Here is a 57671-nt window from a genome sequence, read left to right on the forward strand (position 1 = left end):
CTCCCCAGATAAGAACGTCATCTGTCTGCCCGCGACCACCCAAGTCTACAGGACTAGCCCTTGGCGGCTTTGGATTTCGTTGTGTTTTGGCAACTCATCCGACTAACCCTGCCTCCAATTGGGTTCGTGTACCTTGGCCCGTGCATTTGCCTCCGGCTTCCTTCAGATTCCGCCTCACGACGGACACCCTTGCCCTTGGCTACGGTAGGCGCTCGCCAGCCCCCGCTCGGGACTTTCACCCTAAAGATGACGTCCATGCTGGGCGTACAAACAAACCCGCCCCGGGAAATCCCATTTCCCCGAAGGCGGGTTATGAACGGACGATTCGGTTAGCGGCGTTCCTGCGGGCCGCCGACGAAGGCGGTTTCGGTCGTGTCCAGACCGTATGCGGTATGGAGCGCGCGCACCACGTCGTTAAGCGCATCCGCGGCAATCACGCACGAGCATTTGATTTCCGACGTGCTTACCATCTTGATGCTGACGCCAAGGCCGGCGATGACCTCGAACATTTTGGCGGCTACGCCGGGGTTGGATACCATGCCTGCGCCCACGATGGACACTTTGACAAGCCCGTCCTCGTAAGCCGCTTCGCGGTAGGGCACCTTGCTGCGGACGTTCTCGATGACGGCCATTGCCCGCGCGCGGTCGGCGGTCGAAACCGAAAAGGCAAAGTCGGCCTTGCCGTCCTGCACGCCGCTTTGAACAATGATGTCCACGTCGATGCCCTCGGACGCAAGCGCCCCGAATACGTTGGCCAGCACGCCGGGGACGTCTTCCACTCCCATAATGCTGACCCGCGTAATGTTTTTGTCAAATGCGATGCCGCTCACGACGACTCCTTGCTCCATTGCCGCTTCCTCCTTCACCAACGTGCCTTCATTCTGCGTAAAGCTGGACCTGACGACCAGGTTCACCTTGTAGTGCTTCGCGTATTCCACGGCGCGGGGGTGAAGCACCGCAGCCCCCAGATGCGCCAATTCCAGCATCTCGTCGTACGAAATCGCGTCGAGCTTACGGGCGCACTTGACGACGCGCGGATCGGTCGAGTATACGCCGTCCACGTCGGTATAAATTTCGCACACGTCCGCCTTCAATGCGGCCGCAAGCGCAACGGCGGTCGTATCGGACCCGCCGCGGCCAAGCGTCGTAATTTCCCCGTCCTCGGTCAAGCCCTGGAACCCGGCGACGATGGCGATTTCGCCTTGGTCCAGCGCTTCGTGAATACGGTCCGGCTTGATGTCCAGAATCCGGGCCTTGCCGTGGACGGCTTCCGTCACGAAGCCGGCTTGCCAGCCCGTAAAGGATTTGGCCGAATGTCCGAGTTTATGAATAGCCATCGCCAGCAGCGCAACGGAAATTTGCTCGCCGGTTGTCAGCAGCATATCCATCTCGCGCGCGGGAGGCGAATCGTTCAATTCCTTCGATTTGTCAATCAAATCGTCCGTCGTGTCCCCCATGGCGGAAACGACGGCGACAACGCGATGGCCCTGCAGCTTTTTGTCCACGATCCGCTGCGCCACGCGCTGCATTCTCTCCGTCGTTCCGACGGAGCTGCCGCCGAATTTCATTACGATTAACGACAACGCGCCTCCACTCCTCACCAAATCATCAGTTGCATACAGCATTATATTATAGCATAAGATCAAATGCCCATAAATGAAAACATCCTTGCTCCGCCGCACCGTGTGCAAAGGAGCAAGGATGAAATCCGGGAATGTTACGCCCGGGAGATGTATTTGCCTTCGCGGGTATCGATCAGCAGCACATCGCCTTCGTTGATGAAGAGAGGCACCTGAACGTTCAGCCCGGTTTCGAGCTTGGCGTTCTTCGTCGCGCCGGTAGCGGTGTTGCCTTTGATGCCGGGTTCGGTTTCGACAACCTTAAGCTCCACGCTGTTCGGCAGCGTAATGCCGATCATTTCGCCTTGGTAGCTGGCGATATTGACGGTCATGTTCTCCTTCAGGAAATTGAGCTCCCATTCCAGCTGCTTCTTGTCGAGGGTGAATTGGTCGAACGTTTCGTTGTCCATGAACGTATATTCGCTGCCCGAGTTGTACAGGTATTGGACGGCGCGGTTTTCGACATGCGCGCGGGCGACGGTTTCGCCTGCGCGGAACGTTTTTTCAATGATGTTGCCGTTGCGCAGATTTTTGAGTTTGGAGCGGACAAAAGCCGCGCCTTTGCCAGGCTTGACGTGCTGGAAGTCGAGAACGGTGCACAGCTCGCCATCCACTTCGATCGTCAGGCCGGTTTTGAAATCGTTAACCGAAATCACTGTAAAAATTCCCTCCTGTGGAAACGTAGTCCCCTTAGTCCAGAACGATAAGTTCCTTCGGGGAATGAGTAAGTATTTTAATCCCGGCGTCGGTCAACACGATATCGTCTTCGATTCGCACGCCCCCGAAGCCCGGCAAATAAATGCCGGGTTCGACGGTAACGACCATACCAGGGGTTAAAACCGTATCGTCCGTCCGGGACAGGCGCGGAGCCTCATGGATCTCCATGCCGAGCCCGTGGCCCGTTCCGTGGCCGAAATGATCACCATAACCATACCGCGTGATGATATCTCTCGTCAAGGCGTCCCCTTCCTTTCCGGTCAGGCCCGGACGGAGATGCTCAAGCGCGTAAAGCTGGGCTTCGAGCACGATGTCGTAAATTTCCTTGTGCTTGGGGGAAGGACGTCCAACCACAACGGTGCGCGTAATGTCGGAGCAGTACCCTTTGTAGTAAGCCCCGAAATCCAAGGTGACGAATTCGCCGCTGCCGATTTTGCGCTCGCCGGCCACTCCGTGCGGCAAAGCCGAGCGTTCTCCGGAAGCGACAATCGTATCGAAAGATGAGGAGGTCGCTCCCTCTTTGCGCATAAAATATTCGAGCTCCAGCGCGATGGACGCCTCCGTCACGCCCGGCTTGATAAACGGCAGAATGTGCGCGAACGCCCGGTCGGCAAGGTCGGCCGCCTCCTGCATGACGGCGATCTCCTGCTCGTCCTTGACGATCCGAAGCCGCTCCACGATCGCGCCGGCCGCGACCAATTCGACGGGCCGCAGCTTTTCTTTCATCGCCTCATATGCCGCAAAGGTGACATCCCGGTCTTCAAACAGCAGCCTGGATACGCCCCATTGGCGAAGCAGTTCCGCAACCGACTCGTTCACGTCCGGCCCGTGCTCCACGATCTCGAATCCGGCCGCCTGCTGTCCGGCTTGAATCCGGTAACGGAAATCGGTCAGCAGCACCGCCTTGTCTTCCGTAACGAGCACGGCGCCGGAAGTGCCCGTAAACCCGCTTAGATACCGGCGGTTTACGGCGTTCGTCACCAGCAGCGCCTGTTCGTTTCGCTCCTTGAGCAAGGAGCGAAGTTTGGCAACCCGCGAATTCGGCATTCCAATTCCCCCTGTCATCCGTTTAATGGGCGATCCCCAAATGCCGGCAGAGCGCGAGCAGTCCGAGCTCGTAGCCGTATGCCCCGAATCCGGCAATCTGCCCGATCGCCACCGGGGCCGTCACCGACACGTGCCGGAACGCTTCCCGCTTATGAATGTTCGACAAATGCACCTCCACAACCGGGAGACCGACCGCGGCCAATCCGTCTCGCAGCGCGTAGCTCGTATGCGTTAGAGCGCCCGGATTGATCAGGATGCCGTCGTGCTTGCCGTAAGCGGCATGGATTTCATCCAACAGCGCGCCCTCGTGGTTCGATTGGAAAAATTGCAGATGGACGCCAAGCCGCCCGGCCAGCGAACGAAGCGACGCTTCGATCTCCTGAAGCGTTTCCGAACCGTATACGCCGGGCTCGCGAATTCCGAGCATGTTGAGATTGGGGCCGTTCAAAACCAAAATGCTGGGCATATCCGTTCTCCTCCGACTCCTAAAAACTCCGGTCGGCCGATCAATCCCGGTCGGCGCCGGCCCAAATTCACTCGCTTATTTTACCATAAGCGGAGGAGAAACGGCCAGCCGTTTATGAAACGGCCGGCTTGGCGCCGGAACCGTTTTGTCCGGAACGGTCCGGCTCCCGGGCATAATCGTCGTGGTATTCGAACGCAATGCTGTAGCCGATGAACAGCCCCCACATCACATAGAGGCAAAGCTCGGTAATCAGGCTTTTCCAGCCGATGGACCACGCCGGTAGAACCGCTCCGCTCGGCGGGCCGACGACCAAAAAAATCAGGGCCCACCATGCCGCCCCGAAAAACAGGCCCGGCAACGGTCCCTTCAGCTTGCCCAGAAGCGCCCAGTAGACGAAACCTGCCGCAACCGACATCAAAATGAACAGCAGCAGACCGATAAAATGCCAGAACCCGCTGCCCAGTTCGGCCCTGCGAATCCAAGGATCGGCCAGAAACGCCTGCGGCACGTCGGTGAACTTGAGCCCGACCGCAAACCAGCGGACAAGCCCCCAGATGATGCCGGCGAAAAGTCCGATCCAGAGCGAATAAGCCGCCGGATGCATCGAGCGGTACGGCTGAGCGGATTGGCCTTCCGCCTGCCGGTCCGGATTGCCGTTTCCGTTGCGCTTTTGCGCCTGTTGCGAATCGTTGGCCATTTTTCTTGCCTCCTGAACGTTTTCCCATAGTATGGTCACGGGAAGGGCATTGTAACCGGCGCGACGGCGGCATACGTTGCCTGTGGCATTGATGCGGGTTATCCTGTAAAATAAAATAGCGGTTATTTGTACTTATCGATCATTCAAAGAAGGTGAATGGCTTGGCAAAGCAGCCCTTTACGGCATACGGGGGACAGGCTGTTATCGAAGGCGTCATGTTTGCAGGCAGAAACGTGAACGTAACGGCCGTCCGGCGCAAAAATCAGGAAATCGCTTTTTACGAAGTACCGAGAGGATCTACGCCGAATATCGTAAAGTGGCTCAAAAAAATTCCGTTTGTCCGCGGGGTTGTCGGCCTTATCGAATCCGCCGCCAAAGGCTCCCAGCATTTGAACTTTTCCGCCGAGGCTTATGCGGAAGACGAAGCGTCGCCCGAGGAAGCCGCCAAGGGAAAGGAAAAATGGAGCCTTTCGATGATTTTGGGCGTCGCCGTCGTCGGCGTGCTTTCGTTTGTCTTCGGCAAGCTTATTTTCACCTCGGTGCCGGCGTTTCTGGAAAGCCTGCTGTTCGAATGGGCTTTCGACAATAAGGTGCTGCACAACCTTCTCGAGGGCGTCATCAAGATCGCGCTTCTGCTCTTTTATTTGTGGATGATCGCCAAGACGCCGCTCATCAAGCGCCTGTTCCAATATCACGGCGCCGAGCACAAGGTGATCAGCGCCTATGAAGCCGGACTCGAGCTGACCATAGAAAACGTGCAAAAACAAAGCCGTCTCCATTACCGGTGCGGCAGCAGCTTTATTATTTTTACCGTCATCGTCGGCGTCGTCATTTATTCCTTCCCGATTTTCAATTGGGATACGATCTGGGAACGCATCTGGATCCGCATCGTCCTGCTTCCGGTCGTGCTCGGCGTTTCTTACGAGGTGCTGAAAGTGACCAACGCGCTGCGGAACGTGCCGGTTCTGCGTTACCTCGGCTACCCCGGCCTGTGGCTTCAACTGCTCACGACCAAAGAGCCGACCGACGATCAGGTCGCGGTTTCCATCGCTTCTTTCAACCGTATGAGAGAGTTGGAACGCCAATATAATCCTGTATAAAAGGTGCGCGCATGCACGGTGCGGCGACACCCGGCCAAGATACCAAAATACGAGGAGTGATCGCATGCGCAGACTTTACCGTCCATGGCATTACCTGATTCTGGTCCTGCTTGTCATCGGGCTTATGGATTCCATCTTGAACGGAATCAGCACCGGCAGGCTGCTCATTCCGCTCGTTCTGGTCGCCGTCGTGTTTCTGCTCTACAAGTTCCCGCCGAATCGCTGGAGATCCAAATCTTCCGAAGCGGCGCGCTTCCGTGAAGCCGCTATCAAAAGCCAGCGGCGCCATCCGCCCCGCCAGACGGGCAAGTCCAAGCGCAAGTCGTTTCCGTTCAAGGTCATCGAAGGCAGCAAAAACCGCGATGACGAACCGAGACCTCCTTATCACTGAAACAGACGAAAGCCCCGGCTTCACTGAGCTGAGCCGGGGCTTTCGTCTGCTTAATTATTGCCCGAGAAGTTCACCTGCGGTCCGTTCGGCTTGCGGTTCACCGTGCCGGTCTTATGGTCCCAGTGCCTGAAGAACTGCTGTCCCGCCGTCAGTCCGGACAAATAGAGCTTTTCGCTGTCTTCGGCCGAAAGGTGGAAATCGGTCGTTCTTACGCCCATCGCCGGAATCTTGATCGTCCTTATCCGGTTGTGCTTTTCGATATAGCGCTCGTCATGCGCGCCCAGCATCGTTTCGAACATGGCTTGAAGCATCGAGAGGGGGCCTCCGATCTTTCTCGGCCTGGCTTCGGTCCGCCCGACAAGTTGAAAGCCGATGACCGGCACGCTGGACGTCCCTTCCGGCTCCCGGTCAAACAGCCACAGGGGAAAATTGCTGAGCAGCCCGCCGTCGACGACGTAAACGTTGCGGACAAACACCCGTCTTTTTTTGCGCTTGCCGCCGGATGCGTCGGACAGACGCTGCGGAATCGCAACCGGATCGAAAAAAAAGGGGATGCTCGTGCTCATGCGAACCGCGCGGGCCACCCCGAAACGGTCGGGGGCGATTCCGTAGGAGGCAATATCGTCAGGCAGCACCATCAGTTTGCCGTTCGTAATATCGGAAGCGATAATTCTGAGCTTGCCTTTCTCCAGATCGCCGAACGTCGCGACGCCCTTCAACCGGAGCAGGCGGTCGATCCATTCTTCCAGCGCGTCCCCCGAATACAGCCCTTTCTTGAGCATCAGACGCGCCGCCGGACCGAACGGCTTCAGGTTGAAAATCGGCGACCGCTTCATAAAGGAGGAAAACGGTGCCGATTCGATCAGCAGCTTGATCTCCGGCGCCGTATATCCGGTAGCCAACAGCGAAGCGATAATGCTGCCCGAGGATGTTCCCGCGACATGGTGAAAGCGGATGCCGTTCAGTTCCGCCGCACGCACGGCTCCCACGAGCGAGATCCCTTTCACGCCTCCCCCTTCGAAAACGCCGTTGACCTTCATCCGTTTCCCCCCATCGCATGCTTTCGATGAACAGCTTATGCGGGGATGGGCGCAAAAGAACTGCCCGTTTTCTGCGGTCGCGGCGTTTTGCGTCAAAAGGAGGCCGACCGCCGGGCAATCGCGGCGCAAAGCAAAAGCGCGCCAATATGGCGCGCTTTTGCCTACTCGTTATCCAGTTCCTCGCGAATGCGCCTTAATTCGGCAATGCGCATTTCGTCACGGCGAAAATATTCGACCAGCGTCTCTATGCAAGTAATCGAATCCCAGCTTAAATGGTGTTCGATCCCTTCGACATCCCGGTAAATATTCTCCTCCTGCACTCCGATCGTCTGTAGGAACGACTCCAGAAGATGATGGCGATCTACCAGCCGCTTGCCTATCTTTTTGCCCTTGCTCGTCAGGACGAGGCCGCGATACTTTTCGTAAATCAGGTAGTTGTCCTTGTCCAGCTTCTGGATCATCTTCGTCACCGATGAAGGATGCACGTCCAATCCTTCGGCAATGTCCGAAACCCGCGCGTATCCTTTCTCGTCGATCAACCGGTAGATGCGCTCCAGATAATCCTCCATGCTTGGGGTCGGCACCGCGTTATCCCCTTTCCCGACGTTTTGCTCTTAAGTATCATACAACGGAGCGGGGGCCAGGGGCAAGCTTTAACGGAAAGAATACCGCATGCGGCGTATCGAAGTCCGCCGGCCGATGCACACTTTGAATACGCAGACAGGAGGCGATCGTTCATGGACACGGACATCAAGGCTTCTTCCCCCCGAGCCGTTCGGGAAACAGCGCTTTTCGTGCCGGAGCTTGTCTATTTCGAGCCTGCGGCGCTCGATTATCCGAAAGGACTGCGGATTCTGAACTGGGTTCGGGAGCGGGGCCTGCCGTACCGGATGACCTCCTCCCACAATCGGATCACCGGCCTGCCCGGCGAAACGGAGCTGGAGCAGTACAAAATCGCAAAGCGCACGCTTGTCGTCGGCGTAAGAAAAACGCTGAAATTCGATACGTCCAAGCCATCGGCGGAATACGCGCTCCCGCTGTCCACCGGCTGCATGGGCCACTGCCATTATTGTTACCTGCAAACGACGCTGGGCGCCAAGCCCTATGTCCGGGTATACGTCAACATCGAGGAGATTTTGGAGGCGGCCCGGCGTTATATCGAAGAACGCAAACCCGACATCACGCGGTTTGAAGCGGCTTGCACATCCGATCCGGTCGGTCTGGAGCACCTGACCGGATCGCTGGGCGACGCCATCGCCTTTATGGCGGACCAGCCGCTTGGCCGGTTGCGCTTCGTCACCAAGTACCATCACGTAGATCCGCTGCTCGGCCTCAGGCACAACGGGCACACGCGAATCCGCTTCAGCGTCAATGCGGAATATGTCATCCGGCATTTCGAACCGGCGACCTCCCGGTTCGAGGAGCGGATCAAGGCCGCCGGCCGCATCGCCCGTGCCGGTTATCCGCTCGGGTTCATCATCGCCCCGATTATTTGGCATGACGGCTGGCAGCAAGGCTATGCGGAGCTGCTGGAACGGCTCGCGGCCGAGCTTCCGCCCGAGGCGGAAGAGCATCTGACATTCGAACTCATTCAGCACCGTTTTACCAAAACGGCCAAAGCCACGATCGAGAAACGGTATCCGAAGACGAAGCTGGAAATGGACGAAGCGGTCCGGAAAAAGAAATGGGGCCGTTGGGGGCAGCACAAATATGTGTATCCCGACGAAAAGGCGGAAGCGCTGCGCGAATTCATCACCGAGCGGATCTTCGCCGCGTTTCCGTCAGCCAGGATCGAATATTTTACGTAACGCGATCAAAACTTCAGCCATTCCGGCGTAATGCTGTTCAGCCAGATCGTAATATACGTCATCCGGTCGGTAAAGAGCAGCACGCCCATCACGATCATCAGCGCGCCGCCGATTTTCATCAGCCGTGCGGAATAGCGCAAAATCCACTTGGTCGAACCGATGAAAAAGGCCAGCACAAAAAACGGCACCCCGAAGCCGAGCGAGTAGGCCGCCGTCATCTGCAGCCACGTTCCCGGCTGGCTGCCGGCCAGAAGCAAAATCGACGACAGGATCGGACCGACGCATGGCGACCATCCGGCCGAAAAGCCGATGCCGAAAATAAACGAGCCCACATAACCCGCCGGCCGCCAGCTTACATCCAGCTTCCGTTCCTTGAGCAGCAGCTGCGGCTGAAAAATGCCCATCAGGAACAAACCCATCAGAATGATCAGGATGGCGGAAATTTGCCGGATCAGATCCTGATATTCGCGAAAGGCGGCGGCAAACGCATTGGCCGTATAGCTTAACGTGAAGAAAACGAGCGAGAAGCCCAGAATAAAAAAGAACGTATGCGCCATCGTTTTCATCCGGACTTCCCGGCTCGAGTCCGTTTTCAACTGCGTCACGGAAATGCCGGTAATGTACGACAGGTACGAAGGATAGAGCGGCAGACAGCACGGAGATATAAACGAAGCGAGTCCCCCCATGAACGCAATCCCGATATTCAGTTCATTCAAGCCGATCTCTCCTTTCCCCTGGGGCTTGCGCTACACCCTGATTTTACGCGCGGCCAGCGACAGGAGCAGCGCCGCGATCATCACAAGCACGATGGTCCCGCCGGGCGCCTGGCTCCATATTCCCGCGATCCACAAACCGGCGATGACGGAAACCTCCCCGACGATGACAACGAGCGCAATCGCTTGGCGGAAGCTCTTGGCCAAAGCCAGGCTGCAGGCGGCCGGAATCGTCAGCAAGGCCGAAACGAGCAGCGCCCCGACGATCTTGATGGAGACGCTGATGACAAGAGCGGCAAGGACGCTGATCAGAACGTTGAAATAGCGAACGGGAAGCCCGCTGACCGCAGCCGCTTCTTCCTCGAAAGTCAGCAGGAACAGTTCCTTCTTGAGCAGCAGGGCCGCGGCCAGAACAACCGCCGTCACGGCGGCGATGACGATGAGATCGGTTCCGTCGAGCGTATAGATGCTCCCGAACAGGTACGAGCTGACGTTCATGTTGTAGCCTCTGCCGACGGTGAACAGAATCGAGGCGAGCGCGATGCCCCCCGACATGATGATGGCGATGGACAGCTCCGCGAACGTCCGGTAGGTCCTGCGTAGCGCTTCGATCGCAAACGAGGCGGCAATTGCGAACGCAAGCCCGACCGCGACCGGATAGACGTTGATGAGAAAGCCGAGCGCCACCCCGGCAATGCTGACGTGCGAGAGCGTATCCCCGATCATCGCCAGCCTTCTTAATACGAGAAACAACCCCATAAGCGGGGCCGTCACCGCGATGAGCGCGCCGCCGATCAGCGCGCGCTGGAAAAATTCCGCCGTCAAAAGTTCCAAGCCTCATGTACCTTCCTTCCGCAAGGTGTGCAGCAGATCCGTCTCCACGCAGTCCTCGAGATCGTGCGAATGCCGGACGTAAAAGGACAGCTTCCCGGAAACTTGCTTCGGCTCCTGTCCCAAATACGAACGGACCATCTCCATATCGTGGGATACCATCAGAAACGTCATGTTATGGCGTTGGTGCATGTGCCGGAGCAAATGAAAAAAGTTTTGCTGGGTCTCGGCGTCGATGCCCACCATCGGTTCGTCCAGGATCAGCAGCTTCGGATTGTTGATGAGCGCCCGCGCCAGAAAGACGCGCTGCTGCTGTCCCCCCGACAGAGCGCCGATGCGCTTGTCCGCCAGCTCGCCGATGTGCAGCGTGTCCATGGCGTCCTCGGCCCGCAGCGCGTCCGCCTTGGACAGGCGCTTCAGCAGCTTGCCCCGGCCGTACAGCCCGGACAGCACCACCTCCCGCACCGTCGCGGGAAACAGCGGGTTGAATTGTTTGCGCTGCGGCACATAGCCGATCAGATGCCAATCCTTGAACGACTTGGCGGGCGTTCCGAACAGGCGGATTTGGCCGCGGTCGGGCTTCAGCAGGCCGACGATCATTCGCAGCAGCGTCGTCTTGCCCGCGCCGTTCGCCCCGATCAGGCCGACAAAATCGCGTTCGCGCGCCGTAAAGGAGAGATTCTCGATCACCTGCTGCGATCCGAACGCGTACGAAACCTGTTCGAGCGCCACGATCTCCCGGTGGCAGGAATCCGCCCGGGCCGGTATGCCGGACATAAGAACCCCCTCCTATTGCAGTGCCTTCCGCAAATTTTGCAAATTGCGTTCCATCAGCGACAAATAATCTTCGCCGGCCTTCTCCTGCTCGGGAGTCAAGCCCTCAAGCGGATTGAGCACCATCGTTTCGGCCCCGGTTTCCTTGGCAAGCGTCTCCGCGAGCCGGTCGCTCACCAGCTCCTCAAAGAAGATGACCTTGACATCATGCTCTTTGACGAATTTGGAAATGTCGAGCAGGTCCTGCGCGCTCGGCTCGGCTTCCGGGGACAGGCCCATAATGGCAATCTGATTCAAACGATAATCGCGGGCCAGGTAGCCGAACGCCTCATGCGATACGACGATATCCCGTTTGGTCAAATTCGCCAGCCCCGTTTCGTACTTCCGGTCCAGCTCTTCCAGCCTGTCCGCCAGGGAAGCGTAATGCTCGTCATAGGCCGCCCGGTTCGCCGGATCGGCCTCGACAAACGCCGCATGAATATTGCGCGCCATCACGATCGCGGACTTCGGACTTACCCATGTATGGGGATCGACGTCCAAACCGTCGTGGGCGTGGCCGTGATCGCCGCCGCCATGGTCGTCCGAGTGCCCTGCAATCAGCTCGATGCCCTTGCTGGCTTCCACCGTCTTCAGCGTTTTTCCGGAGCCCGCGCCTTTGAGAAAATCGTCCGCCCAGCCTTCCAATCCGGCGCCGTTATAGAGAAACAACTGCGCCTTCGAAGCGGTGACCAGGTCTTTGCTTTTCGGCGTCCATTCGTGCGGCTCCACCCCCGCGGGGATCAGATTTACGACGTGGGCCTTTGTGCCGCCGATTTCCTTGGCCAAATAATAAAGAGGGTAAAACGTCGTCACGACGTTCAATTTGCCCTCCGCCAGCGATTGCTTGCCGCTGCCGCAGCCGGCCAAGGCAAGCGCCAGAGCCGTCAGCAGCAGCGGGTATATCCGTTTTCTCATGCCCGAACTTCTCCAGTCTGTCGATTCTTGTTCCGTCAAGGCGTCCGTTACTTGACGACGGCCCCGTTCGGCATGCCGTCCGGAACGGTAACCAGCTCGAGACGGTCGCCTTCCGAGGCGGCGAGAATCATGCCGTGCGACCATTCTCCCCGCAGCTTGACCGCCTTCAGGTTGGTCACGCAGACCACCTTCCGCCCGACAAGCTCCTCCGGCTTGTAGTGCTTGGCAATGCCGGAGACGACCTGACGCGTCTCAAAGCCCAGATCGAGCTGCAGCTTGAGCAGCTTGTCGGCCTTCGGCACCGGTTCGCAGGCCAAAACCTGCGCCACCCGCAGCTCGATTTTGGCAAAATCGTCGATCGAAATTTCATCCTTGCGGATTACCGCCGCCCCGGAAGCTTGCGGCGCATCCGCGGCCTTCGACTCTCCCGCTTCGGAACGGGCCCCGGCGGCGGCGGAACCTTGCAGTCCGCCTTTATTCGCTTCCGCGATCCAGGCGATTTCCTCTTCCATATCAAGCCTCGGGAACAGCGGCTCGCCTTTGGCGATGCGCGTACCGGCCGGGATGCGCCTGAACGTGCGCAGACTGTCCCACGAAGTGGCGTCGCCCTCGGCCAGGCCGAGCTGCGCCCACATTTTGCGCGGCGTATGGGTAAGGAACGGCTGCAAGAGAATGGAGACGATTCTCAGGCTTTCCGCCAGATGCCCCATCACCGATGCGAGCTGGGGCCGCTGCGCCTCGTCCTTCGCGAGCGCCCACGGCTGCGTTTCGTCGATATATTTGTTCGTCCGTCCGATGAGCCCCCAGATGGCCGTAAGCGCAACGGAAAACTCCATGTTGTCCATCGCCTCTTCGACCTTGCTCACCGTCTCGGCCGCCGTCCGCTCCAGCTCGCCGTCAAACGCCGTCGCCCCGCTCTCGTAGTCCGGCACGACTCCGCCGAAATATTTCTCGATCATGGCTACCGTGCGGTTGAGCAGGTTGCCCAGGTCGTTCGCCAGATCGTAATTGATCCGCTCGATGAAGTTGTCCGGCGTAAACGTGCCGTCCGCGCCGAACGGGACTTCGCGCAGCAAGTAATAGCGAAGCGCGTCGAGGCCGTAGCGGTCGATCAGCGTCACCGGATCGACGACGTTGCCCTTGGATTTGGACATTTTGCCGTCCTTCATCAGCAGCCAGCCGTGCGCGAACACTTTTTTCGGCAGCGGCAGGCCGAGCGCCATCAGCATGATCGGCCAGTAAATCGTATGGAACCGCACGATCTCCTTCCCGACCAGATGGACGTCCGCCGGCCAGAATTTCCGGTACAGCTCGTCTTGGTCCGTGCCGTAGCCCAAAGCCGTGATATAGTTGGACAAGGCGTCGATCCAGACGTAAATGACATGCTTCGGATCGCCGGGAACCGGGATGCCCCAGTCGAACGTCGTCCGCGAAACCGCCAAGTCTTCCAGCCCCGGCTTGATGAAGTTGTTGATCATTTCGTTGCGGCGCGACTCCGGCTGGATAAAGTCCGGATTTTCTTCATAGAAGGCCAGCAGGCGGTCGACATACTTGCTCATCCGGAAGAAATAGCACTCTTCCTTGACCAGCTCAACCGGGTGTCCGCTGTCCGGGCTTTTGGCCGCGACGATTTCGCCCCGCTCGTTCCGTTCGATGTCCACCAGCTGCGATTCCGTATAATACGTCTCGTCCGGAATGCTGTACCAGCCCTCGTATTCGCCCTTGTAGATGTCCCCCTGTCGAAGCAGCCGGTCGAAGATGTCCTGAACGACCTTCTTGTGCCGGGGCTCCGTCGTGCGGATAAAGTCGTCGTTGGAGATTTCCAGCTTGCGCCACAACTCTTTAATGCCCGCGACGATTTCGTCGACGAACTGCTGGGGCGTCTTGCCGGCTTCGGCCGCCTTCCGCTGGATCTTCTGGCCGTGCTCGTCGGTCCCGGTCAAATACCGCACCTCGTAGCCGCGCAGCCGCTTGTACCGGGCCATCGCATCGCCGGCGACGGTCGTGTAGGCGTGGCCGATATGCAGCTTGTCGCTCGGATAATAAATCGGAGTCGTAATGTAAAACGTCTTTTTCACTTCGGACATTCGGAATCAGCTCCTTTAACGGTTTTGTCCATACGGGCGTTCCGCCCTTTTCCCCAAAACGCAAAAAACCCCCGTCCTCATGGGACGGGAGCAGGCGCTCACGTGGTACCACCCAATTTCCCCCGGAATCCAACGCATCCAGGGCTCATTCCTGCCGAACGGCCGGCAATCCGATAACGCCGGAATGCGTCGCTCCCTTGCAACGGGCGGCTTGCTCCCGCTGCTCGAAAGCGATTCCTCCAGGACCATCTTCCGAAGGCGGCGCGCACCGGTTTCCAGCTCCCCCGGCTCTCTGTGGCAGCCCGCTTTTTCGTACTTATCCCTTCGACGGAAATATGCAATATTTGCTGTTGGCCTCAATATACCGGACCGGGCGGTTGAATGTCAAGCCGCGTGCCGGACAGGGCGCACGAATGCAGGAGACGCTCTATCGCAAGGGCGTGCGGGCTTTCTTCTTCGCCGGGCACTTCTTGGGAGGAACGGGATCGATGCCGCCCGGATGAAAGGGATGGCATTTGCATATCCGCCTGACGGCCAGCCACGTCCCTTTGACGGCCCCGTGCGTTTCCAGCGCTTCGAGCGCATAGGCGGAGCAGGTCGGATAAAACCGGCAGGTGGGCGGTTTCAGCGGCGAAATGAATTTGCGGTAAAACACGATCGGAGCCTGCATAGCCCGGCGTATCATTCGATCCCGACCTCTCTTGTCCGTAAATGAATTCCCGTCTGCTCTTATCTTGAAGGATTCGCATGCGCAAAGTCAATCCGCTCCGTTCGGCAGGAAAAAGAGGTATAAGCCCGGACGAATTGACAAACACTCCCGTACGTAACGGACAGTCTGACAAGGGAGTGATGAAACATGCCCAGACAGCACCGTAAACGGACCAAGCTCGCCCACGTCCTCAAGTTCGTCTTTTTGACGGCGGGAGCCGCCGCGATGGGCGTCGCGCTCGAATTGTTTCTGGTCCCGAATCAGATGATCGACGGCGGCATCACCGGCATTTCCATCATCCTTGCCAAGCTTACGGGACTGCCGCTCGGCATCTTCCTGTTTTTCATCAACCTGCCGTTTCTGCTGCTCGGCTTCAAGCAGATCGGCCGGACCTTCGCCTTTTCGACCTTGTACGGAATCGCCGTTCTGTCCGTCACGACTTCGCTGCTGCACCCGGTCCCCGCCTTCACCAGCGAGAAGCTGCTCGCCCTCTCCTTCGGCGGCGTTCTGCTCGGAGCGGGCGTCGGCCTCGTCCTGCGCTTCGGCGGCTCGCTCGACGGCACGGAAATCGTCGCGATTATCGTCTCGAAAAAAAGACGCCTGTCCGTCGGCCAAATCATCATGTTCATCAACCTGTTTATTTTCTTGGCGGCGGGATTCGTCTTCGGCTGGGATTCCGCCATGTATTCCGTGTTTACCTATTATCTGGCCACCAAAGTGATGGACATCGTGATCGAAGGGTTGAACGAATCCAAATCCGTCACCATTTTGTCGAGCGAGCACGAGGACATTTCCGACGCGATCAACGAACGGCTGGGCCGCGGAACGACGCTGATTTACGCCAAAGGCGGATACTCGAAAGAAGACACCTTGATGGTGTTCTGCGTCGTTACCCGTCTTGAGCTTGCCAAGCTGCGTTCGATCGTCCAGGAAATCGATCCCGGAGCGTTCATCGCCATCGAGCCGGTTTACGAGGTGCTGGGCGGCAACTTTCAAAAGAAAAGCATTCATTGACCCGAACCCGGCTCCAAACGGCAAGGAACCTGCCCGGTCGATCCGGGCAGGTTCCCCTTTCTGGCTATTATTCCATCGGGATAAAGAGCAAATTCATCGGCAAATAGGAACCGAGAGCGGTTATGAACGAGATTTCGACGATTTCGTCATACGGTCCCGTCCGGTACAGGACGGCCACTTCGTTCGGATTTTTCAGCATGCTGTTGTTGGCTACGATGACGTCGGTGCCGTTGATCTGGAAGGCGCCCGAATATTCGCCGCCGCGCCCGTTGGCCAAGATCAGCGTATTGGCCTTCACCTTGACGACCGTGTGGTACACGACCCCGTAGTTGCCCCAGTTGTTTTCATAAACGCCGTTCAGCATGTCGCGTCCGTCGAGCGACGGATCGTGGTTGTTGTCGCCAAACAGAATGCGCTGCGGCTCGGTTCCGAGCACCGTCGAGATTTGGAAATCGCGGTCGGCCCCCTGGAACGTGCCGCGGATATGCTTGGCGTCGCGCGTGATGATGCCGAGCGTCGGGAGCGCCTCCAGCGGATTGCGGTCCTGCTTGACGGCGAACAGCGTGAATTTGACCGTGGACGAGGCGCTCAGATCGGCGTAAGCCGAATAGGTCTGACCGGGCTTGAGCGGCATGCTGCCGAGCTCGGCCAGCACCAGCTTCGTCTCGCCGGGAGCGAGCGTCAGCGAAGAAGATTCGCCGAGCTTCGCGGAATCCAGATACCGGATGGCCGCCTGCTTGCCCGTCCAGGAACCGTAAACGTCCGGTCCCGCTTTGCCGAACGCTCCGGTATTGACCGTTACGGGATAGTCGTTTTCGTTGGTCGCGGCCAAATAGATGCTAAGCCGGTCCGGGCTTTTGTTCATATGGTAGAGGAACAGGCGGAAATCGCCGTTCATTTCGTCGCGGTACAAAATCCCTTCCCGGGTCAGCTCTTCCGGGCTGTTGGAGGCGATCAGCGAGCGGTCGGATACCGTGAACGTGTACGGCACCGTCGCCATTTTCAGCACGCTCGAACCGTCGATCGAATACTTGTCGCCCAGCGGCGTAAACCGCTGGTTGAATTGCTCCTCGGTATACATCACTTCGTCGGTAACGGTAATCGTCTTGACGTCCTGGGAGGTCAGCCCGTGCTGGTCCGTCACCCAGAGGGAGATCGTCTTTTCTCCCGGCGTGAAAAAGGCCGGCTTGTTGTTGTCCCAGACGGTTTCCGTAATCGCGTTCTCGTCGTCCGAGGACAGATCGATATATTTGATCGGCTCGCCGATTTTGTAAACCTGCTTATCCGTCTGGAAGGACGCGATCGGCGGCTGGTTCTCCGGACGGACGGTAATGGTGACCGAATACGGTGCGCTCCAATTGCCTTCGGCGTCCCGGACGGATCGGGTGATCGTGTAGACCCCCGGCTCCGTAAAGATCGTTTGGTTGCCTTCCCAATACTCTTCGACGATGTTTTGGGGATTGGCCGACTCGCTGATGTAGGTCACCGTCGTTTGATTGGCGTAAATGACATCGGGGGTTACCCGGAAGTTGGCCGTCGGCGCCGTGCTCCAGGACAGCGTAATCTGGCCTTTGGCCGCCGTCAGCGTCGAGCCGGTGGCGTTCGCCCACGCCCGAACGGGAATCATCGTCGAGCCGTTGCTCACATACGGCTTGCCGGCGGCGCTTTTGGACTCTCCGTTCATTTTGTACACGGTCGAACCCGCCTTGAAGCGGATTTCGGTATTCCCCAGCTTGGCAACCGATTCCTTCGCCGCCGCGTCGTAGCTGACCTTGTAGCCGTAACGCGCCGCCAACGCGCTGAAGGCCGCATACGTCACGCCCGCCTTGATCACCGTGGGCTGCGCGGCCGTATATGTAACTCCGTTATAGGATATGTTCGCTTTGCCCGTATAAAGAATGAGCGTATTGCCTCCGGCCTGTGGGCCCTCCGCTCCGGCAATTGATATGGAAGCCAGGAATAAGGACAAGGACATGAGCAAAACAAGCCATTTTTTCTTCATATTCCGCAAAATCTCCTTTTGTTCGATTCGATAAAGTAGGACGAAAGGTGCAGCGACGAAATGCGCGATTGCTGGCAACTGATCATGTAGACGAGCGAATCGGCCAAAAGTTGCGCTTTTGACGGAATAAAGGTTTCGGACCCCCGAAGATGCAGATCGCGCCATGGCTTGGGGAGACCGTCCGAAGCGGCTTTTTTGCCCATGCCAAAGAAGCCTTCCGGCCGTAAGCCGGAAAGCTCCGGAAGGTTCCCTGCTTGCCGCGCGCCGATAACGGGAAGCCGAAGCTACGAGAACCAGCGCTCCACCACGAACACCATGACGGCAAAGGCCAGAACGGACCCCAACAGGTACAGGCCGCCCTGCCGTTTGCGCTGCTGAAACAACCTCAGGATTCCGAGACTGAGCAGGGAACCGATCAGCAAAATAAACAAAACCCCCGTGATGAACAATCCGCTCGATACGTAGGATACGTCCGTAACGCCCACTTGAGCTATCCTCCCTTGTACGACGATCGCCGCCCGCGCCGGTTGCGGAAATCAAGCGACATTAACCTGATTATAACGGTTCATTCGCGGAGGAACAATTCCACTTCGTCGCGCTGCGCAGGACGCCTGCGGAAACGGACGAGCATGCGCTCCCCTTTCAGCTCCGCCTTCCCCGACCGCGGCAGGACGAGAACCGGCAGCTTGACCGTCTGGCTGCGGTCGTTCGGCAGCCCGGTCAGTTTGATCCGGTCCGGCGTGGCGAACACCCGCAGCTCCTTGATCGGCACGCCGGGAGGCAGCCACAACGATACGTTCACATATTTGTCGCTTTTGGAGATGTCGATGCGCAGCGGCTTGTGGCTTGCGGTTTCTGCGCTCGGCTGCTTCGCGTCCGGCTTCACGCTGTTCATTAACTTTTGGATAAAATCGTTCAGCCACGTGTCGTTCTTCGCCTTGTCCCATTGTTCGACCAGCTCCCACGGCAGTTCTTTGCCCAGCCATTTTTTGATTTCTTTGAAATCCGGAAGCGGACCGCTGTCAAAAAACGAACTCATGATTTGTCCTCCCCAAAACAGAGCTTCTAGTCAGCATATGCCGTTCCCGTTTTGCTTGTTCCTTCGCGCCGGCGGGATGAACCTCTGGGCTATCGCCTTCATACAATGGAGCAGGATGCCTGCGAAGGAGTCGTTGCGCCAATGCCGTCCATCGTCGGAGCTGTCAAAATATTGAGCGTCGGCTCGGGAGCGATCGTACAGTTCGGGGACACGTTGCAAAACAACCCGAGGAGCACTTCCAAAACGTACGCTGGCGCCGGATCGTTCGTAACCGGCGATTTGTCCCGGACGAACAACGCCGTCAGCGCCACCAACACGAATGACCCGGATGTCAAAGATTCTTCCAATAGCACAGTCGGAAACAGTGGTGTCGTATGATCCAGTGGAATATTCACCAGCAAATCACCATTCAGCAGCTCCGCGTAGACGCCGTGACGAACTCGTCCGTTCTCCAAATCGGCAGCGCGGGAAGCATCCAATCGCTTTCCCAGCTCTACAACACCGGAGGGTTTGCCGGGCCTGCGCCCCCCTTGACCGAAGCGGCCGGGGAAATGCCGGAGGTTACGTTCGTTCCGCTGCCCAATCCGACCTAGGCCGCCGGTCCGCGCGCTGCAAGCCGTAAACGCTAGACAGAAAGGGCAAAGGAGAGTATCTGCATGACGAACTTCTGGTACGGTCCCTCCCCCGCCCAATGGCAGGCGTGCCTGCAGCATATCCGAAGCCTGGAGCAGCAATTGGAGCGGCTTCGCCAGCAGCTGGATTCGCTGCACGGCGAAATCGACGAATTGAAAAAGCGGACGCCGATTCACGTGGAATATCATTTCGATCAGCTTAAAGTGTCCCGGCTCGAAGGCACCCTGAATATCGGCCTCAGCCCCCAGGGCATGCAGCCCCCCGAATCGTTCGAGGTTCCCGCCCCGGGCATGTGGAAGGCGGGGGACGGCGGCCAACAGGACGATGACGCCGATCGGGTTCGGGCCCTGCAGCGGGAAGCCGCAGCCTTTATGGAGAACGAAGCGCCGGCCCTGCTCGTCCGGATGACGGAGGCAAGCGGAACGCCGCTCGACGAAGCGCATCGAAACCTGATCCTGAAGGATATCAAGTCCCAATTAAACGCAAGGGTGCACTATTACGCGAAGACCGTTTCCTATCCCGCGGACGGCGCCGAAGAGGAACGGCAGATATGGGGGAATACGGTAATGGAAAAAACGAAACGCGACGTCGAAAAGGCGATCGCCGCGTATTTGAACGGATTGAAGAAAACGCCCGAAACCAAGGAGGGAGACCGGACATGACGCCGGCGGTGGAATTGAACGTCCGCAACGGGCCGGTCGAGATAGGCTCGATCCGGGTCATCGGCATCACCAGCTCGTCCTCGCTGCTGCTTGGGGATACCGAATCGCTGACGTTGTACTCCTACTTCGACACGCCTCCCGAATCCGTCGTTTTCGGTCCCCTCGTCCCGCTGCCCTTGCTTCCGGAAGAGGAAAGCGAATGATCGAATGCCGCAAGACCGTGGCCGGGACAGCGTTCATCAATACGGTTTCGCATTCGGGCATCGTGCAGTTCGGAGACACGAAGGACGTCTCGTCCCAGGTGAACCGCGTCATCGCCGTGCAGCGGGCCGTTCCGGTTTTCAAAGGCGACGAAACGAGATTCGCCGCGTATGCCCTCTTCTATAAGCCGCTGCTTAGGCCGGTCGGGAAGCCGTCCGCTTCCCTCTCCTCGTCTTCGGACGACGGCACGATCCGCATCGGCGACGTGCGGGTCATCGGCGTTACCGCTTCCTCGATCCTGCGGTTCGGCTGCGGAGGTCCTCATACCGCAGAAGCGAGAATCCTCCACATCCGGCATTTCAACAACCGGATTCCGTTAACCGAAGCATCCGGCGACCGGGACATCCGCTGATTTTCGGGCTTATGTCCGTGAGACCGGTGCAAACGCACAGGATACTGGTTACCTGCCGCATATCCTGTCATTGTGATTCGCCATCACACATCAAATGATGCGGGAGGTTATCGTGATGAGTTATCCGGTTGCAGGCGTAGGTTACGGTGGTCACTGTGGTCACGGTTACGGCGGTTTCGGATCGGCTGCGTTCGTTCTCGTCCTCTTCATATTGCTGGTCATCATCCTTCGCGCAGTTTGGATCTAAGGAAGCGATTTTCTTTTCTTTTCAGCACCGAAAGAAGCCTTGCCGGGCAACTCCGGCAAGGCTGGTTTTGCTTTTTTACCCCATCCCGGAAGGACTCGGCGTGATATGGCACAGCTTGAGCGACAGCTGCAATTGCAGCCGGTCCTCGGGGTCGTCCAGGGAAATGCCCAGGATGTTCTGGATTTTCTCCAGCCGGTAGACGACGGTGTTGTAGTGCGCGTACAGCTTTTCCGAGGTCAGCTTGATGTTGCCGTTGCAGCGGAAGAACATCTCGAGCGTCTCCACCAGCCTGCCTCCGCCGCGCTTGTCGGCTTGCTGGAGCGGAACCGAGAAGCGTTGGAGAAACTGGTCTCTTTCCTCGCCCGAGGGAATCAGGTAAAGCAAAGAATAGACGCCCAGCCTGTCGTACGTCACGATCTCCCCGTCCAGCCCGCATGCTTCCGCCGCTTGCCGGGCCCGCCGCGCCTGCGACAGGCTGGAAGGCAGCAGCTCCGGCCGCTCCGCCGGGCGCCCCGCGAACAGGCGCAAGCCTTCGTCCTGAAGCAGCGGCCGCAATTCGTCCAGCAGCCGATGAAGCGCTCCCGGCTCCGGTACCGGGACGACCAGCACCAGGTCGCCGCCGATCGGCGCCGACAGAACGGCATCCGCCGTCTGCAGGCGTTCGGACCTGATGATGCGCGCCATCTCCCGCAGCTTATCCGGAGCCGGCTCCCGTTCGCTTAAGCCGGCCACAACGGCGCAAAGCGGCGTCTGCTCGGGCAGCGCGCAGCCGCAAACCTCGGCCCGAAGTTTCCAGTCGTGATCGGAAAAGAGCTTGCCGGACAACCAGTCCTGCAAAAACTGATCGACGTATTTCCCTTCAACCGCGCGGACCGCTTCGATATTCGCCAGCTCGAGCCCCGCAAGCTGCGCGAGGCGGTCGACGGTGAGCGCGTCGAGCGGCGAGATGTCGCGGCTGCGTTCGAGCAGCACGAGGCATGCCGGTTTGGTCCCGCGGGCCGGAAGCGGGCTCGCGTAAACCCGGCAGGCGCTTTGCAGCAGCGTGATCCCTCCGCCCGCCGCCTTGCCGGGCTGGCATCTGGCGAGCATCTGCACCATCGGCCAAGACTCGATCGAATCGGCGCTCCGCAGGCTTTCGGACAGCAGCGGCTTATCCTGCTCCCTTACGATCGCCACGGGATTGCCGAGCATCCGCTCCATCGCGTCCAAAAAAGCGAAAAGCCCGCTGCCGTCCAGCAGCAATCGCGTCATCGCCTGCATGCGGCCGTGCAGTTCGTTCAGCTGCACCGATTCCCGGGCCAGCAGCCGCTCCATCACCGAGCGGATCATGTCGGAGAAAGACAGATCCGGGGGCAGCTCGAACAGCGGGAATCCGTGTTTTTCCGCCTCCTCGGCCGCCTCTTTCGGCATCTCCTCCGCCGCCCGATCCTTCCTGACGCCAATCCCGGAAGCCCCTTTCGCCGCCAGTTCGGTTATCAGCAGCCTGAACCGTTCCGGATGCTCGCGCAGCGTCCGGCCGGCCGCAAGAAGAAATTCGCCCGCACGGACCCGCGAGGAGACATCCGCCGTCGCCATCACGCTGATCCGGGTAACCGCGGCATGCAACCCCTTCTCTCCCGCCGCCAATCGCGCCTGCTCAAGCTGCGGCAATTTCAATAGCTCCCTAACGGTAAACGACGCATCATCCGGCCTGCCGCCGGGAGACGGTCCCTTGCGAGATATAGCGGCCATCATGGTCCCTCCTGTGTGCAACGAGTTGAAACGAAAGAAGCCGTCGCACGTGCTCCCCATCGCATCGGGTGTTCATGTTACTAATAATAACATATTTTAGGACAAAAAATTTCATTTTACGTTCCAAGCGTGATATTTTATAACATATTAGCAGGCATATGGGCAAGCCGCTGGAAAATCATGCTGTCTTGCCATGCCTCTCTGCCGGATCGCACAAAAAAATCCCGGCCATCGCCAGGGATGACCGGGAAAACGCAATCGCGGCATATTCAGTTCGGGAATTGGACGGGATGGCCGCAGCCGGGGCAGAACCGGGCGTCCGCAAGCAGATCGGCGCCGCAATTGCCGCAACGCGGCAGTACCTGCGGCTCGGCGGCTTCCGCATGCCCGGCCGGCGATTCCGCGGCCTGCTCCTCTTCGGGCAGCTCCGCAGCCTGCGCCCGCTCGGGGACCGTCTCCACCACCTCGACGGCCGCATGAACCGGCTCTTCGAACTTGCGCCCGCAATTCGGACAAAAACGCGTGTCGAACGGAACCTTGGTCCCGCAGACGCATTCCTTCTCGTTGCGCAGTTCGCGAATCCGATCCTCCATCCCGGCGATTTCCTTGCGCAGGCCGACGATCGTTTCGCAGATCGGGATGATCGTCTGCTCCGCCTTGGACAAATCCTTCTCCAGATAAGCGTCGAACACGGCCTCGCCAATGGCCGCAAGCTTCTTTTCGATCTCTTTCTTCCTCGCGGATATTTGCGCGTTCAGCCGGGTGATTTCGACCGTTTGCTGCGCTTTCTCAGTCGCCGTCGAAACGCCTTTGCTGACGGTTTCGGTAATTTTTTTCAAAAAACTCATCGTGACCGCCTCCCAGTACTTCTTATTATCTCATACGAATGCCGCCCCGTCATCGTCCCGCAAGTCGCGTTTTCGCTTGCTCCTGCCGTCTGAATTCGGTGGGCGTAACCCCGAACATCCGCTTGAACGACTTGGAAAAATAGAGCGAATCGGCATAGCCCACAGCGGCAGCCACTTCTTCCACCGTGAGCGGCTCGGCTAGAAGCGCCCGCGACCGCTCCAGCCGCAGCTTCTGCAAATACCGGACCGGCGGCATCCCGAACTGCTGTCGGAACAGCTTCGACAAATGCGTGCGGTGATACCCCAGTTCCTGCGCCATCCGTTCGATCGTGATCGGCGACGCCAATTGCGCCTGCAGCCAGCGCGCCGCCCGTTCGGCTTCCCGCGCCTTATGTCCCGACTTGCCGCCGCTGCCTGCGCCTTCGGCCGGCGAGCCGTTCGCCTCGATCCAGGAGGCGAAAGCAAGCCTAAGCCATCCCTCCGCCTCCATGTCGGCTGCGGCTCCGCCCCGCCGGAACGCCTGCTCCGCGCAGGCCAGCGGCTTAAGCGGCGCTTCGCTCTCCTGGCGGATGACCGGCCGCTCCGGCGTCACGCCGGCCCGGCGCACCCATCCGTCCGCGGCGGGCCCGCGAAACGCGATCCAGCGGTATTTCCACGGATCGTCGGCATCCGACCGGTAGGAATGGAGGATGCCCGGCAGAATGAAGAAGCTGTCGCCGGGCTTTAGCTCGTATTCGGTATCGCGGCAGCGGAAGTAGCCGGTCCCTTCTTCGACGACATGCACCAGCACGTAATCCAGCACCTGCGGTCCGACGCGGTGGTCCGGCTTCGTCTGCGAAACGCCGGAAAACAGCACCGTGATTTCCCCGTTCTCGCCGGAGTGCGGATTCACCGATATTTGCTCCGTAAACGGCTTCACAGGCAGGTCACCTCCGAGCATCCGACTACAAAATTCCATATTAAGCTTGCTTCCATCCATATTCCGAAGCATGCCCGCTCCACTATTCTAGAACGCAGAAGGCCTTCGAACAAGATAGATCACGAAAGGATGTCGGTCATGTCGAAAATTACGTTTCTGGGTGCGGGAAGCACCGTCTTCGCCAAAAATGTGCTGGGGGACTGCATGCTGACCCCGGCGCTTCAAGGATTCGAACTCGCCCTGTTCGATATCGACGCCGAGCGGCTCGCCGATTCCGCCAACATGCTGAACAACCTCAAGGCCTCGACCGGAAGCACCTGCACCGTCAAAGCCTACGCCGACCGGAGAGAGGCTTTGCGCGGCGCAAAATACGTCGTCAACGCCATTCAGGTCGGCGGATACGACCCATGCACGATCACCGACTTCGAAATTCCGAAAAAATACGGCCTGCGCCAGACGATCGCCGATACCGTCGGCATCGGCGGCATCTTCCGCAACCTGCGCACGATTCCGGTCATGCTGGACTTTGCCCGCGACATTCAGGACGTCTGCCCGGACGCCTGGTTCTTTAACTATACCAACCCGATGGCGGTGCTCACGAACGCGATGAACACGCTAGGCGGCGTCCGCACGGTCGGTCTGTGCCACAGCGTGCAGGTATGCGTTCCCCACCTGTTCGAAAGCCTCGGCATGGACCCGACGGGCGTTCAGGCGAAAATCGCCGGCATCAACCACATGGCCTGGCTGCTCGAAGTGAGCAAGGACGGCGTCGACCTGTATCCCGAAATCAAGCGCAGAGCGGCCGAGAAGCAGAAAGAAAAGCACCACGATATGGTCCGCTTCGAGCTGATGCTGCGTTTCGGCTACTACGTCACCGAGTCGTCCGAGCATAACGCCGAATATCATCCGTACTTTATCAAGCGCAGCTACCCGGAGCTGATCGAGCGCTTCAACATTCCGCTTGACGAGTATCCGCGGCGCTGCGTCGACCAGATCGCCCGGTGGAAGGAGATGCGGGAATCGCTTGTGAACAACCGCAACCTGACGCACGAGCGCTCGCATGAATACGCTTCCTATATTTTCGAAGCGATGGAAACGAACGTTCCGTTCAAAATCGGCGGCAACGTGATGAACACGGGGCTCATTCCGAATCTGCCGAAGGAGGCCTGCGTCGAAGTGCCGTGCCTGGTCGATGCCAGCGGCGTGACCCCGACGTACGTCGGCGATCTGCCGCCGCAGTGCGCCGCGCTTAACCGCACCAACATCAACACGCAGCTGCTCACGCTGGAGGCGGCCCGAACCGGCAAGAAGGAGCATATTTACCACGCGGCCATGCTGGACCCGCATACTTCCGCCGAACTGTCCATCGACGACATCGTGGCGCTTTGCGACGATCTGATCGAAGCGCACGGCGACTGGCTTCCGGCTTTTCGTTAAAGCTTGAACGCCCGCGGCCGTTCCGTAAGCGAGCCGGCGATAAACGAAAACCTCCCGGATTTCCGCTTGATCGGCGGAGATCGGGAGGTTCTTTCGTTTGTTCCTTGTCCGTAGCCGGCCCCGCTGCGGGTCAGGTTCCGGCGCTTCGTTCCCCGTCCGGTTCCGGGCGTTTTCGCGTATGCAGCGTGATCGATCCGAGGCTGTAAAGCGACAAATACACGATCAGGATCAGAAGCCCGAACAGAAGCGTAAAAATCGCGCCGCGATGGTCCAGACCGCCCAGAATGCCGTTAATCAGCCGAAACGGGCTGAACAGCACGTCCCAACTGTTGAGCCGGACGACGCGGCCCAAATAGACGCCGAAACCGGCCAAAAACGAGGTGCAGCCGACAAAAGCCCATCCCGCGACGGGACCGCCGTAGTGGCGGACAAGCATATGGAAGTGGCGCATGGACACATAACCGAGCAGAAGCCCGCACCAGGAGAAAATAAAAAACACGACCAGGTCGTACCAGACGATCAGCGATTCGTCGATTCGATGCCAGTTGTAAGACGGGTCGGCAATCAGATGAATGAAATCGGTCGTCAAATAAGGCGCGTTCGGGTAAAACAGCAGCCACGCGAAGACCAGGATCAAAAAGCCGAGCCCCGGCTTCGGGCTTCTTCGGCTGCGCTCCAGTCCGACCGCCGTCATCGAGACGAACAGGGGAATCCACGCCAAAAACAGATTCCAGAGCAAAAAGGCGTATTTGACGAATTCCACCTGATAGGCGCGAACCGTCAACAGCAGCACGCACAGCAGCGACGCGCCGCCCAGAATGGAAACGGCGGGCCCGCCCAGCGATCCCGCAATCGATGACGTTCTCATCCGGCTCACCGGCATGCACCTCCCCTTTCCGCATGATCCCTATCTTAACATACCGCTTTTCTCCGGAAAAAGTTGCGGCAACCCTTCTTCGATACGAATTGACCGGAAAAACGAAGTTTCCAGTGAAATTTGACTCTCGTTATGCCTTTGGATATCGCCGTCCGCCGATGCGCGGGCGTTGTGCTAGAATGTGAGCGTATACCGCTTATCGTCCTCTTGCGGACGGATGCCATGAGGAGAGTGCCATTCATATGTTTAAATTGTCCGTTTTTACGGTTGCCACCCCCGACTTGGAACCGGCGGAGCTGTGCGCCGCAGCGCGGGACGCCGGAATCCAGGGAGTTGAATGGAGATGCAAGGAAACGCCGGCCGAACTCCTGAGCGAACCGCCTTCGTTCTGGGGAAACAACCGCTGCACGATCGCGCCCGGCGCGTCGGACCGGGAAGCCGCGCTCATCCGCGATACCGCGGCATCTCACGGCCTTCAGAACATCGCCCTCGTTCCGTATTTGGCCTGCGGCGACATCGAAGGCACGGAAGCGCGGTTTCGCCTCGCCTCCTCGCTGGGAGCGACCATGGTGCGAATCGGAGTGCCCGGCTATCGCGCCGATTCCCGCTACAGCGAGCTGCTGGAATCGGCCTACGCCTACATGGACCAGGTGGACGAACTGGCCCGCGACTACGGCATCAAGGCGCTCGTCGAGACGCATCACGAAACCATCGCGGCCAGCGCTTCCGCCGCTTGGCGCCTCGTGTCCCGCTATTCGCCCGACCGGTTCGGCGTGCTGTACGATCCGGGCAATATGATTCACGAGGGAATGGAGCAATGGCGGCTCGGCATGGAAGTGCTGGGGCCGTATCTGGCTCACGTCCACGTCAAGAACGCGGCATGGTATCCGGTAGTTGACTTGGCCGACGGTCAGCCCCATCCCAATGCGGCGACCGCCTCCGGCGCAGGCGGCCCGGAACCCGATCCGCTGACGCCGGTGAACTGGAAATGCGTCTGGCGCCCGATCGCAAGCGGAACCGTCCCGTGGAAACGCGTGCTCGCCGCCTTGAAGTCGGTCGGCTACAACGGCTGGCTGGGCGTGGAGGACTTCAGTCTTGCCTACGGCTCCCAAGAAATGCTGGCGAACTTCGTCCGGCAAATCCGGGCCTGGGAGGAAGAGCTCGAATGAGCCGGCGGCTTCGCTTCGGCGTTATCGGCATCGGCAAAATGGGCGGCGAGCATGCGCTTAATTTGCTTCAGGGAGCCGTACAAGATGCGACGCTCGCCGCCGTTTGCGACGTGACCGGACGCCGGGAGGCCTGGGCGAAGGAATTTCTGCCCGGGATTCCGGTATTCCGAACCGTCCCCGAACTGCTCGATTCCGGTCTCGTAGACGCCGTCCTGACGGCGACTCCGCACTACCAGCACCCTGACGATGCCGAGGCCGCCCTGAAGCGCGGCCTGCACGTGCTGATCGAGAAGCCCGCCGGCGTATCGGTTCGCCGCGTGCGGCGATTAAACGAGACCGCCCGCGCCAGCGGAAACGTGTTCGGCATTATGTACAATCAGCGGATGAATCCGCTGTACCGGAAAATGCGCGATCTTGTCGTTTCGAGAGAATTGGGGGCCATCCGCCGCACCAACTGGATCGTCACCGACTGGTACCGTTCGCAGGCGTATTACGACACCGGCTCCTGGCGCGCAACCTGGGCGGGCGAAGGCGGCGGCGTGCTCATCAACCAATGTCCGCACCAGCTCGATCTGTGGCAATGGACGACCGGCATGATGCCCGTCCGCGTGCGGGCTTTCTGCCATTTCGGCAAGTACCGGAACATCGAGGTCGAAGACGAGGTTACCGCCTATGCCGAATACGCGAACGGCGCGACCGGCGTGTTCGTCACCACAACCGGAGAAGCGCCGGGAACGAACCGGTATGAAATCGTCGGCGACCGCGGCAAGCTCGTGGCGGAGAACGGCCGTTTGACTTTTTGGCGGCTGCGGGAGCCGGAGCCCGCGTTCAATGCCCGCAACAAGGAACCGTTTGCAAGTCCGGAGTGCTGGGAAATCCGTTTTCCCGACCTCGGACCGAGTCCCGAGCATGTCGGCATCCTGCAGAATTTCACCGATGCCGTCCTGCATGGCCGCGAGCTGATCGCGCCGGGAGAAGAAGGCATTCTGGGCCTGTCGTTGTCCAACGCGATGCACCTGTCCGGCTGGACGGACGACTGGGCGGAACTGCCGCTGGACGAAGACCTATTCGAAGCGGAGCTGGCCAAGCGAATCGCTTCGTCCGCGTTCAAAAGCGGACGCGGCTAAACAGGCAGACGCCTGTCCTCCGGGGCTTTGCGCCGGGCCTTCCCGTGTGCGCCCCTGCCGTTTCTTGCGGCCGAAACCGCCGCTTCCTCGCGGCCGTCTCGGCCGCGGTGCCCGCTCCCGCTCGGGAAGCGGCCCCGTTGGAGCAAACTCAGTCCGGGCGGTCCCGGTTTTTTTGAATATAAATGTCCAGCGCCGTGATGCCGCGGTGCGCAAGCTTGATCAATAAAACAATGCAATAAATGCCGACTCCAATCAGGACCAGATAAATCAGCAGGAAAAAGAACGAAAACGGCCAGAAGAAAACGCCTCCTTGTTCACCCATGTCAGCTCATCCTTTCAACCGGGGATCGGCCGCAAAGCCCGAAGCGCTCCGGCGTGTTTTTTCAAACGATCCCTGCTATGCTATTTTTTCAAGAAAAAAGCGATTATGCCCGCCACGATGCCTACCGAGATAAAACCGTGATGCCGCTTTCGATGGCAGCCGCTCGGCTTACGGGTTAAAGTCCCGAACCGTCTGAACGCATTTCCCGATCACCTGCTCGTCGCTGAGCGCCATCATCTCATCGCGCGGAATCGTGAATTCCTTGATCAGTTTTTCGGTATCGTTTTGGCCGATCAGCACTTTGGCGAGCTTCATGATCCATTTCCGTTTGGCATAGATGCGCAAAATCAGCATCCTCTGCTTTCCGTCCCATATGACGCGAACGAGATGCCCGGGCGCCTCGAATACGGCATAACGGGTGTCGAACAATTGCGGCTGATGGTGCTGTTTCGTCTTTTGAAATCCTTGCGGCGCAAGAGAGGTATCGATCTCCTTCAAAATTTGCTCGAATAGCTGCTCCGTCATGACTGCTTTTCACCTCTGTCGATTCCGTATGCATTTTTAGCTAGACTAACCTTTTCGGATTCCCGCTGTCTTTTCGCTGGCCGATCCTCTCCTCTTATACGTAATAGCAGTTCTTTCCGGCGCTGATTGAAAACCTGTATTGGTCTTCCTTTTCCAAATCTAGTCCGAATATGGAGAAGCCCTTCGTCTGATGATCCCAGTCCAACCCCTTGCCCGGCAGAGGATCGTAGGGGAGGAACAATGGAATGTTAAACGGATTTCACACAGTTCATCGGGACGGAAGGGATACCCCCCGCGCGGATACATAAAATAGGCTTCCTCCCGGTTTTGCGGAAAGGTTGCGATCCATTGAAAATCTTCCCGCACCGCATCCCTGAACTGAAACATCCTGTCACCACATTCGGAAAAAATATATTCCATAATTATACAATTATACATTCGATTTTCAAGGAACGAAAGACGCATTGTGAAGTATCCGGCCGGCCTAATCGGATTTCGGTTTTTGAGCGTGCGTTTCGATGGAAATTTCCTCGGGCAATCGCTTGGACATGCCGGGCACTTCCCGCGGTTTGTATTCGATCATGTCGGATGAGGAAATCGTGACAAATATCCGGCCTCCCCCCGCAAAGGTGCGGATCAAGACCGGCTGATTGTACTGGTTTTGAAAAACAAAGTCCGGTCCGCCCCAGCTTACCGTAGCATCCCGTCCGGGCGGCACATAGGGGACGTGCCGGCTGTGGGAGTAGCGCTTCACGATTTTCAGCCCTGCCCGGTCGATGGCGTTGAACAAGGTTGAAGACACTTGGCAAATTCCGCCTCCGACCCCTTCGGACAGTTCTCCCCTGACGATGACCGGCGCCGGCAAATACCCTTTTTTCAGGGTACGCATGCCTACCGTTTGATTAAACGAAAACGTCTCGCCCGGGAAAATAACGGTATTGTTGATGGCCTTGGCGGCCAGGGCGATATTGTGGGAACGGTTTTTGTTGCCGGCATTGAAATACGTGACGTAATGGCCGATCGGTTTGTCCCGGAGAGGGGCCAGCAGCTCGCTGTCGATTCTCGGGTAGATCGCCTTGCGCGGAACCTCGATCGCGGAAGGGCCGCTGCCGAAAAAGTACGCGTAAAATTCCTCTGTAAATCGACTTCGGTCCAGCTTGTAGCCGATCCGTTCCGGCACGATTTCCCCGCGATTGCCGATAACGGCATTTTGGGGCGGCTGATCAATTTGCCGCTCCAGACGGTCGAGCAGCTTCTCGAATTTGTCCATGTCAATTAGCGGCAAAGCGGGCACCTGAAAGTCGGCGCGGTTTACGCTTTCCACCACTTGTTCCTTATGCTTGATTGACAAACTGTCGGGAGCATCCGTTCGAAGCAGCATCAGCGCCGCAGCCATCGCCATCCAGTTCAATGTTGAGTGCACCTTTCATTAGAAAATCACATCGATACGTTTTCCCAAATGTATCCGAATTATGAACAGCTCTGGATTATAAAGCGCACCCGCCCATCTTCCTATTGCGAATTTAAACTAGCTGCTTTATCGTTAGAGGCATCCTAGGCGCTGTCCGTTGGTAAATCAAACCCATGGAGGGATTCCGGCATGCAAACCTTTCGAGCGCTTGTCGTCAATCGGGAAAAGGATAAGGTGGCCGCAAACATTCGCGAAATGACATTCGAAGAATTGCCGGAAGGCGAGGTGACGATCCGTGTAGCCTACTCTTGCGTGAATTACAAGGACGGACTGGCGGCGATTCCCGAAGGGCGGGTCGTGAAGACCTATCCCATCGTGCCGGGGATCGACCTGGCGGGAACGGTGGTCGCGTCGCGGGATCCGCGCTTTAAGGAAGGAGACGAGGTTCTTGCGACCGGCTATGAGCTCGGCGTTTCGCGCCACGGAGGATTCAGCCAATACGCGCGCGTTCCGGCCGACTGGGTCGTTCCGGTTCCCGAAGGTCTCACTTTAAAGGAAGCAATGGCTTACGGAACAGCGGGATTTACGGCAGCTCTGTCGATTCACCGATTGGAGGCCCACGGAGTCACGCCCGAGAAGGGCCCCGTCCTGGTGACAGGCGCAACGGGCGGAGTCGGAAGCTTAGCCGTCGCCATGCTCGCCAAAATCGGGTACGAGGTAACGGCAAGTACGGGCAAAGATTCGGAACATGCGTATTTGCAAAAGCTTGGAGCCGCAAACATCGTGAGCCGCTCGTCCCTATCGCCGGAGAAGATTCGTCCGTTGGACCGGCAGCTTTGGGCCGGGGCGATCGACCCGGTGGGAGGCAAATCGCTCGCCTATATTTTAAGCACAACGAAATACGGAGGTTCCGTCGCCGTCAGCGGATTGGCGGGCGGGGCCGAATTGCCGACGACCGTGCATCCGTTCATCCTGCGGGGCGTCAATCTGCTCGGGATCGATTCGGTGTACTGCCCGATGGATTTGCGCGTTCGGCTGTGGCAGCGAATGGCAAGCGATTGGAAACCGGATGGGCTGCTGGACGAAGTCATCAGCGAAGTCGGCCTGGACGAATTGCCGGGCGTTCTGACGAGCGTTTTGGAAGGCCGGCACCGCGGCCGAACCATCGTCCGTTTATAATCCGCCCCTCTGCCGCCAATCCGTTAAACCAACCTAGATATAGCAGTAACTCATGCCCCGCTTCGGGCGGCCGTTTGAGAAGACGGCCATTCCAATTGCTATAAAAGCAACTGCTCTCGCAAATCAACGGGAAATGTGCCATACAATTGCTGTTTGCGCAACTACAGCTCATTTTCGGGTGGCCGTTCGAGCGGACGGGCCTTCCAATTGCTATAAAAGCAACTGCTCTCGCGAAAAGCAGAAAAAGAGCCTTGCAATTGCTTTTTGCGCAACTTTTTTCGCGGCTCCGTGAAACGAATCCGGCGCGCCAAAGCGCAACAGTCAAATCCGGCATGCAAGCGAAACCGAACAAAACGGCTCGGGAGCGGAGCGAAAGAGGCCGTACCGGGACGGAAAGATAAAGGATGCGCAAATACGAACCTGAAGGGACGGGATACCGGGAAAAAGGCCGATGCGACACATGATGCGGGAGCGTTAAGGTCGGCGTCCCGGACGAAGGAACGGAGGCTGAAGTGTTCAAGCGGTCAAGGGGCTAAAGAGGTCCGGACGCGATCCGGCGATTATGATCCACTAGACCAAAAAACGAACCCCCAAATCCCGCTTTGCGGCGGGTTTGGAGGTTCGGTTGTTCTTCTATTGGGACTGGCTTCCGGGTGTTCCCCTTATGGCCGGCCCTGATGAGCATTATTCTTTTTTCCAGTCCAGCTCGGCCAGCTTGGATGTCAAGAAGGCGATGTTCTCCTTCGCGTACCAGTCCGGATCGGCCTGGCGCGTGTGGAAGCCGATTTCCGCGGTCAGGTAGCCTTGGTAGCCGACGTCCTTCAAGGCGCGGAGCACGCCGTCGAAGTCGCAGCGGCCGTGTCCCGGCGGAAGCCGGTCGTTGTCGGAGAGATGAATGTGATAGAGCTTATCGGCCATGCGGTACACGTAATCGCTTGCCACTTCGTTGCGGTACAAGGCGTGGAACGTGTCGAACATGACTTTTACGTTGTCCTGGCCGGACTCCTCGCTAAGCAGAAGCGCGTCGTCCGCGGATTCGACCAGGTTGCTGTCCGTAGGCGTCGGCTCGACGACCAGGGTAATGCCTAATTCTTTGGCGTAAGCGGCGACTTGCACGAGCGCATCCAGACTGTAGTTCCAAGCCTCCTTCTTCGAGAGGCCGAACACCGTCCAGCCGGCCAGGTAAATAACCGTCGGGCACTCCCATTCATGGGCAAGGCGGAGCACTTCCTTGTAATGATTGATCGTGTACGCCCTCTCCTCGGCGATCGGCGAGCTCGGATTGTGGCCGGGGCCGCCCCCCGGAGCCGGGAGCATGGACGAAACGCGAAGGTTCTCCTTCTTGAGCAGCTTCAAAATCTCTTTGCGCCGCTGCGGGGATACGTGGTCCGGCCATGCGTGCGGGCTCGCGCAGCCGATTTCGATACCGTCATACCCGAACGATGCCAGCCGGTGGATCACTTCTTCCAACGGATACGAAGGCACCCATACCGGAAAGCTGCTGTACACCCATGTGTTAAACGAAATTCCTTTCACCTTGAACACATCCTCTCTTTGTGATCCGTTCATTGCCCGCTTGCCGGACGACCGGTCAGTCCCACACGAAGACGGCTTTCTCCGTCAGCCTCTCATCGAACATCCGGAACGCGGTCGCCGCCTCTTCCAGCCGAAACGTATGCGACACGAGCTTCTCGACCGGAAGTTTTCTTTCGATAATAAAGCGGGCGATTTCGTCGTACTCGAAAATCGGAAAATACCACGAGCCCATGACCGTGATTTGCTTGCGGATCAGCTGGTTGCTTGGATTGATCGTCAATTCCCGGCCTTCGCCGATAAAGGCAGCGCGGCCGTGAGGGCGAAGGCTGTTCAGCGCCGTATTCTGCGCATGCGGGCTGCCGGAGCAATCGATCGCCGCATCGGCGCCGCGGCCGCCCGTAATCTCCATAATGCGTTCCAGCACGTTTTCTTTGCCGTTAATGACGTAATCCGCGCCCAGCTCTTTGGCGACTTCAAGGCGCTCATCCAGCATATCGACCGCAATGACCGTTGCGCCCAAGCCTTTGGCGACCATGACGCCCGCTCCGCCCATCGGTCCCATTCCGAAAATCACGAGCGTGTCCCTGCCGCTGATGTTCAATCGCTTCTGGGCATGGTACAACGTGCCGACCGCATCCGTGGAAACCGCCGCGACAAGAAAGCTCATCTCATCCGGAATCCGCATGCAGTTCTCTTCCGGAACGACGAGGTAATCCGCATCGCCGCCGTGGATATCGAATCCGACGCATTTCCACTCCTTGCAGAACATTCTGTACCCGCTCTTGCAATGCGAGCACTCGCCGCAGCCGACCGCCAGGTAGACGGCAACGCGGTCGCCGGGCTTAAAGCGCGTTACCCCTTCTCCCACTTGCGCAACTTCGCCGGCCGGCTCGTGGCCGGGATAAATGCTGCCCGACTTCGCCGCATCGCCGCCTACAACCGGATTGCCGTAATACAGGCTCATGTCGCTGCGGCAGATGGCCGATGCTTTCATTTTGATCAGCACTTCGCCGCTGCCCGGAACCGGGACCGGCACCTCCCGAATCTCTACCCGTTTGTCGCCTGGAAAAACGACCGCTTTCATCGTCATTGCTGTTCCCCTCCGTTAGGCTTGAACTTTCACCCATCGTTCTTCTTTGTGGCTTTGCAAATGGCTTCCATGATGTACATGGATCGATGCCCGTCTTCAAAGGCGGCAAAATCCGCTTGTCACTTTTTGATCGCCTTCTTGCCGAACATGACCGCCAGAATAATGATCAGGCCTTTGATCATCATTTGCTGGCTGACGTCCAGCCCCATAATGATCAATCCGTTGTTGATCGTGCCGATCATCAGCGCGCCGACGACGGTGCCGATAATCGTGCCCACTCCGCCGAACAAGCTGGTGCCGCCGAGAATGACGGCCGCGATGACGGACAATTCGTCCCCTTCGCCGAAAGAGAAGCGCCCCGCATTCATGCGCCCTGCATAGAGAAGCCCGGACAGTCCCGCCATCAAGCCGGTGCCCAGAAAGACAAGTAGCTTGATGCGCGCGGTATTGACGCCGGAGAACTTCGCGGCGTTCTCGTTGCCGCCGGTCGCAAGCGTCTGCCGGCCGAACGAAGTTTTGCGCAGCAGTACATGCGCGATCACGGTGAATACGAGAACCCACAGCAGCAGAACCGGAATCGGGCCGATATCGCCGGCGCCGAAGATGAAATTAAAGCGGTCGTTGATGATCGGAACCGGCGCCGTATCGGTGATCCACATGGCCATCCCTTTGACGGCTCCCATCGAACCGAGCGTCACGAGGAAGGACGGAATGGCCGCCTTCGTTACAAGCAGGCCGTTGATGAGGCCGATCGCAAGACCCGTACCTACGCCGGCGGCAAGCCCGCCGAGAATTCCGAATCCGGATTGAAGGGCAAGCGCGCCCGTCAGCGAGGATAATGCCGCGATGGAGCCTACCGACAGATCGATTTCGCCTGTGCTGATGACAAACGTCATGGCCAGACCCATCAAGGAGATGGTGGCGGTCTGCCGCACGATGTTGAGCAGGTTGCCCGTCGTCAGGAAGCCTTCGTCATACAAGGCAATCGAGAAATAGATGAGCACGCCGACAAACGCCAAATAGACGATATAGTCCCGCCATTGAAAGCTTTTTATGGAATGGAGCAGGGACGGACCGGTCACCCTAATATCCCTGGATTGCATATTGCAGTTCCTCCTCTGATTGAATCTCCTTGCGCTTGATCTCCCGTTTGATTCTACCTTCGTGCATGATCAGCAGGCGGTCGCTGAGGGCAAGAAGCTCCGGAAGCTCCGAAGAAACCACGAGTATGGCTTTGCCGCTTGCCGCCAGTTCGCGGACGATGTCGATAATTTCGGTTTTGGCGCCGATGTCCACGCCGATCGTCGGTTCGTCCAACAAGAGAACGTCCGGGTCGTTCGCGAGCCATTTGGCCAGCACGATCTTCTGCTGATTGCCGCCGGACAGCAGCCCGCTTTGCTTGGCAATGCTCTCCGTCTTGATGTTCAACCGTTCGACGAGACGCTTGCTGATTTCGGTCGCTTTCTTGTTGTCGAGCAGCATCCCTTTCTTCAGCTTGGAGAGAATCGGGAGAATGATATTGTCTTTGACGCTGTGCTGCAACACGAGCCCCTGAAGCCTCCGGTCTTCCGGGATCAAGGCAATGCCCGCGTCGATCGCATGCCGTGCGCTGCGGATATTCCGCTTCTTCCCGTTCACATAGATCTCGCCGCTGTCCATCGGATCGATGCCGAAGATGGTCCTAAGCAGCTCCGTCCGTCCGCTGCCCATAAGGCCGGCAATACCGACGATTTCGCCAGGCTGGATTTTCAGGCTGACATCGTCCACCTTCGTTCCCGCTTTGACGTTCCGAATCTCGAACGCAGGCGGCACATCCGTCGGAACATCGCGTTCGACCCATTCGAACAGCTTGTCGAATTCCGCCCCGACAATATGCTGAATGACCGTATCGAGCGTCGTTTCCTTAATGACCTCGGTCGTAATTTTGCGGCCGTCCCGCAAAATCGTGATCCGGTCGCAGATTCGGAAAATTTCATCCATCCGGTGGGAAATATAGATGATCGCATAGCCTTTTTCCTTCAACTGGTTGATAAACGAAAACAGCACTTCCGTTTCCCGTTTGGTCAGCGAAGAGGTCGGCTCGTCCATGATGAGAACCTTCGCTTCCTGCGACAAGGCCTTTGCGATTTCGGTCATTTGCCAATACCCGACCCCGAGATCCTGCACAATATCGGACGGTTTGATGTCAACCCCCAATTCTTTGAGCAGCTTTTCGGTTTTGCGCGCGTTCTCCTTGTCGTCGAGCAGCCCCAACGGGGTTTTGGATTCGCGGGTCAGATAGATGTTCTGGGCGACGGTCAGCGTGGGAATCAGGCTGAATTCCTGAAAAATCATCGATATTTTGTTGGCCTTCGCATCCTCGTAGCTCTTGATGCTGACCGGCTTGCCTTCGATCAGAATCTCGCCTTTGTCGGCCGTGTAGACGCCGGTGAGGATTTTCATGAGCGTCGATTTGCCGGCCCCGTTCCCGCCCATCAGCGCGTGAACCTCGCCTTTATTCACCGAGAAGTTGACATCATGAAGAACCTTCACGCCGTTAAACGATTTGGAGATGTTCCTCATTTCGAGGATCGGTCGATCCACTTGCACTCACCTTCTTTGGAAGAAGGCTGCCGGACGGCAGCCTCCGTAAGTTGGGAACCTTATTTCTTCAACGCGTCCTGCACGCTCTTCGGCGCGTCGACGCCGTAGATCAGCTTCCAGCTTTCGAGGACGTTTTCTTTCGTCACTTTGATGGCCGGCGAAGCGACATAGGCCGGCGCTTCCTTGCCCAGAAGCGCATATCCCGCGAGAATCGCTTGCGCGACGCCCTGGTCGTACGGAAGCTGCGCGCCGAGACCGCGAACGATGCCGTCGGAAGCGATGGACAGCGCGACGTTCGTGCCGAGGTCGACGGTGGTGACGATCAGATCGTTGCGTCCTGCCGTCCGCGCGGCCGACATGACGCCTTCGGCCGGCACGTCCCACGGAGCGAAGATGCCGTCGATATCCGGGTGTCTCGTCAGCATGGCGGATGCGACTTCCTCGCCTTTGTTCGGGTCGGTGATGCCGCCTTTGGCCACGATTTGGATGCCGGGATACTTTTCCTTGATCCGGGCTTCGAACGCGTCGGAGCGGTTCTTCGTGACGAAAAAGTTGACGTCGTGGTACACGATGCCGACTTTGCCCTTGCCGCCGAGCTTCTCCGCCATAATATCCGCGGCTACCGCGCCGTTGCCGTAGTTGTCTCCGGATACGATGCTGATGTAGTCCTTGCCGGGAACGAGCCCTTCCGCCGCGCCGTCCATGAACACCAGCTTCACGCCTTGGTTGACGGCTTTCTTGTACGCGCCTGCCGTCGATACGGCATCGACCGGAACGGAGATCATGATATCCGGTTTTTTCGCCAGAACGGTCTCGATGTCGCTGACCTGCTTCTCGGCCTTGAACTGGGCGTCCGTGACGGCAACGACTTTGATGCCCATCTTCGCAAACGTATTTTTCATCGCGTTGACGGCGGCCGTCATGTAATCGGTACCAGAGTAGTGCATGACGATGGCGGCCGTATATTTGCCGTCCCGGATTTTTTGCAGTTCTTCTTCCGTCAGCTTCAGGCTTTTGGCCGAGACCGCCTTTTCGCCGTTCGGCCCGATATCCTGAACCGGCAGGTCGGGGATGTTCGGATTGATCGTCAGCGGCCCGGATGCCGTGTACCCTTCGTGCTCTTGCGGCGCTTGCGCGTTTTCCTTTTCGGCGTTTCCGCAGCCTGCGATCGTCATCCCGCATACGAGCAGCAAAGCAAGCCATGATGTCCATTTTTTCTTCATATTCGGGAACCCCTCACTCTTTTTGTTTGTCGATTCAATCGTCCGTTTGGCAAAACGTTCGATTACCCACAGTATAGGGCGGACGGGGTGAACCCCATAGACGACGAATTTAACGTGCAGGGGGGAAGTTTTTAGCGAACGGAACGATAAAAAAAAGACCGCGCGATGTTCGATCGCGCAGCCTTCTTCGGCCGGACGGCTCATTCGTCCGAGGATCAATAGCCGTTTTCCCGCATCGAGATTTTAACCTTTTCGGCAGCGTCATGCAGCGCGGCTTCGGCCGGCTTCTTCCCGGTCAAATACTGCTGCACCGCCGTTTGGACCGCCTCCGACACCTGGTCGTAATTTTTGATTCTCGGCCTTCCCACTCCCACGTTCAAGGACCGGCCAAGCACATCGTAATACTCCCGGAGCGATTCGTCCGGCAGCGCCCTTGCCGCCGCATAAGCCGATTTTCGGGTCACGTGCTGCCGGAACCGCAAATAGTCCCGCTGCACCTCGGCGCTGGTCAAATAGCCGGCCAAGGCGAAAGCCTCCGCTTTATGCTCGGAATACTTGTTGACGGCCAGCCCCCACGACCCGAAATGCGGTCCGCGCACGAGCGTATCGCCGCGCTTGACGCCGGGGAACATGAAATAGCCGACTTGGCCGCCGACGTTCGGCTGGAGCTTCATATCGTGGTAATTCATCCCCATGACGGCTTTCCCGTAACCGAACGCAATCTCGACCTCGTCCCACGAATAGGAAAGAACGTCGGGCGGGGTCACCTTCTCCGTCAGAATCCATTTTCCGTAGGTCTTAAGCGCCTTCACTCCGGCATCGGAATCAAAGACCGGCTGAAGCTTCTCGTCGAACAGCTCGCCTCCGAAATCGCTCAGGAACGATTTGTAGTCGACAAAGTTGGCTTCGTGCTTGCCGGCCATCAAGGTGGTGCCGTAAAGATCGATCATGCCGTCCCGATCCGTATCGCGGGTAAAAAATTTGGCAATGTCCAAATATTCATCCAGCGTATTCGGGATGTCGAGTTCGCGGTGAAATCGTTGCCGGAATGCGGCCCGGTTGGCTTCGTTCCGAAACAGGTCTTTCCGATAGCTGACCGTAAGCACGTTCGATTGAATCGGCAGGCTCCAGACGTCGAAGCCGGCCGCCGTAATGCGGTCCAAATCGATCGTATCCATGGCGACCGGCGCCCTTTGCGGCTTGTCCTTGTCAAAAACCGACGTATCCAGGAACAGCTTCGCAATGAAATCGTCGATGTCGCCGGCCGAAGCCGAGTTCCGGATATAAGGCGTCAGCGGCTCCAGGTGCCGGATGATTTTGGGGATCCACGGCGTGTCGACGGCGATCAGATCGTATTCGCCGCTCATGCGGGACAGCTCGGAAAACACTTTTTCCTGCAGACTGTTGTAAGGAAACGTACTGACCTCCACGTGGACGCCCGTCTTCCGCCGGTAATTCTCGGCCGCATGAACGACGGCTTCGGAGCCCGCTTCCACCGTGGCGTAAAGCACCTTTAACGTCGGGGGCGAAACCGGAGCCGCACCGGAGTCTTCCGGCCGCACCCCCAGGCATCCGGCACAACCGATCAGCAGCAAGAAGACAAGCAATGCCGTGGCAAGCCTTCGCTTTTTCATGGTGCCGCTCCTTCTTCCTTTCTTACTCTCCTTCGTCGGGCACGTTCAAAATGCCGTTCTTCTTCCGGAAATCGGAAGGCGAATAACCGAATTCCTTTTTGAACAAGCTTCTGAAGTACGCATAATCGGCATACCCGACCTCTTCCGCGATTTCATTCACCTTTTTGTTCGTATGGAGCAACAGATGGCTTGCGTGCTGCATTCGTTTGCGCGTAAGATACCGAACGAATGTAACGCCCATTTGCTGTTTGAACATGCGGCTTAGCGTGACGGGGTGAACGTTGACCGCTTCCGATACGGCCTCCAGGCTCAAATTCATGTCGGCCGAGTTTTCGATCAGATGCAGCGCCTGCTTGAACCAACTGCTCGTATCCAGCGTCTCGCGTCCCGTTTGCTCCAGATTTTTGAGCGCCTTGACGCCATTTATGACCATATGGCGAATCCGCCGCTTTAAATCATTCCACGTCTGATGGTGCCCTATCCAATCATGCCAGTAATACAGCGTATCCTCGTCCACCAAAATGATTTCGTTTTTGCCGAGTCCTTCGTCCAGCACGGCCATCAATTGGGCGACTTCCTTCCGGAGATCGTCGTAATTCAGCTTCGCCAGGCACTCGAACCAGGCATCCAGGGATTTTTCCAGTTCCCCGATATCGCCCGTTCGCGCATAATGGATAATTTGCTGCCTGATCCTGGCGGCTTGTTTGACCCGTTCTTTTCGCTGCAGGCGATTGCCGCGGGCGTCCGGATCGGCCGTCTGAAAAAACCGGCTCTCCCGTTTCTTCCGAAGCTGCGACCTCAACACGTTCAGAAAGTCGTGCTTTTCCCGGAATCCGGTTTCCGGCTGCTCCGAATCCGCTCTCACGACGATCCCTTCGGTCTCGGCATCCACGGTCACCGTGAGCAGAATGTCTTGCGGAGCGGCTTCGCAGCGTTCCATGACCGATGCGCGGTCGCCGAATTCGATGCGCTTCCATTCGCGTTCGTCGAACCACAAACTGACGTTGAACGGATGAATCTGCTCCAGGCTGATATTCGGAATGGGCGTGATGTTGAGCAGTTGGCCAAGCTCCTTCATAAAAGTCTGCTTCAGCTTCTCCCGTATTTTGAGCACGATATCCATCAGTTCGCCGCGGTCCGCGGGCTTAAGCAGAAAGTCGGTCGCGCCGAGCGTGAGCGCTTTCCTCGCATATTCAAAATCATCGTACCCTGATATAATAACCACATAAATAGAGGGGTACTTCTCATGTAAGTGCTGAAGGATCTGCAGACCGTCCAGTTCCGGCATCCGGATATCGAGAAACACCAGATCGGGCTGGATGAGTTCGATTCGCTGAAGGGCTTCATATCCAAACTCCGTATCAAACACTTGGTCATGGGGAAAAAGCGCCGTCAGCTTTTGGATAATACTGACCCGCACCTCCCTTTCATCGTCCACGACGCAGATCTTCATCATGCTCCAGCTCCTTCGCGCAGATCCTAAAACGAAGCCTCATCCGGAAAAAATGCAAACGAGGAGGAACTCCCGATTGTCGCGCTTCCCATCTTTAAAGCGTATCTTACAACGCCGATCGCTCAAGTTCAAACTTTTCGTGCTGCTGATTCTGATTTCCATCATCCCGATTTCATTGGTCAGCTACAGCTCGGAGTACTTTATGTTTCGCTCCAGCACGGAATATTCCGCATCGATCTCGACGCAATATGTGGAATTCATCTCCAAGGAGCTGTCCGACTATTTGCAGAACTTGAACGAATCGTTCGACAGCGTCTTTATCAGCGCCGGCTTTCGCGATTTCCTGGATACCCGGCCCGATCAATTGTCCGAACAAGCCGATGAAATGATCCGTTTCCGGCCGCTCGTCCGGAATTCGCTGCAGTTTCATCCCGAAGTGCTCGGCGTGCTGTATGTCGACCGCCTCGGGAAGGTGTATTTCGATTCGTACCAAAAGCAGCTCGATCCCGCCTATTCCTTCGAAACGGACAAGCTGTACCGGGACTTTTTTTCCGTCAACAAGCCGATGCTGACCGCTCCGCATCCGCTGCCTTATATTTTGTACAACAATACGGACGTATTCTCTTATATCCGGCCGATTTTGAATACGGATACAGGGCGGACGGAAGCGTTATTTATTATGGAAATCCATGAAGAAAAAATAAAGAGCATGCTCAGCAGCAACCCCAAGGACACGGCAGGCCAGGTCATCCTGTATCGCGAGCAAGACGGTACGGCCGTTTCCGAAGCGCCCGTTCCTTCGGATTGGCTGCGCGATTTTCGGCAAGCCCGGCTGTCGACACCCGACGGGAGCAAGCAGCTCTTGTTCGCTTCGAACGGGAAAGAATATCAGGCGATCTATACGGAGCTTCCGGACAGCGATTGGAACATCGTATGGGCGGCTCCGCTCAGCAGCATCAACCAGGGGGTTCGGCAAACGTATCAGCTCACCCTGCTGATCGCGGCCATCAGCCTGGTCACCGCGTTGATCGTCGCCTTCCCCGTCATGAGCGGCATTCTTCGGCCGCTGTACCGGTTGAAGAAAGGCATGCAAAGCCTGGGGCGCGGCGTCTACGTTCCCGTACCGATGAAGCACAACCACGATGAAATCGGCTTCCTGATCCAAAGCTATAACCAGACGCTCGACAAGCTTCAGTACATGGAACGGGAAGTGTACCAGGCCAATATGAGAGAGAAGGAACGCGAGCTGCTGCAGCTTCAGGCCCAGATCAATCCGCACTTTCTGTTCAACACCCTGGAAACGATCGAGTCCTACGCGGTCCGGAACAACGGCGAAGCGGTCGGCGATATGGTGCAATCGGTTTCCCGCATGATGAGGTACACCATTCGCAACGACGGCGGATGGGCGGCACTGAGGGAGGAGATCGCTTATATCCGCAATTTCCTGACGATTCATTACTATCGGAACGGAAAGGACGTTCACGCGCGGTTCGAGATCGCCCCCGAACTCCTCGACGTTCCGGTCGTCAAGCTCAGCATCCAGCCCTTTATCGAAAATGCGATCAAATACGGCTGGAGTCCGAATATGAGCACCGAGCAGTTTCAGCTCGTCGTCAGCGTCCAGGCCCAAGCGTCAACGCTCACCGTATCGATACGCGATACGGGAACCGGAATATCCGCCGACGTGCTGGAGAAGCTTCGCCAGTTGATCGCCGCCAAAGGCGAGTCCAAGGACCCTTACTTCCGCAAGCATACCGGCATTCTCAACACCTACCGCAGACTCATTCTGGTCTACGGCGATCGGCTCCGGTTCCATGTGGAGAGCTCGCCGGAGCGCGGCACGGTTTTTTCCTTCCAAATTCCCTGCCCCGCTCACAAACAAGAACCGGCGTAAGCCGGAGACCGGCAAGACTTTCTGCCTGTCCGGCGCGCGAAGGACGGAAACAAGAGGTAACCGGCTGGCTACCTCTTGTTTTCGTATGGCTTTCCGAGCGCCGGTTAGGCGGATCAGCGGGCTGCCGGCAGCTGCTCCACGGTTTTCACCCATTGGCCGCTGCTTGCCGATTCCAGGATGGCGTCGCAAATGACATGAATCCGGTACCCGTCGTAGAAATTAGGCGAAACCTCCGTATCCTGGACGATGGCGGATATGAAATCGTGCGCTTCGATGATCTTCGTCTCGCCGTAACCGATGCCCAGAGCCGGAATCGGCCACAACGCCGCGCCGTTCGGATGGGCGGGACCGGTGTAGATTGTCCGGAATCCGCGCCTGTCGTCCGGATCGTCCGAGAAGCAGACCTGAAGCTCGTCGCGGCGTTCGTAATTAAAATACAGGGAGCCTTTGTCGCCGTGTATCTCGAAAGTCAGGAAGTTGTTGCGCCCCCATGCGTTGCGGGTCGCTTCCAGGCTGCCTACGGCTCCGTTCTCGAAGCGAAGCAGCGTGTTGATTTCGTCGTCCACGTCGACGGCCGCTTTCTTCACATCGCCGGAAGACTTCACGGTTCCGAGCTTGTCGACGGGACCGGACGAAACCGGACGTTCCGGAATCCATGTGTTGGCGATCCCCATGACTTCGGTAATTTCTCCGACCAGATAACGGGCCAGATCGATCACATGCGTGCCGATATCCCCAAGCGCGCCCGACCCGGCCACTTCCCTGCGGAAACGCCAGGACAGCGGGGCATTCGGGTCCGCCGACCAATCCTGCAAATACGTGCCGCGAAAATTCAAAATACGGCCGATCGCGCCTTCTTCGATATATTTCTTCGCGAGCGAAACGGCCGGCGTTCGGCGGTAGTTGAACGCCACCATATGCTTCACGCCGGCTTCGCTTGCGGCATCCAGCATCCGCTTCGCTTCTTCCGTCGTCCGCGCAAGCGGCTTTTCGGAAATGATATGCTTGCCGGCTTTGGCCGCGGCGATGGCGATTTCGGCATGCGTATGGTTCGGCGTCACGATATCGACGATATCGATGCTCGGGTCCTCAACCACCTTGCGCCAATCGGACGCCCACGATTCGAACCCGTACCTTGCCGCCGCTTCCCGGGCCAGCTCGTCGTTGATGTCGACGACGGTCTTGCGAAACGGAACGGCCGGAGCCGGCCAGAAAAACATCGGCATTCCCGCATAAGCCAGCGAATGGGCCTTTCCCATAAACCCTCCGCCGATCATTCCAACGTTTAATGTACGCATCGCATAATCTCCTTTCACTTCGCGGCATCCCGAAGCGGCGCCGGCGGCTCCGCATGGTAGACGGTCTCCCACGATTCCAAAATATTGTCCCGGTTCACCTGAAGGGACGGAACGGCTGCATACGCCGGCGCTTCTTTGCCCAGCAGCGAATAGGCGGCCAGAATCGCTTCCGCAACGCCTTGATCGTAAGGCAGTTGGGCGCCGAGCCCTTTGATCATCCCGCCTTTGGCGATATCCAGCGCAACGTTCGTGCCCAAGTCGATCGTAGCGATCGCCAAATCCGTCCGTCCCGCGGATCGCGCGGCGGCAAGCGCCCCCTCCGCCGGCACATCCCATACGACGAACATCCCCTTCAGGTTCGGATGCTTCGTCAGCATGGCCGACGCCACCTTCTCGCCGTCATTCGGGCCGGTGATGCCCCCGCGGGCGATGATGTTGATGTTCGGATACTCGTCCCGGATCGTTTTTTCGAACGCTTCGGTTCTTTGCTTCGTGACGAAAAAGTCCGCATCATGGAAAATAACGCCGACCTCTCCTTCTTCGCCGATCGCTTTGGCTAAAATATGTGCGGCTTCAACCCCGTTGCCGTAGTTGTCGGCGGAGACGACGCTGACGTAATCCTTGCCTGCCGTAAGCCCGGCCGCCTTATTATCCATGAATACGATCTTCACGCCCTGAGAGGCGGCTTTCTTGAAGACGCCCGCCGTCGAAACCGCATCGACCGGGATGCTGACCAGAATGTCCGGTTTTTTGGCGAGGATCGTTTCGATATCGGATACTTGCTTTTCCGCTTTAAAGTTCGCATCGGTCGTGGCGACGATTTCGATGTTCATTTTGGCAAACGTATCCTTAAGCCCTTTCAATTGCGCCGCCGACCAGTCGTTGCCGGCGTAGTGCATGGAGATGGCCGCCTTGTAACGGCCGGCCTTAATCTTGGCAAGCTCCTCCTCCGTCAATTGCAGCGTTTTGGCGGAAACGGCGTTTTCGCCGTCCGGTCCTTTGCTTAAGATTTCTTTTTCCGGCAGGCTCTGATTAATCGTAATCGGGCCATCCGTTGCCCCGGAAGCGGTTGCCCCGCCGCTTGCCGCCGGGCCGTCCGGCGCGGACGGCGACTCATTGGCAGCGCTGCCCCCGTTACCCTTACCGCAAGCGGCCAGACTCAAGCTGAACACAAGCAATAAAACCGCCGCTGCGTATGAACGTTTTCTCATGGCTAAAGCCCCCATCCGCGTCTTGCGCGAAGTCAGATTGTCTCCGGTTCTTTTATTGAGCGGTTCTTGGTCGGGCGAGCGATCCTGAAGGGACACCACCTCCGTTCGAATGCCGGACACCCAAGGGTTGTAAGCGCCTTCAATAAGTATAGAAAAGTTTCAAGCGGAAAGCGGGGGAATAATTTAACTTGGCATGCGGAATTTTTTAGCCTCAAGTCCGAGCCTTCCGGTCTCCCAAACAAAAAAAGGCCGCGGCACGGCTTCCGCCAAAGCGCGTCAAGCGGCTTTGAAAGAAGGATCGAACCGCGGCGTTGTTTTTTATTTCTTCAAATGATAAGGGACCGTTGTAACAATGACGTCTTTGCGGCGCAGCAAGCGGGCGCGGATGATGAAGCTCGTTTGGTTATGCAAAATGTTGTGCCAGCCTTTCTTGGGAATGAACTGCGGTATGATCACCGTAACCTGGTAGTTCGATTCCCTGGCTTTGCGCTCCACGGTATCGATAAACTTCATCAAAGGCTGGATAATGCTCCTGTAAGGAGAGTACAGCGTGACCAGCCTCACATCCGGCATCCACTCGCTCCATTTCTTTTCGAACTGGGCTTCGTCTTCTCTTTCGAAAGGAACGTAAACGGCGATGATCTGTTCGGGTGACAGCGATTGGGCGTAACGGACGGAGTGCTCGACCACATGCGTGATTCCGGCTACGGGCAGAATGACGACATTCCCCTTGATCGGCATGGGCGGCTCGCACGTCGAAAGCCTGAGCTGCTCGCCTACGTCTTCGTAATGCTTTCGGATCCGATGGAAGACATATACGATAAGCGGCAGGAAGATCAAAACCGGCCACACCTGCGGGAATTTGGTCAAAAAGAACATCATGGTGACGGTAAAGCAAATAAGGGCTCCCGTCGTGTTGATGACCAGCTTCGAAATCCAGCCCTTCGGTTTTTCCCGGATCCATTTCATCATCATGCCGGTTTGCGACAAGGTAAAGGGAATAAACACGCCCACGGCGTACAGCGGGATCAATTGTTCGGTTTGCCCTTCGAAAGCCACGATCAACAAAATGGATAAAATGCCGAGCATGATGATCCCGTTGGAATAACCCAGCCTGTCTCCCCGGGCCGTGAACATTCGGGGAACGAACTTATCCTTGGCCAGGTTGACCGCAAGCAGCGGAAACGCCGAGTATCCGGTGTTGGCCGCCAGAATCAGGATCAAGGCCGTCGTGCCCTGAATGAAGAAATACATGGCGTTCCGTCCGAAGGTCTGTTCGGCGATCTGGGAGACGACCGTGGCCTCCGCTTTGGGCGTAATCCCGTAATAATAGGCCAAATAGACGATTCCCGAAAACAGCAGCGCCAGCAAGACGCCCATCGCTATTAACGTTTTGGCCGCGTTGTTGGGCGCAGGGTCCTTGAAATTCGGAATGGCGTTCGAGATGGCTTCGACTCCCGTCAAAGCCGAGCTTCCCGAAGCGAAGGCTCTCAGGAGCAGAAACAGGCCGATGCCTTCAACCGGCGTGCCGATGGGCGCGTGCAAATCCGCCGGAACGCCGCCGCTCGCAATGTCGTATAGGCCGGTTCCAATCAAAATGAACAATGCCAAAACAAATAAATAAACCGGGTAAGCCAAAATCGAAGCCGACTCCGTGACACCCCTTAAGTTCAGGAGAGTCAATAAAAGGACAAGTGCGACGGCGATGGGCACCGCATGCGCATGCAGGCTTGGGAAAGCGGACGTAATGGCGTCGGTGCCGGCCGACACGCTGACGGCCACCGTCAAAATGTAATCCACCAGCAAGGAGCCCCCGGCCACCAGCCCGGGGTATCTCCCCAGATTCTGCTTGGATACCACATACGCGCCTCCGCCGTGCGGATAGGCAAAGATGATCTGCCGATACGATAAGATAAGGGCAATCAGCAAAACCAGCACACCGATTCCGATCGGGATCGAGTACCAGAAGGCCGCTGCGCCGACCGTGACCAGCACCCACAAAATCTGTTCCGGGCCGTAAGCGACGGAGGATAAGGCGTCCGAAGAAAGAATGGCGAGCGCCTTCGTCTTGTTGAGCTTCTGTTCCCCCAATTCCGTTGTTTTCAAAGGCCGCCCGATTAACATCCGCTTTAGATTCGTCAGCATTCACGTCACCGCCAAGTAGTGAGAAATGTTCAGGATGGAATAACCGTTGCTTGTACGGTTTCCAACTTTTTTGTTTTTTACGCCACAAAAAAACGCAGAGGTATCCCCCTGCGGCCCCATGGAACCGAAGTTGCTTCACCTCTCTAACGACGCTTACGAGGTTAGCTGACGGATTCGGGCGTTTAGAGTCGCCCTACTGCGACGTTCCCATCCAACGTCGCGGATTCACCCCAGGCGGCAAAGCATATTCGCCGCGGTTGGTTCCCCCGTTTTCCTTCCGGAAATTCAGCGATCTTGGTTTATGACTCGACGGAATGATCATATTCCTCCAATCGGTCTCTGTAAAACTTCAAATGAAACGAAAAAACGCCGAAAACGCTGCGTTTGTCCGATGAATGCGGATACAATCGTCAGGCTCGCGGGAACAGCGTGAGGCATGCCTCTTTATAGCTCGATTGAACCTCGGATCCCGTCGAGCGCGCCGATGTCGGCATGACGCGGACAATATTTGCGGAGCTCCAAACGCTCCGGGTGCGTTTTCTTGTTAATAGTAATTTTTACGGTATGTAGTGAAACAGACTCCATCTCGTTCGTCAATCCGCGTACCCTGACGCGGCCTGCCGCTACGAAGCGGACGGACTTACCGGGCGTCACCATCGGCAACGATTTGCGCGAGATGACGCCCGGCATCCAAAGGTCCGTATTCTTGACCGGCTTTCTTTATTTATCCCGCTCTTTGTCCCCGAGCACAAGCTGGGCTTGGGCCGCGGCGATGCGCGCCAACGGCACCCGGTACGGAGAACAGCTTACGTAGTCGAGGCCTGCTTTATGGCAGAAAAAGATCGACTGCTTGTCGCCGCCGTGCTCGCCGCAAACGCCCGCCTTCAAGTCCGGCTTCGCCGCCCTGCCCTGTTCCGTTGCCCAAACGATCAATTGGCCGACCCCTTCCGCGTCGATCGTTTGGAACGGGTTATGCGGCAGCAGCTTATGCTCGACGTAATGGGTCAGAAACTTGCCTTCCGCATCGTCGCGGCTGTAGCCGAACGTCATTTGCGTCAGGTCGTTCGTGCCGAAGGAGAAGAAGTCGGCATGCAACGCGATTTGGCTGGCGGTCAGCGCGGCGCGCGGCACCTCGATCATCGTGCCGACCCTGTACGCGAGTCCGCTCTCCGCTTCGCCCAGGATCCGCCCGGCCACGCGGTCGATCAGCTTTCGCATCGCGATTAGCTCGTTCACGTGGCCGACCAGCGGAATCATGACTTCCGGCACGACGCGCACGCCTTCCGCCAGGCACTTCACAGCCGCGCGGAAAATCGCCTCCGCCTGCATCTCGTAGATTTCGGGGAAAACGATGCCGAGCCTGCAGCCGCGTTGGCCGAGCATCGGATTGGCTTCCTGCAGCGAACGGACTTTGCGGATCCACTGTTCCAGTTTCGCTTTTTCAGCGGCGACCGTAACCGCCGAATCTTCTCCCTGTGCAGCGGCGACCGGCAGCGCCTCCAAGGTGCTGCGCGATACGCCGCCGTCCGCCGCCCCCCACTTTTCGAGCAGTGACAAGCGGATGCTGCGCTGCAGCAGCTCCTCCAGATTCGGCAAAAACTCGTGCAGCGGCGGATCAAGCAGCCGGATCGTCACGGGCAGGCCGTCCATGGCCCGGAACAGGCCTTCGAAGTCTTCCTGCTGCATCGGCAGCAGCTTGGCCAGCGCCTCCGCGCGCTCCTCCGCCGTCTCGGCCAAAATCATGCTCTGCACGACCGGCAGACGGTCCGATCCAAAAAACATATGCTCGGTCCGGCACAAGCCGATGCCTTCCGCGCCGAATTCGCGCGCTTTCCGCGCGTCTTCCGGGTTATCCGCGTTCGTCAGGACGCGCAGCTTCCGCACCTCGTCGGCCCAAGCGAGCAGCTGCGCCAGTTCGGGGGAAATTTCCGCCTCTTTCAAGGCGATGACGCCGTTGATGACGCGCCCGGTCGCGCCGTCGATGGAGATCCAGTCGCCTTCGCGGACGGTGCGTTCCCCGGCCGTGAACGAGCTGCCGTCGATGCGCAGCGTTTCGCAGCCGCACACGCACGGTTTGCCCATGCCGCGCGCCACGACGGCGGCGTGGCTCGTCATGCCGCCGCGGCTGGTCAGCACGCCTTCGGCTGCCAGCACGCCGTGAATGTCTTCCGGGGTCGTTTCCGAACGCACCAGGATGACGCGTTTGCCCGCCTTCGCCCACTGCTCCGCCGTATCGGCGTCGAACACGGCCTGTCCGGTCACCGCTCCCGGCGAGGCGGGCAAGCCGGAAGCCAATACGTCAAGCTCGGCGGACGTATCGATCGCCCGGTGCAGCAATTGGTCCAAATGCGACATTTCGATGCGCTGCAGCGCTTCCTCTTTGGTCAGAATGCCCTCCTGCACGAGCTGCACCGCGATCTTCACCGCCGCCTGCGCCGTCCGTTTGCCGTTGCGGGTTTGCAGGATGAACAATTTCTGTTTTTCCACGGTGAATTCGATGTCCTGCATGTCCTTGTAATGGCGCTCCAATTGTTCCGCCGTGCGCGCGAGCTGGGCGAATACGTCCGGCAGCTCCCGGTCGAGCCGCTCGATCGGCAGCGGCGTGCGAATGCCCGCCACGATGTCTTCCCCCTGCGCGTTCGACAGAAATTCGCCGAAAAGCGCCTTCTCCCCGGTGGACGGGTTGCGCGTAAACAGGACGCCCGTGCCGCAATCGTCGCCCATGTTGCCGAACACCATCGCCTGGATGTTGACCGCCGTCCCCTGGTCGTCCGGGATTTGGTGCACTTTCCGGTAAAAGATGGCGCGCTGATTGTTCCAGGACCGAAACACCGCTTCGATCGCCTTTTCCAGCTGCTCGTATACATTTTGCGGGAACGGAACACGCGCGTGGCTTACGATCAACTTTTTGTACTGTTCGATCAGGCTTTTCCAGCCTTCGACCGTCACGTCCCGTTCTTCGGCGAAGCGAAACGCTTCTTTCATCCGATGGAGCTCGCGTTCGAACAAAAACGATTCGATCCCGAGCACGACGTTGCCGTACATTTGAATGAGACGGCGGTAGCAATCGTAAGCGAAACGCGGATTGTTCGTCGCTTCCGCCAAGCCCTGCACCGTTTCGTCGTTAAGCCCCAGGTTCAGGATGGTGTCCATCATGCCCGGCATCGAAGTGACCGAACCGGAACGGACGGAGACGAGCAGCGGCTGCTTCGGATCGCCGAACTTTTGGTCCTTTTCCGCTTCGAGAGCCTGCATGGCGGCAGCGACCTGATCCAGCAGGCCTTCCGGCAGAACGCGGCCGCCGGCGTAGAAAGCGCGGCACGCTTCCGTCGTTACGGTAAAGCCGGGGGGAACCGGCAGGCCGACCTTCGTCATTTCCGCCAGATTGGCGCCCTTGCCGCCGAGAAGTTCTCTCATGCCAGCGCTTCCATCTTGAAAACGGTACACCCATTTAGTTGAATTCATCCGCACGTTCTCCTTTGGTTGGGCTGCAAAGTTTGCTCCCGCATTCTCCGTAAAACAGCTTGACTCCGCTTGTCGGCAGCGTGTCGATGATTTCCCCGCAGTGACGGCAGACAAGCGTGCCGAGATGCAGCGGCGCCCGCCCCGGTTCCTTCATCAAACGAATGTTTTGCTCCATGGTTCGTTCACCCTCATCTCGTTTTTTTTGGCGACATGAGCAACGAAATCAAGCACCCGGCAGGCGTACGCCCATTCGTTGTCATACCATGCCAGCACTTTCGTTTGCCGTCCCGACGCCATCAGCGAAAGCGCGTCGATGACCGCCGACTTGTCGTTGCCGATGTAGTCCGACGAAACAAGCGGCAGCTCGTTGTACTCGACGTAGGCTCCGAGCGTCCCCTGCGCCGCCGTCTTGAACGCTTCCCGCACTTCCTCTTTCGTGACCGGACGGCGAAGCTCGGCCGTCAAATCGACAAGCGAAACGTCCTGCGTCGGCACGCGCAGCGACAAGCCCCGAATGACGGGAGCAAGGTGCGGCAGCACCCCGGACAGCGCTTTGCCGACTCCGGTCGAAGTCGGAACGATCGACTGCGTGCAGGCCCGCGCGCGCCGCAAATCCTTGTGCGGATTGTCGAGATGGTTTTGATCGTTCGTATAGGCGTGAACCGTTGTCATCCAGCCGGATTCGACGCCGAACGCGCGGTCGAGAATGTGCAGCACCGGCGCCAGGCAGTTCGTCGTGCACGACGCCGTGGACAGCAGCGCATGCTTGTCGGGATCGTAGCTCGCTTCGTTGACGCCCATCACCACCGTCAAATCCAAATCTTTGCCGGGCGCCGTCACAACGACGCGCTTTGCGCCCGCCGCCAGATGCTTGACCGCTCCCGCGCGGTCGTTGAACTTGCCGGTGGCGTCGATCGCGATGTCAATGCCGTACTTGTCCCACGGCAGCAACGCCGGATCGCGCTCCGAGACGAAAGCAACCGGCTGCCCGTTGATTACCAGCTTGTCCTTTTCGACCTGGATGTCGGCGTCCCATTTGCCGTGCACCGTATCGTATTTCAGCAAATGCGCCGCCGTCTCGATCGGGCTAGTCGAATTGATCGCCTTGACTTGCGCCCCCGGAATGCCGGCCGTAAACGCTTTTCTGATCAACAGCCGGCCGATTCTGCCCGTACCGCTGATCCCCACCTGCTGGTTCATGATGACCTCCTTGGTGCATAGTTCCGATCCGTAAGATGAGCCGACTACGTCTTCGCGAGCACATGGTTGACGGTCTCGACGACCGCCCGGTCCCGCAGGTAAACGCGGGGAACCCGCTTGCCAACCAAACAGACGATTTCATAGTTGATCGTATCCAAAAGGGATGCGATCTCTTCGACGGGCAAGCCGTCTTCTTCGTCGCGGCCGAACAGAAGCACCTCGTCCCCCGCCCGGACGCCGGGTATGGCGCTGACATCAACCATCGTCTGGTCCATGCATACCCTTCCGACGATCGGCGCTTTGCGGCCGCGGATCATCATGCTGCCCCGGTTGGACAACCGGCGGGACAGCCCGTCGGCATATCCGGCCGGAACGGTCGCGATCCAGCTCGGCCGTTCCGGCCGGTACGTGCAGCCGTAGCTGATGGGCTGCCCGGCGGGCACCTGCTTCAAAGCCGCGATTCGGGTTTTCCACTTCATCGCCGGCCGCAGCTCGGGCACCCCCGGCATCGGGTCGGAAAAAGGCAACAGACCGTACAAGCTGATGCCCACCCGGACCAAATCCAGATGCATGTCCGGAAAACGCAGGCTCGCCGCGCTGTTGCAGCAGTGCTTGAGCGGGACCCGGATGCCGTGGCGCTCCAGGCAATCGATATAGGCAAGGAACGTCTCGAATTGCCTACGGGTATACGTTTCATCCGGGCTGTCGGCGCTGGCGAAATGCGTAAAGACGCCCTCCAGCCTGACCCATGGCGAGCTTGCCGCTTTTCGCGCCAAGACCAGGGCCGTTTCCGGATCGGTCACGCCGATCCGCGACATCCCTGTATCCGTTTTCAAATGTACGTTGGCATACAGCCGATGGCGTGCCGCACAAGCGATCACAGCTTCCAGTTCCTTCTCGGTGAACACGGTCACGGCGATGCGGTGCTTTACCGCCGTTTCGGCGGATGCGGGGGGCGTGTATCCCAGCACGAGAATGGGGCACTCGATGCCTGCCGCCCGAAGCTGCAAGGCTTCGTCCAATAGGGCCACCCCAAGCCAATCCGCCCCGGCTTCCAGCGCCGCCTTGGCGACCTGGACGGCACCATGGCCGTAACCGTCCGCCTTGACTACCGCCATGAAGCGGCAGGAAGGCTTTAGTCCCGCCTTGATCGTCTTTACGTTATGCGCGATGGCGTCGAGCGAAACTTCGGCCCAAGTCTCCCTATGACTGAACACGATGTGAGCCGCCTCCGTTCTGGCCGCGCTGCTTTCCGCAGCGGCATGTTGCCCCCCCCCTCCGGGTAAAGCGGCCGCGCCGCCCTGACCGGAGCGAACCCGTTTTTCGCGGCACCCATACGGAAGCCGGCAAGCAGGCATCTTGTCCATTCCGTATGGGCAAGCCGAACCCAAGGGGGTTGGGAAGGATTACAGGGCAAACGGAAGTTTTTCCAGCGCTTTTTCGACGGGGACGTATTCGTGGCCGAGGCTGTCGGCCACCGCCTTGTACGCAACGCTGCCCGCTGCGACATTGACCCCTTGAAGCAGCGCCTTGTTCTCCTGCACGGCGCGGATGACGCCTTTATTGGCGATTTGCAATGCGTACGGCAGCGTCACATTGGTCAGCGCGATGGTCGACGTTCTCGGAACCGCCCCCGGCATATTCGCGACCGCGTAGTGGACGACGCCGTGCTTGACGAACGTCGGGTTGTCATGGGTCGTAATGCGGTCTACGGTTTCAATGATGCCGCCTTGGTCGATCGCCACATCCACGACCACCGAACCCGGTTTCATGGAGCGGATCATGTTCTCCGTAACCAGCTTCGGCGCTTTCGCACCCGGAATGAGCACCGCTCCCACGACCAGATCGGATTCCGATACCGCTTCGGCAATATTGAACGGATTGGACATCATCGTTTGAATGTCGCCGCCGAAAATATCGTCCAACTGGCGCAGACGTTCCGGATTCAGGTCGATAATCGTCACCTGCGCGCCAAGCCCGACCGCGATTTTGGCCGCATTGGTGCCGACGATGCCTCCGCCGACGATGGTCACTTTCGCCCGCTTCACGCCGGGCACGCCTCCGAGCAAAACGCCTTTGCCGCCGTAAGGCTTTTCCAAAAACTGCGCTCCGATTTGCGGCGCCATCCGGCCGGCCACTTCGCTCATCGGCGTCAACAGCGGCAGCGTGCGGTTTACTTCCACCGTTTCATAGGCGATGGCGGTAACGCCTTTGTCCATCAGCGCCCGGGTCAATTCCGGCTCCGCCGCCAGATGCAGGTACGTAAACAGGATCAATCCGTCGCGGAAATAGCCGTATTCGGACGCTAAAGGTTCTTTCACTTTCATAATCATATCGGCATTCGCCCAGACGTCGGCAGCCTTCTGGAGAATCGTCGCACCGGCTGCGGCGTAGTCCTCGTTCGTGAAACCGCTTCCCAATCCGGCGTCGCTTTCGACCATCACCTGATGTCCGGCTTTGACGAAAGCGTCTACACCCGCCGGCGTGATGGCCACCCGGTTTTCATTGTTTTTGATTTCCTTGGGAATTCCGATTTTCATGTCCAATCTCCCCTTTGTCTTGTGCGGTCTACCGCTAGTATAAGGGAGAAAGCGCTTTATTTCGTTGTCGGGATTCCAGAAAAGTTGTCCGGGTCCTTGTGAAAATCAACAAAGCGTCCGGTTACTCCGTCATTTTTTCCGCTTTTAAATCCAGATAGAGCGTAACTTTCTGATCCATGTTGTTCAGGTCGATGCCCCCGATCTCGGCGATCCGCTTCAGACGGTACGTAAGCGTATTAATGTGAATATGAAGCAAATCCGCCGTGACTTTGACATTGCTGTCGTGGCTTAAAAACAGCTCCAGCGTTTGCAGCAGGTCGCTGTTGTGTTCGCGATCGTATTTCCGCAATTTTTGCAGAGCGGGATTTTCGAACCGGTGCAGCTGCTTTTCCTGCAAAATGTGAGGGAGATAGCGGTAGTAGCCCAAATCGGGGTAAGCAGATGCCGAGCTCGTTTCCTCGGGGAACCGCCGCTTGATTTGCAGGAGCGTCAGAGCTTCCTGGTAGCTTCGCTCCACCATCGCGTAGTCGCTGTAGATCATTCCGCTGCCGCTTTCAACGGGCGAAATTCCGAAACGCTGCTTCATTTGGCGGATCATCCGAAATAACGCTTCCTTCTGCTCCTCCTCATCGTCAACCGAGGGGGATGGCGCCGCCGCGAGCAGAACCAATTGCGCATCGGTCACCGCATGCAGGACGATCCGCACGAAAGGCGTTGTTTCCAGCGTATAGCGGATTTGCTGTTTAAGCTTTTCGGAAATGGCTTCTTCGAACTGGAGCACCGTCACGTGATACCGTTCCGGCAGCCGCACGTCAAGCTGCTTCGCCCGGTCCCGGACCCTTTCGTCCGGCTGCAGATGACCGGTCAGAAGCTGCCAGAAAAAATCATGATAACTTTTCTCTTCTTTGCGGGTCTTCATCTGAAGCTGGATCAACTGCGATCTGGCGGCATCCGCCGCTCGCTTGAGCTGATGCAATCCCTGATCGCCGAGAGGGCCGTTCACTTCCAGAAGCCATATATAACCGAGAACATCCTGATTTCTGCGGATCGCGACGGCCACCCGGTCGCCCAGTCCGATTTCCTCCATCGCGGAAATCCGGATCGGAAGCTCGCTTTGCAGCAGACGCTTCATCACGCCGTCCCTCCACAGCGTGCTGATGACTTTTTCCGGCACCTTGCGTCCCATAATGGTCGAGATTCGGGCGGGGTCCGACATGTCTTCATGCGAACTGTACGCAAGCAGCCGGTGATTGGCGTCCTCGATCGTCACCGGGCAGCGAAGCGCGCCGTAGATGGCATCCGCCAGCGTATCCAGATTGTCGAAAGTTTGGTCAAACGGATTTGCGTTCTGATTCATCCTCAGACCCCCCAAGCATCAATTTTTCCCAAAAGCGGGCGCAACGCCCGAGCGGCAGGGTAACGTTTGTAGAATACCACAAAAACGGCAAGAAAATTTCTCACTATGAAACAAATCGGAACGGATCTTTTTGCAGTACGATAAGAGAGCCGAACGAAATGAAATGCAACGTTTCCGTTTTTTTCGGCACGTTTCTCCCCGAATTGGCAGCGCTTTCAAAAATGATGAAAGGGGTTTCAACATGAGCAATCAGCAAAAAACAACCGAGTTGAACCGGGGGCTTCAACAGCGGCACGTCAACCTGATGTCCTTAGGGGCGGCGATTGGGGTCGGA

The 57671-nt window shown here is 58.0% G+C and carries 55 protein-coding genes and 1 riboswitch (1 of these 56 running past the window's edge); of the genes, 15 read left to right on the forward strand and 40 right to left on the reverse strand.

Annotated elements, in window-relative coordinates; translation table 11 throughout:
• Positions 1-329 precede the first annotated feature (329 nt).
• The 5 genes from F560_RS0104530 to F560_RS22485 form a co-directional block, all read right to left on the reverse strand.
• Positions 330-1583 carry an aspartate kinase gene (locus F560_RS0104530; RefSeq protein ID WP_019004527.1) on the reverse strand — a complete coding sequence of 418 codons (1254 nt, stop codon included), beginning with the start codon at positions 1581-1583 and terminating at the stop codon, positions 330-332.
• Positions 1584-1717: 134 nt separating this feature from the next.
• Positions 1718-2275: an elongation factor P gene (gene efp / locus F560_RS0104535; protein ID WP_019004528.1), complete on the reverse strand. Its 558-nt coding sequence runs from the start codon at positions 2273-2275 to the stop codon at positions 1718-1720.
• 34 nt (positions 2276-2309) lie between these two features.
• The gene (locus tag F560_RS0104540; RefSeq protein WP_019004529.1) at positions 2310-3383 is read right to left on the reverse strand and encodes a M24 family metallopeptidase; all 1074 of its coding nucleotides are present in this window, start codon (positions 3381-3383) and stop codon (positions 2310-2312) included.
• Positions 3384-3405: 22 nt separating this feature from the next.
• Positions 3406-3849 carry a type II 3-dehydroquinate dehydratase gene (gene aroQ / locus F560_RS0104545; RefSeq protein ID WP_019004530.1) on the reverse strand — a complete coding sequence of 148 codons (444 nt, stop codon included), beginning with the start codon at positions 3847-3849 and terminating at the stop codon, positions 3406-3408.
• A 112-nt stretch (positions 3850-3961) separates the two neighbouring features.
• Positions 3962-4546 carry a YqhR family membrane protein gene (locus F560_RS22485; protein ID WP_019004531.1) on the reverse strand — a complete coding sequence of 195 codons (585 nt, stop codon included), beginning with the start codon at positions 4544-4546 and terminating at the stop codon, positions 3962-3964.
• A gap of 215 nt (positions 4547-4761) precedes the next feature.
• Here F560_RS22485 and F560_RS0104555 point away from each other — a divergent pair, with 215 nt between their 5' ends.
• Both F560_RS0104555 and F560_RS0104560 read left to right on the forward strand, forming a co-directional pair.
• Positions 4762-5646: a DUF1385 domain-containing protein gene (locus F560_RS0104555; protein WP_051088297.1), complete on the forward strand. Its 885-nt coding sequence runs from the start codon at positions 4762-4764 to the stop codon at positions 5644-5646.
• A gap of 64 nt (positions 5647-5710) precedes the next feature.
• Positions 5711-6037: a hypothetical protein gene (locus tag F560_RS0104560; protein WP_019004533.1), complete on the forward strand. Its 327-nt coding sequence runs from the start codon at positions 5711-5713 to the stop codon at positions 6035-6037.
• Between the two features lie 50 nt (positions 6038-6087).
• Here F560_RS0104560 and F560_RS0104565 read toward each other — a convergent pair whose 3' ends face one another.
• Both F560_RS0104565 and mntR read right to left on the reverse strand, forming a co-directional pair.
• Entirely contained in the window at positions 6088-7077 is a 990-nt protein-coding gene (locus F560_RS0104565) for a patatin-like phospholipase family protein (protein WP_019004534.1), read from the reverse strand.
• A gap of 161 nt (positions 7078-7238) precedes the next feature.
• Positions 7239-7661: a transcriptional regulator MntR gene (gene mntR / locus F560_RS0104570; RefSeq protein ID WP_026298091.1), complete on the reverse strand. Its 423-nt coding sequence runs from the start codon at positions 7659-7661 to the stop codon at positions 7239-7241.
• 153 nt (positions 7662-7814) lie between these two features.
• Between mntR and splB the strand changes: the two genes are divergently transcribed.
• Positions 7815-8885, forward strand: a complete 1071-nt coding sequence (gene splB, locus F560_RS0104575) for a spore photoproduct lyase (protein ID WP_019004536.1) — start codon at positions 7815-7817, stop codon at positions 8883-8885.
• A 5-nt stretch (positions 8886-8890) separates the two neighbouring features.
• On the opposite strand, the gene F560_RS0104580 is transcribed toward splB, so the two are convergent.
• The 6 genes from F560_RS0104580 to yidD form a co-directional block, all read right to left on the reverse strand.
• Positions 8891-9601 carry a cytochrome c biogenesis CcdA family protein gene (locus F560_RS0104580; RefSeq protein ID WP_019004537.1) on the reverse strand — a complete coding sequence of 237 codons (711 nt, stop codon included), beginning with the start codon at positions 9599-9601 and terminating at the stop codon, positions 8891-8893.
• A 30-nt stretch (positions 9602-9631) separates the two neighbouring features.
• The gene (locus F560_RS0104585; protein WP_019004538.1) at positions 9632-10432 is read right to left on the reverse strand and encodes a metal ABC transporter permease; all 801 of its coding nucleotides are present in this window, start codon (positions 10430-10432) and stop codon (positions 9632-9634) included.
• Positions 10433-10435: 3 nt separating this feature from the next.
• Positions 10436-11206: a metal ABC transporter ATP-binding protein gene (locus F560_RS0104590; protein ID WP_019004539.1), complete on the reverse strand. Its 771-nt coding sequence runs from the start codon at positions 11204-11206 to the stop codon at positions 10436-10438.
• Positions 11207-11218: 12 nt separating this feature from the next.
• Complete coding sequence (locus F560_RS0104595; RefSeq protein WP_019004540.1) at positions 11219-12157, reverse strand: metal ABC transporter substrate-binding protein; 939 nt, start codon at positions 12155-12157, stop codon at positions 11219-11221.
• A 47-nt stretch (positions 12158-12204) separates the two neighbouring features.
• Complete coding sequence (gene metG / locus F560_RS0104600; protein ID WP_019004541.1) at positions 12205-14244, reverse strand: methionine--tRNA ligase; 2040 nt, start codon at positions 14242-14244, stop codon at positions 12205-12207.
• Positions 14245-14671: 427 nt separating this feature from the next.
• On the reverse strand, positions 14672-14929 hold the full coding sequence (yidD, locus tag F560_RS0104605) for a membrane protein insertion efficiency factor YidD (RefSeq protein WP_051088296.1): 258 nt from the start codon (positions 14927-14929) through the stop codon (positions 14672-14674).
• Positions 14930-15100: 171 nt separating this feature from the next.
• On the opposite strand from yidD, the gene F560_RS0104610 reads away from it, so the two are divergent.
• Positions 15101-15967 (forward strand): YitT family protein, encoded by an 867-nt coding sequence (locus F560_RS0104610; RefSeq protein WP_019004543.1) that lies wholly within the window; start codon positions 15101-15103, stop codon positions 15965-15967.
• A gap of 67 nt (positions 15968-16034) precedes the next feature.
• Here the strand turns inward: F560_RS0104610 and F560_RS22490 are convergent, their stop codons facing one another.
• From F560_RS22490 to F560_RS0104630, 3 genes are all read right to left on the reverse strand, one after another.
• Positions 16035-17969 carry a stalk domain-containing protein gene (locus F560_RS22490; RefSeq protein ID WP_019004544.1) on the reverse strand — a complete coding sequence of 645 codons (1935 nt, stop codon included), beginning with the start codon at positions 17967-17969 and terminating at the stop codon, positions 16035-16037.
• 284 nt (positions 17970-18253) lie between these two features.
• A complete protein-coding gene (locus tag F560_RS0104625; protein ID WP_019004546.1) occupies positions 18254-18454 on the reverse strand; it encodes a hypothetical protein in 201 nt (66 codons plus the stop codon).
• 80 nt (positions 18455-18534) lie between these two features.
• On the reverse strand, positions 18535-19008 hold the full coding sequence (locus F560_RS0104630; protein WP_019004547.1) for a hypothetical protein: 474 nt from the start codon (positions 19006-19008) through the stop codon (positions 18535-18537).
• Positions 19009-19149: 141 nt separating this feature from the next.
• Between F560_RS0104630 and F560_RS22495 the strand changes: the two genes are divergently transcribed.
• The 5 genes from F560_RS22495 (at position 19150) to F560_RS0104655 (ending at position 20916) form a co-directional block, all read left to right on the forward strand.
• Positions 19150-19386 (forward strand): spore germination protein, encoded by a 237-nt coding sequence (locus tag F560_RS22495; RefSeq protein WP_019004548.1) that lies wholly within the window; start codon positions 19150-19152, stop codon positions 19384-19386.
• Entirely contained in the window at positions 19386-19601 is a 216-nt protein-coding gene (locus F560_RS0104640) for a spore germination protein GerPB (RefSeq protein WP_026298092.1), read from the forward strand. The genes F560_RS22495 and F560_RS0104640 overlap by 1 nt, the downstream gene beginning before the upstream one ends.
• 63 nt (positions 19602-19664) lie before the next feature.
• A complete protein-coding gene (gerPC, locus tag F560_RS0104645) occupies positions 19665-20303 on the forward strand; it encodes a spore germination protein GerPC (protein WP_019004550.1) in 639 nt (212 codons plus the stop codon).
• Positions 20300-20506 (forward strand): hypothetical protein, encoded by a 207-nt coding sequence (locus tag F560_RS0104650; protein WP_019004551.1) that lies wholly within the window; start codon positions 20300-20302, stop codon positions 20504-20506. The genes gerPC and F560_RS0104650 overlap by 4 nt, the downstream gene beginning before the upstream one ends.
• Positions 20503-20916 (forward strand): spore germination protein GerPE, encoded by a 414-nt coding sequence (locus tag F560_RS0104655; protein WP_019004552.1) that lies wholly within the window; start codon positions 20503-20505, stop codon positions 20914-20916. Before F560_RS0104650 ends, F560_RS0104655 begins: the two co-directional genes overlap by 4 nt.
• 322 nt (positions 20917-21238) lie before the next feature.
• Here the strand turns inward: F560_RS0104655 and F560_RS0104665 are convergent, their stop codons facing one another.
• The 3 genes from F560_RS0104665 to F560_RS0104675 form a co-directional block, all read right to left on the reverse strand.
• Positions 21239-22894 (reverse strand): PucR family transcriptional regulator, encoded by a 1656-nt coding sequence (locus tag F560_RS0104665; RefSeq protein WP_019004554.1) that lies wholly within the window; start codon positions 22892-22894, stop codon positions 21239-21241.
• A gap of 269 nt (positions 22895-23163) precedes the next feature.
• The gene (locus tag F560_RS24495) at positions 23164-23742 is read right to left on the reverse strand and encodes a zinc ribbon domain-containing protein (protein ID WP_019004555.1); all 579 of its coding nucleotides are present in this window, start codon (positions 23740-23742) and stop codon (positions 23164-23166) included.
• Between the two features lie 49 nt (positions 23743-23791).
• The gene (locus F560_RS0104675; protein WP_019004556.1) at positions 23792-24661 is read right to left on the reverse strand and encodes an AraC family transcriptional regulator; all 870 of its coding nucleotides are present in this window, start codon (positions 24659-24661) and stop codon (positions 23792-23794) included.
• Between the two features lie 138 nt (positions 24662-24799).
• On the opposite strand from F560_RS0104675, the gene melA reads away from it, so the two are divergent.
• Positions 24800-26098, forward strand: a complete 1299-nt coding sequence (melA, locus tag F560_RS0104680; RefSeq protein ID WP_019004557.1) for an alpha-glucosidase/alpha-galactosidase — start codon at positions 24800-24802, stop codon at positions 26096-26098.
• A 130-nt stretch (positions 26099-26228) separates the two neighbouring features.
• On the opposite strand, the gene F560_RS22505 is transcribed toward melA, so the two are convergent.
• Entirely contained in the window at positions 26229-26966 is a 738-nt protein-coding gene (locus tag F560_RS22505; RefSeq protein ID WP_245554810.1) for a DUF1361 domain-containing protein, read from the reverse strand.
• Between the two features lie 251 nt (positions 26967-27217).
• Here F560_RS22505 and F560_RS0104690 point away from each other — a divergent pair, with 251 nt between their 5' ends.
• Together F560_RS0104690 and F560_RS0104695 are read left to right on the forward strand one after the other, a co-directional pair.
• Positions 27218-28144 carry a sugar phosphate isomerase/epimerase family protein gene (locus F560_RS0104690; protein ID WP_019004559.1) on the forward strand — a complete coding sequence of 309 codons (927 nt, stop codon included), beginning with the start codon at positions 27218-27220 and terminating at the stop codon, positions 28142-28144.
• Positions 28141-29271: a Gfo/Idh/MocA family protein gene (locus tag F560_RS0104695; protein WP_019004560.1), complete on the forward strand. Its 1131-nt coding sequence runs from the start codon at positions 28141-28143 to the stop codon at positions 29269-29271. Before F560_RS0104690 ends, F560_RS0104695 begins: the two co-directional genes overlap by 4 nt.
• Positions 29272-29419: 148 nt before the next feature.
• Here F560_RS0104695 and F560_RS25895 read toward each other — a convergent pair whose 3' ends face one another.
• From F560_RS25895 to F560_RS0104710, 3 genes are all read right to left on the reverse strand, one after another.
• Complete coding sequence (locus F560_RS25895) at positions 29420-29593, reverse strand: hypothetical protein (protein ID WP_019004561.1); 174 nt, start codon at positions 29591-29593, stop codon at positions 29420-29422.
• Positions 29594-29761: 168 nt separating this feature from the next.
• A complete protein-coding gene (locus F560_RS0104705; protein ID WP_019004562.1) occupies positions 29762-30118 on the reverse strand; it encodes a hypothetical protein in 357 nt (118 codons plus the stop codon).
• Between the two features lie 484 nt (positions 30119-30602).
• Positions 30603-31520, reverse strand: a complete 918-nt coding sequence (locus F560_RS0104710) for a VanW family protein (RefSeq protein ID WP_245554811.1) — start codon at positions 31518-31520, stop codon at positions 30603-30605.
• A gap of 198 nt (positions 31521-31718) precedes the next feature.
• On the opposite strand from F560_RS0104710, the gene F560_RS0104715 reads away from it, so the two are divergent.
• Entirely contained in the window at positions 31719-32708 is a 990-nt protein-coding gene (locus F560_RS0104715) for an NADPH:quinone oxidoreductase family protein (RefSeq protein WP_019004564.1), read from the forward strand.
• A gap of 684 nt (positions 32709-33392) precedes the next feature.
• Here F560_RS0104715 and F560_RS0104725 read toward each other — a convergent pair.
• The 7 genes from F560_RS0104725 to F560_RS24500 form a co-directional block, all read right to left on the reverse strand.
• Positions 33393-34244, reverse strand: a complete 852-nt coding sequence (locus F560_RS0104725) for a sugar phosphate isomerase/epimerase family protein (RefSeq protein WP_019004566.1) — start codon at positions 34242-34244, stop codon at positions 33393-33395.
• 55 nt (positions 34245-34299) lie between these two features.
• On the reverse strand, positions 34300-35334 hold the full coding sequence (locus F560_RS0104730) for a zinc-dependent alcohol dehydrogenase family protein (protein WP_019004567.1): 1035 nt from the start codon (positions 35332-35334) through the stop codon (positions 34300-34302).
• Positions 35335-35453: 119 nt separating this feature from the next.
• Entirely contained in the window at positions 35454-36437 is a 984-nt protein-coding gene (locus F560_RS0104735; protein WP_019004568.1) for an ABC transporter permease, read from the reverse strand.
• Positions 36418-37917 carry a sugar ABC transporter ATP-binding protein gene (locus F560_RS0104740; RefSeq protein WP_019004569.1) on the reverse strand — a complete coding sequence of 500 codons (1500 nt, stop codon included), beginning with the start codon at positions 37915-37917 and terminating at the stop codon, positions 36418-36420. Before F560_RS0104740 ends, F560_RS0104735 begins: the two co-directional genes overlap by 20 nt.
• 59 nt (positions 37918-37976) lie before the next feature.
• Positions 37977-39140: a substrate-binding domain-containing protein gene (locus F560_RS0104745; protein WP_019004570.1), complete on the reverse strand. Its 1164-nt coding sequence runs from the start codon at positions 39138-39140 to the stop codon at positions 37977-37979.
• A 215-nt stretch (positions 39141-39355) separates the two neighbouring features.
• Positions 39356-40774: an ABC transporter substrate-binding protein gene (locus tag F560_RS0104750; RefSeq protein ID WP_019004571.1), complete on the reverse strand. Its 1419-nt coding sequence runs from the start codon at positions 40772-40774 to the stop codon at positions 39356-39358.
• A gap of 22 nt (positions 40775-40796) precedes the next feature.
• Entirely contained in the window at positions 40797-42230 is a 1434-nt protein-coding gene (locus F560_RS24500; RefSeq protein ID WP_019004572.1) for a response regulator transcription factor, read from the reverse strand.
• A 73-nt stretch (positions 42231-42303) separates the two neighbouring features.
• On the opposite strand from F560_RS24500, the gene F560_RS0104760 reads away from it, so the two are divergent.
• On the forward strand, positions 42304-44121 hold the full coding sequence (locus tag F560_RS0104760) for a sensor histidine kinase (RefSeq protein ID WP_019004573.1): 1818 nt from the start codon (positions 42304-42306) through the stop codon (positions 44119-44121).
• Between the two features lie 113 nt (positions 44122-44234).
• On the opposite strand, the gene F560_RS0104765 is transcribed toward F560_RS0104760, so the two are convergent.
• The 10 genes from F560_RS0104765 to F560_RS0104815 form a co-directional block, all read right to left on the reverse strand.
• Complete coding sequence (locus F560_RS0104765) at positions 44235-45419, reverse strand: levoglucosan dehydrogenase (RefSeq protein ID WP_026298094.1); 1185 nt, start codon at positions 45417-45419, stop codon at positions 44235-44237.
• 14 nt (positions 45420-45433) lie between these two features.
• Positions 45434-46630, reverse strand: a complete 1197-nt coding sequence (locus F560_RS0104770) for a substrate-binding domain-containing protein (RefSeq protein WP_019004575.1) — start codon at positions 46628-46630, stop codon at positions 45434-45436.
• 318 nt (positions 46631-46948) lie between these two features.
• Complete coding sequence (locus tag F560_RS0104780) at positions 46949-48775, reverse strand: APC family permease (protein WP_019004577.1); 1827 nt, start codon at positions 48773-48775, stop codon at positions 46949-46951.
• A gap of 134 nt (positions 48776-48909) precedes the next feature.
• Positions 48910-49076: riboswitch (cyclic di-AMP (ydaO/yuaA leader) on the reverse strand.
• Between the two features lie 143 nt (positions 49077-49219).
• Complete coding sequence (gene rpmG / locus F560_RS26580; RefSeq protein WP_083931993.1) at positions 49220-49465, reverse strand: 50S ribosomal protein L33; 246 nt, start codon at positions 49463-49465, stop codon at positions 49220-49222.
• Between the two features lie 30 nt (positions 49466-49495).
• On the reverse strand, positions 49496-52240 hold the full coding sequence (gene ppdK, locus F560_RS0104790; RefSeq protein ID WP_026298095.1) for a pyruvate, phosphate dikinase: 2745 nt from the start codon (positions 52238-52240) through the stop codon (positions 49496-49498).
• Positions 52227-52415 carry a GapA-binding peptide SR1P gene (locus F560_RS22515; RefSeq protein ID WP_019004580.1) on the reverse strand — a complete coding sequence of 63 codons (189 nt, stop codon included), beginning with the start codon at positions 52413-52415 and terminating at the stop codon, positions 52227-52229. Before F560_RS22515 ends, ppdK begins: the two co-directional genes overlap by 14 nt.
• On the reverse strand, positions 52394-53440 hold the full coding sequence (gap, locus tag F560_RS0104800) for a type I glyceraldehyde-3-phosphate dehydrogenase (protein WP_019004581.1): 1047 nt from the start codon (positions 53438-53440) through the stop codon (positions 52394-52396). Before gap ends, F560_RS22515 begins: the two co-directional genes overlap by 22 nt.
• A 44-nt stretch (positions 53441-53484) precedes the next feature.
• On the reverse strand, positions 53485-54660 hold the full coding sequence (gene alr, locus F560_RS0104805) for an alanine racemase (RefSeq protein ID WP_026298096.1): 1176 nt from the start codon (positions 54658-54660) through the stop codon (positions 53485-53487).
• 186 nt (positions 54661-54846) lie between these two features.
• Complete coding sequence (ald, locus tag F560_RS0104810) at positions 54847-55980, reverse strand: alanine dehydrogenase (protein WP_019004583.1); 1134 nt, start codon at positions 55978-55980, stop codon at positions 54847-54849.
• Between the two features lie 121 nt (positions 55981-56101).
• Positions 56102-57337: a PucR family transcriptional regulator gene (locus F560_RS0104815; RefSeq protein WP_019004584.1), complete on the reverse strand. Its 1236-nt coding sequence runs from the start codon at positions 57335-57337 to the stop codon at positions 56102-56104.
• 241 nt (positions 57338-57578) lie between these two features.
• Here F560_RS0104815 and F560_RS22520 point away from each other — a divergent pair, with 241 nt between their 5' ends.
• Positions 57579-57671: the 5' portion of an amino acid permease gene (locus F560_RS22520; protein ID WP_019004585.1), read on the forward strand. The gene runs 1311 nt beyond the window's last position; only the first 93 of its 1404 coding nucleotides appear in the window; the start codon lies at positions 57579-57581; its stop codon lies beyond the right edge, outside the window.

The organism is Cohnella laeviribosi DSM 21336 (assembly GCF_000378425.1).
GTDB lineage: Bacteria > Bacillota > Bacilli > Paenibacillales > Paenibacillaceae > Cohnella > Cohnella laeviribosi.

Bases quoted from the DNA above. Each gene is read 5' to 3' on its own strand.
- F560_RS0104540 (WP_019004529.1), bottom strand. From the start codon at position 3,383: ATGCCGAATTCGCGGGTTGCCAAACTTCGCTCCTTGCTCAAGGAGCGA.
- aroQ (WP_019004530.1), bottom strand. From the start codon at position 3,849: ATGCCCAGCATTTTGGTTTTGAACGGCCCCAATCTCAACATGCTCGGA.
- F560_RS22485 (WP_019004531.1), bottom strand. From the start codon at position 4,546: ATGGCCAACGATTCGCAACAGGCGCAAAAGCGCAACGGAAACGGCAAT.
- F560_RS0104555 (WP_051088297.1), top strand. From the start codon at position 4,762: ATGTTTGCAGGCAGAAACGTGAACGTAACGGCCGTCCGGCGCAAAAAT.
- F560_RS0104560 (WP_019004533.1), top strand. From the start codon at position 5,711: ATGCGCAGACTTTACCGTCCATGGCATTACCTGATTCTGGTCCTGCTT.
- F560_RS0104565 (WP_019004534.1), bottom strand. From the start codon at position 7,077: ATGAAGGTCAACGGCGTTTTCGAAGGGGGAGGCGTGAAAGGGATCTCG.
- splB (WP_019004536.1), top strand. From the start codon at position 7,815: ATGGACACGGACATCAAGGCTTCTTCCCCCCGAGCCGTTCGGGAAACA.
- F560_RS0104590 (WP_019004539.1), bottom strand. From the start codon at position 11,206: ATGTCCGGCATACCGGCCCGGGCGGATTCCTGCCACCGGGAGATCGTG.
- F560_RS0104595 (WP_019004540.1), bottom strand. From the start codon at position 12,157: ATGAGAAAACGGATATACCCGCTGCTGCTGACGGCTCTGGCGCTTGCC.
- metG (WP_019004541.1), bottom strand. From the start codon at position 14,244: ATGTCCGAAGTGAAAAAGACGTTTTACATTACGACTCCGATTTATTAT.
- yidD (WP_051088296.1), bottom strand. From the start codon at position 14,929: ATGATACGCCGGGCTATGCAGGCTCCGATCGTGTTTTACCGCAAATTC.
- F560_RS0104610 (WP_019004543.1), top strand. From the start codon at position 15,101: ATGCCCAGACAGCACCGTAAACGGACCAAGCTCGCCCACGTCCTCAAG.
- F560_RS22490 (WP_019004544.1), bottom strand. From the start codon at position 17,969: ATGAAGAAAAAATGGCTTGTTTTGCTCATGTCCTTGTCCTTATTCCTG.
- F560_RS0104630 (WP_019004547.1), bottom strand. From the start codon at position 19,008: ATGAGTTCGTTTTTTGACAGCGGTCCGCTTCCGGATTTCAAAGAAATC.
- F560_RS22495 (WP_019004548.1), top strand. From the start codon at position 19,150: ATGCCGTCCATCGTCGGAGCTGTCAAAATATTGAGCGTCGGCTCGGGA.
- gerPC (WP_019004550.1), top strand. From the start codon at position 19,665: ATGACGAACTTCTGGTACGGTCCCTCCCCCGCCCAATGGCAGGCGTGC.
- F560_RS0104650 (WP_019004551.1), top strand. From the start codon at position 20,300: ATGACGCCGGCGGTGGAATTGAACGTCCGCAACGGGCCGGTCGAGATA.
- F560_RS0104655 (WP_019004552.1), top strand. From the start codon at position 20,503: ATGATCGAATGCCGCAAGACCGTGGCCGGGACAGCGTTCATCAATACG.
- F560_RS0104665 (WP_019004554.1), bottom strand. From the start codon at position 22,894: ATGGCCGCTATATCTCGCAAGGGACCGTCTCCCGGCGGCAGGCCGGAT.
- F560_RS24495 (WP_019004555.1), bottom strand. From the start codon at position 23,742: ATGAGTTTTTTGAAAAAAATTACCGAAACCGTCAGCAAAGGCGTTTCG.
- melA (WP_019004557.1), top strand. From the start codon at position 24,800: ATGTCGAAAATTACGTTTCTGGGTGCGGGAAGCACCGTCTTCGCCAAA.
- F560_RS22505 (WP_245554810.1), bottom strand. From the start codon at position 26,966: ATGAGAACGTCATCGATTGCGGGATCGCTGGGCGGGCCCGCCGTTTCC.
- F560_RS0104690 (WP_019004559.1), top strand. From the start codon at position 27,218: ATGTTTAAATTGTCCGTTTTTACGGTTGCCACCCCCGACTTGGAACCG.
- F560_RS0104695 (WP_019004560.1), top strand. From the start codon at position 28,141: ATGAGCCGGCGGCTTCGCTTCGGCGTTATCGGCATCGGCAAAATGGGC.
- F560_RS25895 (WP_019004561.1), bottom strand. From the start codon at position 29,593: ATGGGTGAACAAGGAGGCGTTTTCTTCTGGCCGTTTTCGTTCTTTTTC.
- F560_RS0104705 (WP_019004562.1), bottom strand. From the start codon at position 30,118: ATGACGGAGCAGCTATTCGAGCAAATTTTGAAGGAGATCGATACCTCT.
- F560_RS0104710 (WP_245554811.1), bottom strand. From the start codon at position 31,520: ATGGCGATGGCTGCGGCGCTGATGCTGCTTCGAACGGATGCTCCCGAC.
- F560_RS0104715 (WP_019004564.1), top strand. From the start codon at position 31,719: ATGCAAACCTTTCGAGCGCTTGTCGTCAATCGGGAAAAGGATAAGGTG.
- F560_RS0104730 (WP_019004567.1), bottom strand. From the start codon at position 35,334: ATGACGATGAAAGCGGTCGTTTTTCCAGGCGACAAACGGGTAGAGATT.
- F560_RS0104735 (WP_019004568.1), bottom strand. From the start codon at position 36,437: ATGCAATCCAGGGATATTAGGGTGACCGGTCCGTCCCTGCTCCATTCC.
- F560_RS0104745 (WP_019004570.1), bottom strand. From the start codon at position 39,140: ATGAAGAAAAAATGGACATCATGGCTTGCTTTGCTGCTCGTATGCGGG.
- F560_RS0104750 (WP_019004571.1), bottom strand. From the start codon at position 40,774: ATGAAAAAGCGAAGGCTTGCCACGGCATTGCTTGTCTTCTTGCTGCTG.
- F560_RS24500 (WP_019004572.1), bottom strand. From the start codon at position 42,230: ATGATGAAGATCTGCGTCGTGGACGATGAAAGGGAGGTGCGGGTCAGT.
- F560_RS0104765 (WP_026298094.1), bottom strand. From the start codon at position 45,419: ATGCGTACATTAAACGTTGGAATGATCGGCGGAGGGTTTATGGGAAAG.
- F560_RS0104770 (WP_019004575.1), bottom strand. From the start codon at position 46,630: ATGAGAAAACGTTCATACGCAGCGGCGGTTTTATTGCTTGTGTTCAGC.
- F560_RS0104780 (WP_019004577.1), bottom strand. From the start codon at position 48,775: ATGCTGACGAATCTAAAGCGGATGTTAATCGGGCGGCCTTTGAAAACA.
- rpmG (WP_083931993.1), bottom strand. From the start codon at position 49,465: ATGCCGGGCGTCATCTCGCGCAAATCGTTGCCGATGGTGACGCCCGGT.
- ppdK (WP_026298095.1), bottom strand. From the start codon at position 52,240: ATGAATTCAACTAAATGGGTGTACCGTTTTCAAGATGGAAGCGCTGGC.
- F560_RS22515 (WP_019004580.1), bottom strand. From the start codon at position 52,415: ATGGAGCAAAACATTCGTTTGATGAAGGAACCGGGGCGGGCGCCGCTG.
- gap (WP_019004581.1), bottom strand. From the start codon at position 53,440: ATGAACCAGCAGGTGGGGATCAGCGGTACGGGCAGAATCGGCCGGCTG.
- ald (WP_019004583.1), bottom strand. From the start codon at position 55,980: ATGAAAATCGGAATTCCCAAGGAAATCAAAAACAATGAAAACCGGGTG.
- F560_RS0104815 (WP_019004584.1), bottom strand. From the start codon at position 57,337: ATGAATCAGAACGCAAATCCGTTTGACCAAACTTTCGACAATCTGGAT.